63 protein-coding genes and 1 other annotated feature (2 of these 64 only partly in view) are annotated in these 57550 nt (G+C 45.4%); of the genes, 10 read left to right on the forward strand and 53 right to left on the reverse strand.

The genetic code is table 11. The annotated features are described in order from the left end of the window. On the reverse strand, positions 1-965 hold the 5' portion of the coding sequence (locus tag ACFOGI_RS07370; protein ID WP_390270743.1) for a M42 family metallopeptidase. It extends 121 nt beyond the left edge of the window; 965 of the gene's 1086 nt are visible here — the first part of the coding sequence; its start codon is at positions 963-965; the stop codon falls past the left edge of the window. Positions 966-1025: 60 nt separating this feature from the next. Further along, positions 1026-1511 (reverse strand): dUTP diphosphatase, encoded by a 486-nt coding sequence (locus ACFOGI_RS07375; protein ID WP_390270746.1) that lies wholly within the window; start codon positions 1509-1511, stop codon positions 1026-1028. Between the two features lie 225 nt (positions 1512-1736). On the opposite strand from ACFOGI_RS07375, the gene ACFOGI_RS07380 reads away from it, so the two are divergent. Next, positions 1737-2129, forward strand: coding sequence for a sigma-w pathway protein ysdB (locus ACFOGI_RS07380; RefSeq protein ID WP_390270748.1), 393 nt, complete (start codon positions 1737-1739; stop codon positions 2127-2129). Between the two features lie 47 nt (positions 2130-2176). Here ACFOGI_RS07380 and ACFOGI_RS07385 read toward each other — a convergent pair whose 3' ends face one another. The 22 genes from ACFOGI_RS07385 to ACFOGI_RS07490 all read right to left on the reverse strand — a co-directional run bounded on the left by ACFOGI_RS07385 (position 2177) and on the right by ACFOGI_RS07490 (position 24242). After that, the gene (locus ACFOGI_RS07385) at positions 2177-2749 is read right to left on the reverse strand and encodes a TVP38/TMEM64 family protein (protein ID WP_390270751.1); all 573 of its coding nucleotides are present in this window, start codon (positions 2747-2749) and stop codon (positions 2177-2179) included. A 66-nt stretch (positions 2750-2815) separates the two neighbouring features. Next, the gene (locus ACFOGI_RS07390; protein ID WP_390270754.1) at positions 2816-3088 is read right to left on the reverse strand and encodes a DUF1294 domain-containing protein; all 273 of its coding nucleotides are present in this window, start codon (positions 3086-3088) and stop codon (positions 2816-2818) included. 85 nt (positions 3089-3173) lie between these two features. Beyond that, entirely contained in the window at positions 3174-3530 is a 357-nt protein-coding gene (rplT, locus tag ACFOGI_RS07395; protein WP_390270757.1) for a 50S ribosomal protein L20, read from the reverse strand. Positions 3531-3586: 56 nt separating this feature from the next. Next, complete coding sequence (rpmI, locus tag ACFOGI_RS07400) at positions 3587-3784, reverse strand: 50S ribosomal protein L35 (RefSeq protein WP_163970186.1); 198 nt, start codon at positions 3782-3784, stop codon at positions 3587-3589. Positions 3785-3822: 38 nt separating this feature from the next. Next, positions 3823-4329, reverse strand: a complete 507-nt coding sequence (infC, locus tag ACFOGI_RS07405) for a translation initiation factor IF-3 (RefSeq protein ID WP_390270761.1) — start codon at positions 4327-4329, stop codon at positions 3823-3825. Between the two features lie 72 nt (positions 4330-4401). Continuing rightward, positions 4402-4525, reverse strand: a sequence feature (ribosomal protein L20 leader region). A 163-nt stretch (positions 4526-4688) separates the two neighbouring features. Next, the gene (gene thrS, locus ACFOGI_RS07410; protein ID WP_390270764.1) at positions 4689-6632 is read right to left on the reverse strand and encodes a threonine--tRNA ligase; all 1944 of its coding nucleotides are present in this window, start codon (positions 6630-6632) and stop codon (positions 4689-4691) included. Between the two features lie 338 nt (positions 6633-6970). Further along, entirely contained in the window at positions 6971-7825 is an 855-nt protein-coding gene (gene ytxC, locus ACFOGI_RS07415; RefSeq protein ID WP_390270767.1) for a putative sporulation protein YtxC, read from the reverse strand. Positions 7826-7966: 141 nt separating this feature from the next. After that, positions 7967-8899: a primosomal protein DnaI gene (dnaI, locus tag ACFOGI_RS07420; RefSeq protein WP_390270770.1), complete on the reverse strand. Its 933-nt coding sequence runs from the start codon at positions 8897-8899 to the stop codon at positions 7967-7969. Between the two features lie 23 nt (positions 8900-8922). After that, positions 8923-10251 carry a replication initiation and membrane attachment family protein gene (locus ACFOGI_RS07425; protein ID WP_390270773.1) on the reverse strand — a complete coding sequence of 443 codons (1329 nt, stop codon included), beginning with the start codon at positions 10249-10251 and terminating at the stop codon, positions 8923-8925. 23 nt (positions 10252-10274) lie between these two features. Next, positions 10275-10754: a transcriptional regulator NrdR gene (nrdR, locus tag ACFOGI_RS07430; protein ID WP_390271049.1), complete on the reverse strand. Its 480-nt coding sequence runs from the start codon at positions 10752-10754 to the stop codon at positions 10275-10277. 21 nt (positions 10755-10775) lie between these two features. Beyond that, complete coding sequence (locus ACFOGI_RS07435; RefSeq protein ID WP_390270776.1) at positions 10776-11174, reverse strand: cytosolic protein; 399 nt, start codon at positions 11172-11174, stop codon at positions 10776-10778. 145 nt (positions 11175-11319) lie between these two features. Continuing rightward, a complete protein-coding gene (locus ACFOGI_RS07440) occupies positions 11320-12351 on the reverse strand; it encodes a glyceraldehyde-3-phosphate dehydrogenase (RefSeq protein ID WP_390270779.1) in 1032 nt (343 codons plus the stop codon). A gap of 198 nt (positions 12352-12549) precedes the next feature. Beyond that, a complete protein-coding gene (coaE, locus tag ACFOGI_RS07445; RefSeq protein WP_390270782.1) occupies positions 12550-13149 on the reverse strand; it encodes a dephospho-CoA kinase in 600 nt (199 codons plus the stop codon). 10 nt (positions 13150-13159) lie between these two features. Next, positions 13160-13987 (reverse strand): DNA-formamidopyrimidine glycosylase, encoded by an 828-nt coding sequence (mutM, locus tag ACFOGI_RS07450; RefSeq protein ID WP_390270785.1) that lies wholly within the window; start codon positions 13985-13987, stop codon positions 13160-13162. 14 nt (positions 13988-14001) lie between these two features. Beyond that, complete coding sequence (gene polA / locus ACFOGI_RS07455; RefSeq protein WP_390270788.1) at positions 14002-16638, reverse strand: DNA polymerase I; 2637 nt, start codon at positions 16636-16638, stop codon at positions 14002-14004. Positions 16639-16750: 112 nt separating this feature from the next. Beyond that, positions 16751-18130 carry a two-component system histidine kinase PnpS gene (gene pnpS, locus ACFOGI_RS07460; protein WP_390270791.1) on the reverse strand — a complete coding sequence of 460 codons (1380 nt, stop codon included), beginning with the start codon at positions 18128-18130 and terminating at the stop codon, positions 16751-16753. Beyond that, positions 18127-18822, reverse strand: a complete 696-nt coding sequence (locus ACFOGI_RS07465; RefSeq protein WP_390270794.1) for a response regulator transcription factor — start codon at positions 18820-18822, stop codon at positions 18127-18129. Before ACFOGI_RS07465 ends, pnpS begins: the two co-directional genes overlap by 4 nt. Positions 18823-18942: 120 nt before the next feature. Continuing rightward, entirely contained in the window at positions 18943-19416 is a 474-nt protein-coding gene (locus tag ACFOGI_RS07470; protein WP_390270797.1) for a MaoC/PaaZ C-terminal domain-containing protein, read from the reverse strand. 123 nt (positions 19417-19539) lie between these two features. Next, complete coding sequence (mdh, locus tag ACFOGI_RS07475; protein WP_390270801.1) at positions 19540-20481, reverse strand: malate dehydrogenase; 942 nt, start codon at positions 20479-20481, stop codon at positions 19540-19542. Between the two features lie 23 nt (positions 20482-20504). Beyond that, complete coding sequence (icd, locus tag ACFOGI_RS07480; RefSeq protein WP_390270804.1) at positions 20505-21776, reverse strand: NADP-dependent isocitrate dehydrogenase; 1272 nt, start codon at positions 21774-21776, stop codon at positions 20505-20507. A 96-nt stretch (positions 21777-21872) separates the two neighbouring features. Then, positions 21873-22991, reverse strand: a complete 1119-nt coding sequence (gene citZ / locus ACFOGI_RS07485) for a citrate synthase (RefSeq protein ID WP_390270806.1) — start codon at positions 22989-22991, stop codon at positions 21873-21875. 231 nt (positions 22992-23222) lie between these two features. Then, positions 23223-24242: an ATP-grasp domain-containing protein gene (locus tag ACFOGI_RS07490; protein ID WP_390270809.1), complete on the reverse strand. Its 1020-nt coding sequence runs from the start codon at positions 24240-24242 to the stop codon at positions 23223-23225. A gap of 244 nt (positions 24243-24486) precedes the next feature. Here ACFOGI_RS07490 and ytvI point away from each other — a divergent pair, with 244 nt between their 5' ends. Then, entirely contained in the window at positions 24487-25593 is a 1107-nt protein-coding gene (gene ytvI, locus ACFOGI_RS07495; RefSeq protein ID WP_390270812.1) for a sporulation integral membrane protein YtvI, read from the forward strand. Between the two features lies 1 nt (position 25594). On the opposite strand, the gene ACFOGI_RS07500 is transcribed toward ytvI, so the two are convergent. The 8 genes from ACFOGI_RS07500 to dnaE all read right to left on the reverse strand — a co-directional run bounded on the left by ACFOGI_RS07500 (position 25595) and on the right by dnaE (position 36368). Further along, a complete protein-coding gene (locus ACFOGI_RS07500; protein WP_390270815.1) occupies positions 25595-25984 on the reverse strand; it encodes an FxsA family protein in 390 nt (129 codons plus the stop codon). 67 nt (positions 25985-26051) lie between these two features. Next, complete coding sequence (gene pyk / locus ACFOGI_RS07505; RefSeq protein WP_390270818.1) at positions 26052-27812, reverse strand: pyruvate kinase; 1761 nt, start codon at positions 27810-27812, stop codon at positions 26052-26054. A 27-nt stretch (positions 27813-27839) separates the two neighbouring features. Further along, the gene (gene pfkA, locus ACFOGI_RS07510; protein WP_390270821.1) at positions 27840-28799 is read right to left on the reverse strand and encodes a 6-phosphofructokinase; all 960 of its coding nucleotides are present in this window, start codon (positions 28797-28799) and stop codon (positions 27840-27842) included. 215 nt (positions 28800-29014) lie between these two features. Then, entirely contained in the window at positions 29015-29989 is a 975-nt protein-coding gene (gene accA / locus ACFOGI_RS07515) for an acetyl-CoA carboxylase carboxyl transferase subunit alpha (protein ID WP_390270824.1), read from the reverse strand. Further along, the gene (gene accD / locus ACFOGI_RS07520) at positions 29986-30846 is read right to left on the reverse strand and encodes an acetyl-CoA carboxylase, carboxyltransferase subunit beta (RefSeq protein WP_390270826.1); all 861 of its coding nucleotides are present in this window, start codon (positions 30844-30846) and stop codon (positions 29986-29988) included. Before accD ends, accA begins: the two co-directional genes overlap by 4 nt. A 96-nt stretch (positions 30847-30942) precedes the next feature. Further along, a complete protein-coding gene (locus ACFOGI_RS07525; RefSeq protein WP_390270829.1) occupies positions 30943-31572 on the reverse strand; it encodes a FadR/GntR family transcriptional regulator in 630 nt (209 codons plus the stop codon). 25 nt (positions 31573-31597) lie between these two features. Continuing rightward, on the reverse strand, positions 31598-32836 hold the full coding sequence (locus tag ACFOGI_RS07530) for an NAD(P)-dependent malic enzyme (protein ID WP_390270832.1): 1239 nt from the start codon (positions 32834-32836) through the stop codon (positions 31598-31600). Between the two features lie 124 nt (positions 32837-32960). Beyond that, positions 32961-36368, reverse strand: a complete 3408-nt coding sequence (dnaE, locus tag ACFOGI_RS07535; protein ID WP_390270835.1) for a DNA polymerase III subunit alpha — start codon at positions 36366-36368, stop codon at positions 32961-32963. A gap of 99 nt (positions 36369-36467) precedes the next feature. On the opposite strand from dnaE, the gene ACFOGI_RS07540 reads away from it, so the two are divergent. The 3 genes from ACFOGI_RS07540 to ACFOGI_RS07550 all read left to right on the forward strand — a co-directional run bounded on the left by ACFOGI_RS07540 (position 36468) and on the right by ACFOGI_RS07550 (position 37609). Beyond that, complete coding sequence (locus ACFOGI_RS07540) at positions 36468-36800, forward strand: YtrH family sporulation protein (RefSeq protein WP_390270838.1); 333 nt, start codon at positions 36468-36470, stop codon at positions 36798-36800. Beyond that, positions 36800-37300 carry a sporulation membrane protein YtrI gene (gene ytrI / locus ACFOGI_RS07545; RefSeq protein WP_390270840.1) on the forward strand — a complete coding sequence of 167 codons (501 nt, stop codon included), beginning with the start codon at positions 36800-36802 and terminating at the stop codon, positions 37298-37300. Before ACFOGI_RS07540 ends, ytrI begins: the two co-directional genes overlap by 1 nt. Positions 37301-37381: 81 nt before the next feature. Beyond that, entirely contained in the window at positions 37382-37609 is a 228-nt protein-coding gene (locus tag ACFOGI_RS07550; protein WP_390270844.1) for a hypothetical protein, read from the forward strand. Between the two features lie 38 nt (positions 37610-37647). Here the strand turns inward: ACFOGI_RS07550 and ACFOGI_RS07555 are convergent, their stop codons facing one another. Further along, a complete protein-coding gene (locus ACFOGI_RS07555; protein ID WP_390270847.1) occupies positions 37648-38598 on the reverse strand; it encodes a DHH family phosphoesterase in 951 nt (316 codons plus the stop codon). Between the two features lie 94 nt (positions 38599-38692). On the opposite strand from ACFOGI_RS07555, the gene ACFOGI_RS07560 reads away from it, so the two are divergent. Then, entirely contained in the window at positions 38693-38986 is a 294-nt protein-coding gene (locus ACFOGI_RS07560; protein WP_390270850.1) for a YtpI family protein, read from the forward strand. Positions 38987-39019: 33 nt separating this feature from the next. On the opposite strand, the gene ACFOGI_RS07565 is transcribed toward ACFOGI_RS07560, so the two are convergent. The 12 genes from ACFOGI_RS07565 to ACFOGI_RS07620 form a co-directional block, all read right to left on the reverse strand. Beyond that, positions 39020-40327 carry a DRTGG domain-containing protein gene (locus ACFOGI_RS07565; protein ID WP_390270853.1) on the reverse strand — a complete coding sequence of 436 codons (1308 nt, stop codon included), beginning with the start codon at positions 40325-40327 and terminating at the stop codon, positions 39020-39022. A 70-nt stretch (positions 40328-40397) separates the two neighbouring features. Then, the gene (locus ACFOGI_RS07570) at positions 40398-40625 is read right to left on the reverse strand and encodes a hypothetical protein (RefSeq protein ID WP_390270857.1); all 228 of its coding nucleotides are present in this window, start codon (positions 40623-40625) and stop codon (positions 40398-40400) included. Positions 40626-40745: 120 nt separating this feature from the next. Next, positions 40746-41264: a type 4a pilus biogenesis protein PilO gene (gene pilO, locus ACFOGI_RS07575; protein WP_390270860.1), complete on the reverse strand. Its 519-nt coding sequence runs from the start codon at positions 41262-41264 to the stop codon at positions 40746-40748. Further along, a complete protein-coding gene (locus ACFOGI_RS07580) occupies positions 41248-41796 on the reverse strand; it encodes a PilN domain-containing protein (protein WP_390270863.1) in 549 nt (182 codons plus the stop codon). The genes pilO and ACFOGI_RS07580 overlap by 17 nt, the downstream gene beginning before the upstream one ends. A gap of 15 nt (positions 41797-41811) precedes the next feature. After that, positions 41812-42735: a type IV pilus biogenesis protein PilM gene (gene pilM, locus ACFOGI_RS07585; protein WP_390270866.1), complete on the reverse strand. Its 924-nt coding sequence runs from the start codon at positions 42733-42735 to the stop codon at positions 41812-41814. 14 nt (positions 42736-42749) lie between these two features. Next, positions 42750-43502, reverse strand: a complete 753-nt coding sequence (locus ACFOGI_RS07590) for a prepilin peptidase (RefSeq protein ID WP_390270869.1) — start codon at positions 43500-43502, stop codon at positions 42750-42752. A gap of 85 nt (positions 43503-43587) precedes the next feature. Then, positions 43588-43974 (reverse strand): competence type IV pilus major pilin ComGC, encoded by a 387-nt coding sequence (locus ACFOGI_RS07595; RefSeq protein WP_390270872.1) that lies wholly within the window; start codon positions 43972-43974, stop codon positions 43588-43590. Positions 43975-44131: 157 nt separating this feature from the next. Continuing rightward, positions 44132-45331, reverse strand: coding sequence for a type II secretion system F family protein (locus tag ACFOGI_RS07600; RefSeq protein ID WP_390270875.1), 1200 nt, complete (start codon positions 45329-45331; stop codon positions 44132-44134). Beyond that, entirely contained in the window at positions 45328-46374 is a 1047-nt protein-coding gene (locus ACFOGI_RS07605; RefSeq protein WP_390270878.1) for a type IV pilus twitching motility protein PilT, read from the reverse strand. The genes ACFOGI_RS07600 and ACFOGI_RS07605 overlap by 4 nt, the downstream gene beginning before the upstream one ends. A 13-nt stretch (positions 46375-46387) precedes the next feature. Next, positions 46388-48010 (reverse strand): GspE/PulE family protein, encoded by a 1623-nt coding sequence (locus ACFOGI_RS07610; protein ID WP_390270881.1) that lies wholly within the window; start codon positions 48008-48010, stop codon positions 46388-46390. Continuing rightward, positions 47997-48404 carry a hypothetical protein gene (locus ACFOGI_RS07615; protein WP_390270884.1) on the reverse strand — a complete coding sequence of 136 codons (408 nt, stop codon included), beginning with the start codon at positions 48402-48404 and terminating at the stop codon, positions 47997-47999. Before ACFOGI_RS07615 ends, ACFOGI_RS07610 begins: the two co-directional genes overlap by 14 nt. Further along, positions 48401-48862 carry a type II secretion system protein gene (locus tag ACFOGI_RS07620; protein ID WP_390270887.1) on the reverse strand — a complete coding sequence of 154 codons (462 nt, stop codon included), beginning with the start codon at positions 48860-48862 and terminating at the stop codon, positions 48401-48403. The genes ACFOGI_RS07615 and ACFOGI_RS07620 overlap by 4 nt, the downstream gene beginning before the upstream one ends. Before the next feature lie 63 nt (positions 48863-48925). Here ACFOGI_RS07620 and ACFOGI_RS07625 point away from each other — a divergent pair, with 63 nt between their 5' ends. After that, on the forward strand, positions 48926-49717 hold the full coding sequence (locus tag ACFOGI_RS07625) for a prepilin-type N-terminal cleavage/methylation domain-containing protein (protein WP_390270890.1): 792 nt from the start codon (positions 48926-48928) through the stop codon (positions 49715-49717). Between the two features lie 108 nt (positions 49718-49825). Here ACFOGI_RS07625 and ACFOGI_RS07630 read toward each other — a convergent pair whose 3' ends face one another. Together ACFOGI_RS07630 and ACFOGI_RS07635 are read right to left on the reverse strand one after the other, a co-directional pair. Continuing rightward, positions 49826-50506 carry a metal-dependent hydrolase gene (locus ACFOGI_RS07630; protein WP_390270893.1) on the reverse strand — a complete coding sequence of 227 codons (681 nt, stop codon included), beginning with the start codon at positions 50504-50506 and terminating at the stop codon, positions 49826-49828. 108 nt (positions 50507-50614) lie between these two features. Further along, entirely contained in the window at positions 50615-51286 is a 672-nt protein-coding gene (locus ACFOGI_RS07635) for a PspA/IM30 family protein (protein ID WP_390270896.1), read from the reverse strand. Positions 51287-51426: 140 nt separating this feature from the next. Between ACFOGI_RS07635 and ACFOGI_RS07640 the strand changes: the two genes are divergently transcribed. Further along, complete coding sequence (locus ACFOGI_RS07640) at positions 51427-52524, forward strand: M24 family metallopeptidase (protein ID WP_390270900.1); 1098 nt, start codon at positions 51427-51429, stop codon at positions 52522-52524. Positions 52525-52570: 46 nt separating this feature from the next. Here the strand turns inward: ACFOGI_RS07640 and ACFOGI_RS07645 are convergent, their stop codons facing one another. Then, positions 52571-52732, reverse strand: coding sequence for a hypothetical protein (locus ACFOGI_RS07645; protein ID WP_390270903.1), 162 nt, complete (start codon positions 52730-52732; stop codon positions 52571-52573). A 124-nt stretch (positions 52733-52856) separates the two neighbouring features. Here ACFOGI_RS07645 and ACFOGI_RS07650 point away from each other — a divergent pair, with 124 nt between their 5' ends. Then, on the forward strand, positions 52857-53285 hold the full coding sequence (locus tag ACFOGI_RS07650; protein WP_390270906.1) for a universal stress protein: 429 nt from the start codon (positions 52857-52859) through the stop codon (positions 53283-53285). A 56-nt stretch (positions 53286-53341) separates the two neighbouring features. Here the strand turns inward: ACFOGI_RS07650 and ACFOGI_RS07655 are convergent, their stop codons facing one another. The 5 genes from ACFOGI_RS07655 to ACFOGI_RS07675 all read right to left on the reverse strand — a co-directional run bounded on the left by ACFOGI_RS07655 (position 53342) and on the right by ACFOGI_RS07675 (position 57344). Continuing rightward, on the reverse strand, positions 53342-54523 hold the full coding sequence (locus ACFOGI_RS07655) for an acetate kinase (RefSeq protein WP_390270909.1): 1182 nt from the start codon (positions 54521-54523) through the stop codon (positions 53342-53344). Positions 54524-54541: 18 nt separating this feature from the next. Then, entirely contained in the window at positions 54542-55540 is a 999-nt protein-coding gene (locus tag ACFOGI_RS07660; RefSeq protein ID WP_390270912.1) for a class I SAM-dependent methyltransferase, read from the reverse strand. Positions 55541-55685: 145 nt separating this feature from the next. Beyond that, positions 55686-56186: a thiol peroxidase gene (gene tpx / locus ACFOGI_RS07665; protein ID WP_390270915.1), complete on the reverse strand. Its 501-nt coding sequence runs from the start codon at positions 56184-56186 to the stop codon at positions 55686-55688. 110 nt (positions 56187-56296) lie between these two features. Continuing rightward, positions 56297-56752, reverse strand: coding sequence for a GerW family sporulation protein (gene ytfJ / locus ACFOGI_RS07670; RefSeq protein ID WP_390270917.1), 456 nt, complete (start codon positions 56750-56752; stop codon positions 56297-56299). Next, positions 56745-57344 carry a DUF2953 domain-containing protein gene (locus ACFOGI_RS07675; RefSeq protein WP_390270920.1) on the reverse strand — a complete coding sequence of 200 codons (600 nt, stop codon included), beginning with the start codon at positions 57342-57344 and terminating at the stop codon, positions 56745-56747. Before ACFOGI_RS07675 ends, ytfJ begins: the two co-directional genes overlap by 8 nt. A 129-nt stretch (positions 57345-57473) precedes the next feature. On the opposite strand from ACFOGI_RS07675, the gene ACFOGI_RS07680 reads away from it, so the two are divergent. Then, positions 57474-57550 carry the beginning of an NAD kinase gene (locus ACFOGI_RS07680; RefSeq protein WP_390270923.1) on the forward strand. Its footprint extends 724 nt past the window's final position, so only the first 77 of its 801 coding nucleotides appear in the window; its start codon is at positions 57474-57476; the stop codon falls past the right edge of the window.

The following is a 57550-nucleotide window of genomic DNA, read 5'->3' on the forward strand; positions in this document are numbered from 1 at the left end:
CGGGTAGCGATCGTAATGGACAGAGATGGTACACCATTCGCTGTCAAATGGATGGAACCGGAGTCGGTACCACCACCTGAAATGGACGCATATTGATATGGGATTTCCAATTCATCTGCCGTGTCAGTTACAAGGTCTCGTACACCTTTATGGGACACCATGGAAGCATCATATAGGATGATTTGCGGTCCTTTCCCCAATTTGCTGTCGGCTTCCTTGTCCGAAATTCCAGGCGTGTCGCCGGCAATACCCACATCCACCCCGAAGCCGATATCCGGTTGAATGGTATGTGCTGCTGTCTTGGCACCACGCAGCCCCACCTCTTCTTGAATGGTTCCCACACCGTAAACGACGTTGGGATGGTCGGAACCTTGCAATTGCTTTAGTACTTCTATGGCAATGGCACAGCCAATCCGGTTATCCCACGCCTTAGCCATCAGCATTTTCTCATTTTTCAATGGGGTGAATTCAAAGTATGGTACAACAGAATTTCCCGGTTTGACACCAAACTCCTCGGCCTCTTCCCGACTAGAAGCACCTATATCAATAAACATGTCTTTGATCTGGTAAGGTTTCTTGCGTGCTTCAGCAGAGAGGATGTGTGGAGGCTTGGAACCGATGACCCCGGTAACATCCCCATGCTCTCCCATGATGGTTACACGTTGAGCCAGCATTACTTGGTTCCACCAGCCGCCGACTGTCTGGAAATAGACAAAGCCTTGCTCATCAATACGGGTGACCATGAAACCAATTTCATCCAAGTGGCCTGCTACCATGATTTTCGGGCCATCCTCGTCTCCCGATTTCTTGGCGATCAGGCTGCCGAGATTATCGGTGTAGACATCATCTGCATACTCCTGGATATATCTTTGCATGACTTCCCTGGGCTCTCTTTCATTACCAGGAATACCTTTGGCATCTGTTAAATCTTTCAACATTTGCAGCGTTTCATCCATTTTTGCCATCATTCTTCCTCCTTTTTGGTTGCCCTTTCATTATACATATTTTTATGGAAAGAAAAAATATTAGTAGCCTTCTTCCTGGCGGGTATAATTCACTTCGTTCTTTTTCATATAGGCTTGCTGAATATCCTCTCGCGTAAAGCCAAGCAGTGAGCCCAACTGCAGATAACTCGCAAACAGTTCATCATATGTGGATGGAGAGGGATGTTGTTGAAAGTTCGTACATGTTTGGAAAACTGTGTTGAACTGCCCGGTCTCCGTGGATCTGTGCTTACTCTTGTCTCCGCCACTGTAGCGGTAACCCTTTTCCAATCCAAGTGAGAGAATGAAATGAATGCCATCCACATACTCTTCCAGAATGCGACCCTTTCCACTCCTTCGCTTATTGCTCCAAAATTTGAAACAGCGAGTTTCATTAGCAAGCTCTCCAACTTCCACCAGAAGAGCAAGACACTTCTCCTCAAAAACATTTATCTCTCTAAGATTTCGCTGTTCTTCTATATATTTGTCCAATTCTTCCTGCATGCGATATAATTGTTCCCATTCCATTACAGATTCCTCGTTTCCTTTTAAGACTGTTTTTCTATTATCATCATAAAAAATGTAAGCAGGCCGGTTGATATGTAGTTCCAGTGAGAACAGTATTTGCCGAAGTCAAAAACACCTGATGAATGTACCTTATCACCGATTGTATCATGGGGCAAATTAGTGAAACCAATTGCTGGATCAGCACGTAGAGATAGATAGACACAACGGACAGGGAGACAGATAATTATGATTGTTATTGTATTTCGCTTATTGATGATCATTGCCTTGGTATTGATTGTCTACACAATAGCCCAATATCTACGCAATCCCCAAAGAAAATTGCGCATTGCTCAAGAGGAGAAGGAGTTTTACTTTGCTGATGAACCAGAAAACAGCAAAAGGAATATCCAAATTGCCTACAAAGGATGCTTATTCGATGGGGAGAAATATCTGGGAACCACCGAAGAAGCATTTGAAGTGGTCAACATTCATGTCAGTGTCAGAGATTCAATGGACCTTCAAGGAATGACCAGAGACGATTTATATTTTTTGGAACAGGAGATCCTTTTGCGTTACCCTCATGCCAAGGTTGTATGGAAACATCCGATCAGCGAGTTGCTGTTGACCGATATGAAGTGAGAAAGACTCAGATACCCACCAGTGGGCATCTGAGTCTTCTGTCATAATCATGTACTGACTTGGAAAAATTCCTGCCACTTGATAATGATTTCCTTTCTTCTCAGTAAATAAAGAACAGGAAGCAGGGCAGCCATAAAAGGGATGATATGAAGAGGAGTAAGTTCAGAAATCCATTGTCCGATGGAAGTATAGACAAAAGCCAACGGGATATTGGATAACAAAGATAATTTCGTATAATCTTTAAAACCACCGGAAATCTCTATCAAACACAGGGACAATAAGTGGAAATGAATAAACGGCACCAGTCGCAGCAATGTAATCTGTGGTGTAGTCAATTCTGCATGCCTGCCTATCAATTTCTTTTTCAAATGAAGAAGTTTATGAAAGGTTGCAGGCATCCATCGGAAAATGTAATAGAATATGATACTTGATAGCGTGATACCCACCAACGAATAGACAGTTCCTGCAACTGCCCCGAACATCACCCCGCCGGAGATGCATATAAAAACTACGGGAAGAAAAAATAATGGCCGCAGCAAATGAAAACTGATGAACAGCAAAGGAGCCAACAAACCTCCGTTCTCGATGAAAGCCATTAAGTAATTCCCTAGATTTTCCATGATCCACCTCCTTCCAGCCCATCATGCTGCATCTCCTTGTACATTTATATGACAGGAGACGAGCCATTATGACAAGGAAAAAGAAAGATATGCGAGAGCAATCAACTGAATGCTGATGACGAAGGGAACACCGATCACAAAAGACAGATGTCTCGTTTTATGACGATATGTTTTCATGCCAATATAACACCCCGTTGCCCCTCCTAGTATACTAAGAATCCAGATGGTCCTCTCAGAGATGCGGTACTCCCCATGAATCGCCTTCCGTTTATCCACCCCCATTACGATGAATGTGATGGTATTGATGACAGCCAGATACACTACAACAGAATAATCCATGTTTTCGATCCTCCCTTCCCTTTACAAATCTTATCTATACAAAAACGGGGCCAAATCCCCAAAGGATCTGGCCCCGTCTCTGTACTTATTTCAACGCTGCTTTTGCTTTATCTGCCAGTTGGCCGAAAGCTTGCTCATCGTTAATGGCAAGGTCAGAAAGCATTTTACGGTTGATGTCGATACCTGCGACTTTCAAACCGTGCATCAATCTGCTGTAAGAAATATCATGGTTGCGTGCAGCTGCATTGATACGTGTAATCCACAATTTACGGAAATCGCGTTTTTTCTGTCTGCGGTCACGGTATGCATACTGACCGGACTTCATTACCTGCTGTTTTGCTGTTTTAAATAGCGTTCTTTTCGAACCGTAATAACCTTTAGCTAATTTTAATACGCGTTTACGACGTCTGCGCGTAACTGTTCCACCTTTTACACGTGGCATATTAATTCCCTCCTAGAACATATAAAAATCTGTTTTTTCTTTAAAACGGCAGTTCCTTATTTATAAGGAAGCAAAGTTTTGATGCGCTTGAAATCTCCGGAAGAAACAATTGCACTTTTACGCAATTTGCGTTTCTGCTTTTGGGATTTATGGGCGAACATATGGCTGGTATACGCATGGGAGCGTTTCAGTTTACCAGAACCAGTTTTTTTGAATCGTTTTTGAGAACCTTTATGGGTTTTCATTTTAGGCATGTTAATTTTCCTCCCTATCTTGTTTCCTGTATCAGAATCTACTTTTTCTCATTGATTGGTGCGACCATCATGAACATATTACGGCCTTCCATTTTAGGCTTGGTTTCGATCGTACCTACATCTTTAACCTCTTCGGCAAAACGGTTCAGTACATCTCTGCCAAGATCCTTATGCGTGATAGCACGTCCGCGGAAGCGCACTGCAGCCTTTACTTTATCGCCTTTTTCCAGGAACTTCTTGGCGTTCTTCAATTTTGTTTCAAAGTCATGATCGCCAATTCCAGGAGTGAAACGGACTTCTTTCACATTGATGACTTTCTGCTTTTTGCGTGCTTCTTTTTCTTTCTTCTGCTGCTCGAAACGGTATTTTCCGTAATCCATGATCCGGCATACCGGCGGTTTTGCATTAGGAGCTACAAGCACGAGATCCAAATTTCTTTTCTGGGCTATATCCAAAGCCTCATTACGTGATTTGACTCCAAGCTGATCGCCATTTGAATCGATGAGTCGCACTTCTCTTGCACGGATTTTCTCGTTTACATTCATCTCTTTGCTAATAGCCAGCCACCTCCAAATAGTTTAAAAGTATTTCTGATCTATCATCGACAAGCAAATTTTCAACAATAAAAAATGCGGGCACAACTGCACCCACACGTCTCCACATTCATTAAAAAGAGTTTGGAACCAGTCAACTGCCATTCGGCGCTGATCAGGTGAGAAGCGGGTGCTCCTACTTGTCTTCAGATCATTAAGTTTTTATCAACCAATAAAGCATAACATCATAACAGGCCTTTGTCAACGGCCAATCGATGAAAACTGCTTTATGGATTTGTTCGTATTATATCACAATCGAAAACAGTTGAAAAGGCAAGCATACGGTGCATCCATATGCTTGTCACTTTTCTTTACTTGTTCAAGCTCTTCTGGCTTACTTCTGCCTGAATCAGTTCTACAAAATTGTCGAAGCTCAGTGTTTCTGAATTTTTCTCCCCATATCGTCTTACATTTACAGAATTGGTCTCTATCTCATTATCACCGAGCACCAGAGCAAAAGGCACTTTCTGTGTCTGAGCTTCACGGATTTTATAGCCGATTTTTTCATCACGTTCATCTACTTCCACGCGAACTCCTTCACGCCTTAACTTGTCCTCTACTTCTTTGGCATAGTCCAAGTGGGCTTTCGGAGCGACAGGGATGACTTTAACTTGGACTGGGGAGAGCCATGTAGGGAAGGCACCTTTGTACTCCTCGATCAGGAACGCGACAAAACGCTCCATCGTCGAAACGACCCCTCGATGAATGACTACTGGGCGATGTTCTTTCCCATCCTCCCCGATATACGTCAAATCAAAACGTTCTGGTAGGTGGAAGTCAAGCTGGACAGTAGACAATGTTTCATCCTTGCCTAGAGCAGTCTTGACTTGGACATCGAGCTTCGGACCATAAAAGGCTGCTTCTCCCTCTGCCTCGACATAGTCCAGTTTCATATCTTCCATTGTTTCCTTCAGCATGGCCTGTGCTTTATCCCACATTTCATCGTTATCCACATATTTTTCCTTATCTTCAGGATCCCTGTAGGATAAACGGAAGTAATAGTCATTAATACCAAAGTCTTCGTATACTTTTTGCACCAATTCGACGACACGGATGAATTCATCCTTCAATTGATCTGGACGGGCAAATATATGAGCATCATTCAAGGTCATGGCTCTGACCCGCTGCAACCCTGCCAAGGCGCCGGACATCTCATGACGATGCATGGTTCCTAGTTCAGCAATCCTTACCGGCAGGTTGCGGTAGCTGTACAGCTGATTTTTATAGACCATCATATGATGCGGGCAGTTCATCGGCCGCAAGACGAGGTCCTCATTATCCATTTCCATCGGCGGGAACATATCATCCTGATAATGGTCCCAATGGCCGCTTGTTTTGTACAGATCTACGCTTCCTAAAACAGGAGTATAAACATGATCATAACCCAGGCGTTCTTCCAGGTCGACGATATAACGTTCGATATTGCGGCGGATGGTAGCGCCTTTCGGCAGCCAAAGTGGCAGCCCCTGTCCCACCTTTTGGTTTACCGTAAAGATATCCAATTCTTTCCCCAGTTTCCTGTGGTCCCTTTCCTTCCGCTCTTCCAGAATCCGGAGATGTTCTTCCAATTGGTTTTGCTTGGCAAAGGCAGTACCATAGACTCTTTGCAGCTGTTTGTTATTACTGTCTCCACGCCAGTACGCCCCTGAGATGGAGAGAAGCTTGAATGCCTTGATTTTGTTCGTAGAAGGAACATGCACCCCTCTGCAGAGATCGTAGAACTCTCCCTGGCGATACAGGGTGACCTGCTCTCCTTCTGGTATGTCATCGATCAATTCAAGTTTCAATGGATCCTCTTTAAACAGATCCTTTGCTTCTTCCCTTGACACTTCTTCCCTTGTGATTTCCAAGCTTTCATCAACAATTCGCTTCATCTCTTTCTCTATGCGCGGCAAATCTTCCGGAGTAACCTTCTCCTCCATGTCCATATCATAATAAAACCCTTCCTCAATCACAGGCCCTACTCCAAAATTGACCTCTCCATATAGGCGCCTGATTGCCTGGGCCATTAAATGTGCGGTCGAATGCCGCATTACTTCTATACCTTCTTGATCCTTATTGGTGATGATCGCTATCTTTCCCCCATGATAAAGTTCACGCCTCAAATCCAACAGCTCGCCATCCAATTTGATCGCCAGTGCTTGCTTCTTCAAGCCGGAAGAAATGTCTCCTGCGATTTCCTCACCTGTTATGCCAGACGGAAATTGTTTCTCCGCTCCATCGGGAAAAATAATGGAAATTTCGTTTTCTGCCATGATTATCGCTCCTTCTACTGTATAAATTCCTAAGACATAAAAAAACGCCCGTCCCTCTGCTTATGCAAAGGGACGAACGTTGGTCACGTCGTGGTTCCACCCTGGTTCCCATCGGCTAACATCTGTACCGACGGCTTCATTTATCTTTAACGCAGATATACGCTGTTATATACTGAACTTCCATAACAGGGCTCCAAGGTGGTAATCATCTGGGCATCTAGCGGAAGCTCTCAGCCATTGACTTCCTTCTCTTTCTATCTGCTACCAATGATCTTGTCCTTTTCTTCACCAGGAATGTATGAATATAGTGTGTATTATAGCGGTCCGAATCAATAAAATCAAGGATTCTTTTTTAAGTACTGTGGAAAGGGAAAATGGGCAGATGGTTCGAACTCGACCTTTTCTTGGAAGACATTGATAACCGTAAGTGTCTTCGGCTCGGCCGGGTCTTCCCCATAAATCTTTATCTTCTTCGGTGACATGGCAATCAGTGGCGCCAAATTCCATTCTTCCACATTCAATCCAACAAGAAACAAAGGTTCCTTCTGCATGATATTTCGGAGTTCCAGTCTGGATAGTTGCCTTCCGTTTTCCTTAAAGAATGTAAAAGTCTTTCCCTGCAGCACATGGACCAGTTCCACCCCTGAATCCTTCCTTGTTATATATTTGCGGAGACTTTCCACAAACTCCTGATGTTCTTCTTCCCTCTTAAACTCATCAATCGCCAGACCGACATATTGGATCAGATGTTCCCGGAAACCATTCAACCGAAATTTGACAATGGAATCAAAATGCACTGCACGAGCATCCTCCATATGTGCTAGGAAAGTAGATAAAAGCAACTGCTTGGGATCCTTACCATTCAGCAGAAACCGGCTCTCGTCGTCCTCCCCTCTGAACAGCCATAGAGCCAAATCCAGAATTCTTTCAATCTCTTCTTCATTAGTATAATAGAAGACTTCTTCTATAATGGACCGGAAGCTCTGGTTCAAGCGGTGTGCAACGAATACTTCAACCATGGAACAGGCAACAGCCTCATTTAATTCCTCGACAGGCAGTTGCCTCTCAAATTGTAAATGATTCCCCCAATCCTTGTGTGTTTTCCAATACAATTCAATCCTTTTGTTGCAACGAAATAAATGTTCACAAAAACGGATCACTTCTTTATCAGTTTCAAAATATACATGAAGCAACTAACATCACCCTCACCCAACACCAAACTGTTACATTATATGGGATGGGTATGAAAAACATGTATATTCCTTGCAAATGCGGCCCATTTAGTTACTCAAACATAAAAAAACGGCAGGGAAGAAATCACCTTCCTTGCCGTTTCAATCATCTCGCCGGTTGTCGCCTTCGATCTTGACTGGAACACTCACTTGTTTGATCCGTTCAATTATCCTTCCAGCTTTTACCGTCTCCACCCCAGAGCGAGTAGCAGCCAATTGGCCTTCCAGCTGTTCCAAGCTATAGTTGGAAGTAAAGAAGACCGGCAGCCTCTCCATCATGCGATACTGCAAAATGGAACCTAGGATTTCATCCCTGAACCAAGCTGACTGCATTTCTGCTCCGATATCATCCAGCATCAGTACATCCGCTTTCTTGAAGAAATCAATTTTCTCATTGGTGGAATCATCTTTAAAGGAGGATTTGATCTCTCTTACAAATTCAGGCATATAAATCATCATCGTCGAGTAATTGTATTCACGCAGCTTATTGGCGACCGCTCCCAGGAAATAAGTTTTTCCCACTCCAAATGGGCCGTGGAAGTAAAGCCCCTTCCGAGGTAGCGTATCATCCGCTTGATCGAGGAAATTCAACAGTTCAAGCACCGCCTGGTTACGCTGGCTATCTGAATGGTCGATGTCCTCAATCCTCGCTTGCAGGATTTCCCTAGGCATATACAGGCTTTGAATCAACTTCTGTTGTTGCTGCTCCTTCTCCTGCAAGAGCCTGCTGTGGCATTTCTCGTAAGAAAGGCGTATCTCTCCATTATCGACCTGCAGAATGGGAGAATAACCTTGTAACATATTTTGACAGTTTTCAAAAGAAGAGCAGGCACTGCATTGCTTTGATTGGGTCTTATATTCATATAGCTTGATCAGGTTTTTCTCGATCTCCCTCTGTGTCAACTGGGGATGATAGGAGAGGAACTCTTTGATTTCAGGGTCTTTCAGCACCTCTTCCCGGATCTTCGTGTAATTTTCTTGGAAGTTTTCGTTTTCCCGCATCCATTTCTTTAATGAGGACTGCACTGGCTTCATGTATATCATCCTTGAAAAACGTTTTATTTTTTGCTGGAAATCTGGCGGAGCAGCGCTTCAATCTTCTGCTGTTCCTGTCCACTATCGTTTTCCTGTTTTCCAGCAGAAGAAGTCTTCTTATGATGCCTGTTTTTGAACCACTCCGGCACCACCTCTTCTTGGGCCGGTTTTCTCTTGTTTCTGCGTCTGTTTACGGATTCCTCGTATTTCACTTTTTCCTTCTTGGCAAATGCCATAGCCTCTTTGGCCGTTTTCAGGTTAGCTCTTGACCAATGGCTCGCTATTTTTTCCAAATAAGCTTTAGAAAGCTTCATATTGGTCTGCAGCAGCACATAATGGATAAGGACATTCATGACCGGAGAGGGAAGTCCTTGGCTTGTCATGATATCCCGGATCACCTTGAGATCCTGTTCGGAGGCATGACTACCACTCGACAGATCTTCCAGAAGCTGCTTCGGTGATATGGTTTCCAACTGATGGACCAGCTGTTCTTCCTTGGACAACGGCTTATCATTCGGCAAAGGCTCCGGACTCTTGGCGGCTTTTGCTTCCAGATGGATGGCTGTACTTTGGTTTTTCGCCTTGAAAAGGTCATGGCAGGCTGTTTTGAACTCCTCGCCGTTCAACCGGTTTTCTTCATCCAATGACCATAGAACCGCCTTATCCACTTCATGTGCAGCCAAGTCATACAGCTGTATCATTTGATTGATCAAACGCCGCGTTTGCCCGGTCAACACCCTCTCTACCGGAATCATCCGCTGTTTAAGCATATCTTCCATCCAGGTGAAATCCGCTCCCCCTCCTGCTTTGGAGGTTGCGGCTGGTTCGGGTGCATGGACATATCCACTTGAGGGGGTAAATGTCTGGAACACTTCATTGAATGAAGCTGTTACATCCTCGCCGGATTCGTCCGCTTTTTCCTCTTTGTAATGCTCTTTCAACAGATGAAATTTATCCTTGCCGATATGATGATAAAGCAGTTGGCTCAACATGGCATCCTTGAAGAAATCCACTGGTGAAAACGGACTATGCAATATATATGTGTAGATGTTATGCGGCTCTGCCTGTTGCTTATAGGTTTTCACCAGACCAATGCCTTCCAGCTTTCTCCGGGCTAGGTATATTTCATCCAGCGGCAGATTCAGGTAATTCATCAGGGTGTGATGTGTCTGAGGATTATCCTTACTCTGGATATCCATGTCATGCAGCAGCGTTTGATAGAGCATGATCGCTTGGATACCGATAAGCGGTTGATATAGGTGGGTCAATGATTTTGCATAATCTGCAGGCAGGTTTTGCTTCAAAACTATATGATACCCTTCGACAGGCAAAATTTTTCCGATATTGTTCAACTGAATAACCCTTTCCTCGCACCTTAGTTGCTGTTATGATTTTTTTCCTTATCTGATTGGATGAGGTCTTTCAATTCATCCAGAAAGACCGTAATATCTTTGAACTGACGGTATACCGATGCAAATCGGACATAGGCCACTTCGTCCACTTCCGAAAGGCGTTCCATCACCATCTCGCCAATCTCCTTGCTGTCCACTTCGGAACCTCCGCTATTACGCAGAGTTTTCTCGATCTCCAGTGCAATTTCCTCTATTTTTTCCAATGGCACTGGCCGCTTTTCGCAGGACCTGATCAAGCCACGCACCAGCTTTTCCCTGCTGAACTCCTGTCTGGCTCCATCCTTTTTCACCACAATGAGTGGCACCGTTTCTATCCGTTCGAACGTGGTGAAACGAAAACCGCACTGCTCGCACTCTCTCCGTCTGCGTATGGATTGACCTTCCTCGATCGGCCGGGAGTCAAGAACCCTGGTATTTTTGTTGTGGCAATTGGAACACCTCATCATTTTCAACCCCATTCATTATTACTGCCGACTACTATCTTCTATGATTATCGGGAGTTTTTTGCGGATCATGTTGTAAAGTTCCTGAATTAACCTGGTACTATATCCAAAATCAAAAGGGATTACGGACTCTGTCGTGACAGAAAAGTCTATGGCTGTCCGATAAGGGCGAACCATGATTACCGAAACAACGATAAATGCTTTCTTTCCTGTGATATGGTGGACACTCATCTCCCCATGTTCCTTAGAAACAGAATGGATTTCGTATTCCCGGGCTTGATGGAACATATCTTCCAGGACAACCATGCCTTGATCTTTTGTCGTTTTGAAATAGTTGGTCTTTAGTGACGGGTCCCAATGAAATTCATTGGTTTCTGCATGGTTATTCAAATATTTATTTACAGTATTTCTGATAGACATACCCCGCACCCCGCCGATTCTCTATTTAAACATATATTAATTAATTTTAACACGTTTTGACAAAATCCTCTAGGCCAAATAAACCAGCTGTTTATCTAACAAAGGAAGCATCCTCCCATGTTATGGGAAGATGCTTCCTTTTGGACTAAGAGATTTTCACCTGAGGCTGATGCAGTTGACTTCCAACATATTTGGCCAGATCTATTACTCTGTTCGAGTAGCCCCACTCATTATCATACCATGCAAGTACCTTTATTTTATTATCCTGCAACACCATCGTGGACAGACCATCAATCACTGCAGAATATTCAGAGGTAGTATAATCAATTGAAACAAGAGGCTCTTCGCTATAACTTATGATGCCGTTAAGTTCACGATCGGCGGACATCTGAAAAGCTTCATTTACCTCCTGTGCCGTTACCTGCTCTTCCACATCCACGACTAGATCAACGAGTGATACATTTGGCGTCGGAACTCTGAGCGCCATGCCATGCAGCTTGCCATGCAGATGAGGAAGCACTTCACCTAGTGCTTTCGCTGCGCCGGTAGAAGTAGGGATGATCGACTGGGTGCATCCTCTTGCTCGTCGTAAATCCTTATGGGGATTATCGATATTTTTCTGATCATTGGTGAAGGCATGGACGGTTGTCATTAAACCGTTTACAATACCAAACCGATCATCGAGCACCTTTACAACCGGCGCTAGACAATTGGTCGTACATGAAGCGTTTGATATGATATTTTCTGTGTCAGGCTGGTAGGTGTTCTCGTTCACACCCATGACAATGGTATTATCCACATCTTTTCCGGGAGCCGTTATGACTACCTTTTTGGCACCTGCCTTCAAATGTAGTCCCGCGGATTCCTTGGTTTTGAATTTACCAGTGGCTTCGATGACCACATCAATATCCATTTCCTTCCACGGGAGTTTCTCAGGATCCCTGCTGCTGACCAGTTCAACAAAATGACCATCTACTTCCAAGCCATGGTCCACAGGGACAATCTCCCCATCAAAGATTCCATGGTTGCTGTCATATTTCAACATATGTGCGAGCGTCTCAGCAGGGTAGCTGGCATTGACTGCCACAACCTCCAGATCGCTCTCCTTTACAGCTTGACGGAAAGCCATTCGGCCTATCCGTCCTAATCCATTAATGGCAATTCTTGTCTTATTCATACCGGACCTCCATCATCAGTCATTTAATTTATAAGTTATACTAATTTGTTGTTTTCTAAAATTAGTATAACATATTTAACCCTCAAATGTGAAAGTAAAAAGGGAAAGTTTTTAAAATAATATGTTACAATGCTGGTCTATTATGTATCATGACAAGCCAAACCACAAAAAACCGGGGCATTTCTGCCCCGGCTCCATTCAGATTACATTCAATTGTCCCAAGAGCTTGTCCAGCTGCTCATAGGTCTGTTGCTTCGTGCCGTTGTTGTCAATAACATGATCGGCACGTTCTGCTTTCTCCTTCACAGGCATTTGAGCAGCCATCCGCTGGGAAGCCTCCGTCTCTGTCAACCCATTACGCTGCATCAGCCTCTGAGTTTGGACATCTTCATCCACGTAAACTACTACAATGATGTCTGCCAAATGGGAAAGCTTACTTTCAAATAAGAGAGGAATATCGAGAACGATACAAGGAACTTCCTCCGCCTCATAGGATTTCTTCTGTTGCAACATCCTCTCCCTCACAGCTGGATGAACAATCTTGTTCAACTGCTCTCTGTTGTGCTCATTCGTGAAAACTAGTTCCCCCAGTTTCTGCCTGTCCAGGCGTTGATCTTCTTGAATCACTGCATCTCCGAATGTTTCTCTGATCTTCACATATGCTTCCTCGCCAGGCTCCACCACTTCTCTAGCTAGCAGATCGGCATCGATGACGGGTATTCCAAACTTCTTAAACATAGTGGAGACCGTGCTTTTTCCAGTAGCAATACTTCCTGTCAAGCCAATCGTAAGTGTCATTGAACTCCCCCTATTCCTTCTGACATGATGGGCAGATATGGGTGCCCCTTCCCCCGACTTTCAGCTTTATAATAGCGTTCCCGCATTTTTTGCATGCCTCGTTCTCCTGTCCGTAAACAAACAATTCCTGCTGGAACATCCCCATATCCCCTTGGGAGTTGACATACGAACGAATTGTCGTTCCCCCTTGCTTGACAGCCTCCTCCAGGGTAGATATGGCCTCCTTTCTGACCTTCTGTACTTCCTTTTTCGTCAGTTTGCTGGCTCTTTTTAATGGATGGACGCCGGCCTTAAATAATGTTTCATCAACATAGATATTACCCAATCCAGCAACAACTGTCTGATCCAACAGTACTGCCTTGATCACCCGCTCTGTCTTTTTCAGTTTTTGATAGAGATACTCTTCAGTAAAAGCCGGATCAAAGGGATCCGGCCCCAATTGATTCAATGGCTTACCATCCAATTCTTGCCCCTTCGGATAAATATGCATGGTACCGAACTTTCGAACATCGTTATAGCGCAGTTCTTCTCCATCCGTAAAAGTGAATAGTACATGGGTATGTTTCTGGACCGGCTCAATCTTCTGATGGACGCTGTACTTCCCTTCCATCCGCAGATGGGAAATCAGCACATAGTCATCGAGTTGAAAAATAAGGAATTTCCCTTGTCTAGACATGTCACGGATCGTCTGTCCTGCTAAAAGGTGTTTAAACTCCTCCACATCATCCGGCTTCTTAATGATGTTGGGCCAAAAGACTTTTACTTCTTCTATCGTTTTATTAAGCACTAGTTGTTTTAATGTCTTTCTTATTGTTTCCACTTCAGGTAATTCGGGCATTGTTCACCTTCTCCTTACTTTGCATCGAACCAACTGTCGCCATAAGCGTAATCCACTTTTAAAGGAATATGGAGCTCCACTGTATGTTCCATGACCTCGGGCACTATTTCCATCAGTTTCTCCAATTCTTCCTTCGGTGCTTCCAGGATCAATTCATCATGGACTTGGAGCAGCATACGCGCATTCAAGTTCTCTTCTTCCAACCTTCCATAGAGATCAATCATCGCTTTCTTGATGATATCAGCAGCACTACCCTGAATCGGGGTATTCATTGCCGTACGTTCCGCAAAACTCCGCTTATTGAAATTGCGACTGGTGATGTCTGGTAAATACCTCCGACGTTTCATCAATGTGGTTACATAACCTTGATGTTTTGCTTCTTGAATGATTTCATCCATATAGGATTTGACTCCTGGGTAGCTCTCAAAATAACGGTCAATGAATTTCTTCGCCTCTTTCCTCGTAATCCCGAGGCTTTGGGAAAGACCATAATCACTGATTCCGTAAACAATTCCGAAGTTCACCGCCTTGGCTTGTCGCCTCATACTGTCGGTGACACCTTCTTTATCTACATGAAAAACATCCATCGCTGTCTGTGTATGGATATCCAAGTCCTCCTGAAATGCTCGGATCAGTTTATCATCATTCGCCATATGTGCAAGTACCCTGAGTTCAATCTGCGAGTAATCGGCGGCGAACATGATCCATCCTTTTTTAGCAGGAACAAAAGCCTGCCTGATTTTGCGCCCTTCTTCCAGCCGGATTGGGATATTTTGCAGGTTTGGTTCCATTGAACTGAGTCTGCCTGTCTGGGTCAATGCCTGGTTGAAACGTGTGTGAATTTTATTGGTATGCGGGTCCACTACTTTCAGCAGTCCTTCAATATAAGTCGACTGCAGCTTGCCCAACTGTCTGTACAGCAATAGTTTTGGTATGATCTCATGTTCATTTTCCAGTTGCTCCAAGACATCGGCAGCAGTCGAATAGCCTGTCTTGGTCTTTTTGATTACCGGAAGGTTTAGCTTCTCAAATAATATAGGGCCGAGCTGCTTGGGGGAATTCAAATTAAACGGTTCACCGGCCAATTCATGGATCTCCTTCTCCAGGTCCTGAAGCCGTTGTTTCAGACCATTTCCCATTTCTTCCAAATTGGAAATATCCACAAGTACACCCAGGTGCTCCATTTCCCCCAATATCAGAGCAAGCGGCATTTCCAGTTCCTTGTATAGCTCCAGTTGTTCATTAGCTTTCAGCTTCTCTTCCATCTGTTCCTCTAAGGCGTACAGGGCAGCAGTTTTTCTTATAATATGCTCGGCAAGGACTTGTTCTTCCGGCACTTTCTGTTTGGCACCTTTACCATATACTTCTTCATCATATAATACATCTGTCTTCCCAAGCCTGTTGCTGATTGCTGGGATATCATGATTGTTTTCTGAAGGGTTCAGCAGATAAGATGCAAGCAGCATATCAAAATCAATACCTTTTATATGGATCCCATGATTCAATAGGACTACCAGTGTTTTTTTTGCATCAAACACCATCTTCTTATTGTCATACTGCTCTGCCCATTCTTGGAAGGCCGCCGACTGCAATGCAACCTCTGCAGGGATGAAGTAGTTACCCTTCTCATTTGAAATGCCGAATCCTTCGATCGTGCCCGTATGGTAATTTTCCCCCAGCATTTCAGCAACCAATGCTTCCTTGCCAGTAAAAATATCATCGGTAACTTCTCGTAGGATGGTTACATCTATCTCCTTCATTGGCTCTGAAGTCCCTTCGGCCGTAGTGTCCCCGCCAATTCTGTCTAACAGTGACTGAAAGCCCAGTTCTTTGAACATGCCGCTCAATTGGTTGGGATCATATCCTCCATAGGCAAGTTCCTTCGGTTCCACCGTGATAGGGGAATCACGTTTAATGGTGACCAAATCCTTGCTGAGAAACGCTTCATCCTTATATGTAGTCAATTTTTCCTTGAGTTTTTTCCCGCTCACTTCCTCGATATGGTCGTAGATCCCTTCGAGGGTGCCGAATTGTTTCAGCAGTTTGACAGCCGTTTTTTCTCCAACACCGGGCACTCCTGGAATATTGTCGGATTTATCCCCCATCAATGCTTTCAAATCAATGATCTGATCTGGTGCGATATCCATCTTCTCCTTCATAAACGCCGGAGTGTACCGCTCTACTTCACTGATCCCTTTTTTGGTCAGACTGACGGTAACCTGGTCCGAGGTCAATTGCAGGAGGTCTTTGTCTCCAGATATAACCGTAACATTCCAATCGTCTTCTTTCTCCACAGTCGATAAAGTACCGATAATATCATCCGCCTCATATTGCTCCAATTGGTAATGGGGGATGGAGAAAGCATCAAGCACTTCTTTCAAGAGAGGGAATTGTTCAGACAACTCTGGTGGCGTCTTCTGTCTGCCACCCTTATATTCTTTATAAGTCTCGTGTCGGAAGGTGGTCTTCCCGGCATCGAAGGCCACTAGTATATGGGTTGGCTGCTCTTCTTCCAGAATACGCAGCAGCATAGTGGTGAAACCATACACAGCATTTGTGTAGACTCCCTTGTCATTGTTCAATAATGGCAGGGCAAAGAATGCCCGGTATATAATACTGTTGCCGTCGATCAGCACTAACTTATTTGACATATGACTATTACCTCCGTTCGCTGTTCTTTTATTATTTTATCATTCCCTGAGAATAAAAGAAAAAATTACGAGTGGCTTGCCAAATGAAAAGACATCTCCCTGAAAGAGATGTCTAGGCTTTTATTTGTTTTGGAAGATACACATGGATGGCTGTACCCTCGTTCAATTCACTTTTAATATTGATCAACCCTTCATGTACTTCCACAATGTGTTTGACAATGGCGAGCCCCAGCCCGGTTCCTCCGGTATTCCTGCTCCTTGCTTTATCCACACGGTAGAACCGCTCAAAGATCCGCGGCAACGCCTCCTTGGCAATCCCAATCCCGGTATCTTCCACTTGAATATGTACATATTCTTCCTCTTCAGCTATACGAAGCCATACCTCCCCTTGTTCTGGTGTATAGTTGAAAGCATTGTCCAATAAGTTGATCAGAATTTGTTTGACCTTCTCTTCATCAGCCTCCAGTTTCACATCCTCTTCTATTTCTACCGAAAATTCCAATCCTTCCCTTTCCGCTTTATGTTTGATCGGCGGCAGAATGTCTCCCACCAGGGAATGCATGTCCAATTCAGCAACTGCCAGCTGAAAACCTTCTTTTTCCAATTGGGATAACCGGAGCAAATCATCAATCAACAATTGGAGCCGATCACTTTCCTTGTAGATGATCTGAAGAAATTCCTCCCTAACCTGAGCATCGTCCCCTCCTCCGTCAAGGAGTGTTTCAGCAAAGCCTTTGATGGAAGTTATCGGCGTTTTCAACTCGTGAGAGACATTGGCCACAAAGTCTTTCCGCATGCCCTCCAATTTTTTCAATTCGGTAATATCATATAAAACGAGCACCGCTCCTTTCAGACGGTTGCGACTGCTGAAGATAGGTACGCCAAGGACTTCCAAATAATTCTTGTCAACGCCGCCATTATAATAGCTGAACTCTTCTTTGACATTTTTTTCATAAAGGAAGGTGTCATGTACAGTCTGATGAATGATTTCGTTGTCGATGACTTCGTGATACAGGTAACCATTGTAGTCCTTTTCACGTTTGCCGAATATGGAGAGGAATTTACTGTTCACTAGATGGATATAGCCCTTTTCATCAATTAGCACTAAACCGCTCTCCGTATTATCAATCACCGAAGCTAATTGCTCTGAACGCATTTTTTCCTGTATGGAAATTTCACTCATATATCTCGCTAGCTGGTTGACCCTGTTGCTGAGCTCCGCTACGTCTCCAGTGGTCTGGAAATGAACGCGAGCTCGGTAATTACCTCTGGCTATGTCATGCAATGTTTCCGTGACTTTCCTCATCGGCTTGATAAACCTCTCCTGAAAATGGAGGAGCATGATGAGCAACGTGACAAACAAAGCGGCTAATACAGAAATCAACATGACTTTATTCTCAGTTAGCGGTGCTAGGAAAACGGTTGTCAGTATGATGGCCAAGGTAAAGCCCACTATGTATGGAAAGAATGCCCTTGTAAATATCCTGCTCATGACACCGGCTCTTCCAATTTATATCCAAGCCCACGTACAGTTATGATGTATGCAGGTTTTTTGGTAGAGGGCTCGATTTTCTCCCGCAGATGACTGATATGTACATCAACAATTCTAGTATCCCCTACAAAATCGTAGTCCCATATACCACTTAGCAGCTGATCACGGGAAATGACCTTGCCTTTATGGTTGGCCAGATAGTACAATAATTCAAATTCTTTGCGGGTAAAGGTGATCAGATTGCCGTTCATCTCCGCTTCATAACGTTCAGGATAAATCACCAGGTCACCGATGCGGATCGTGTCATAACGGTTACGATTGCCCCCCTCTGTCCTTCTGAGAATTGCTTTGATCCTGGCGATGACTTCCTTGGGGCTGAATGGTTTGGTCAAATAATCATCCGCCCCTAATTCCAGCCCCAACACTTTGTCAAATTCATCATTTTTTGCTGTCAGCATTAAGATAGGAGTATCAATCCGGTTATTTCTCAATTTCTTGCAAACTTCCATACCATCGATTTCAGGGAGCATGAGGTCTAGAATAATCAAGTCATAGTCATTCTGTTCCGCTTTCATGACCGCATCCAATCCATCATACGCTACATCAGTCGTGAACCCCGCCTTTTCGATATTAAACTTCAGCAGTGTTACAATCGAAGCTTCATCATCCACAATTAAAATATGTTTCTTCATCCAACCCCCCATTTCTATTAAACCATAACAATTGCATAGTTTTATCTTACAATGAATCAGACAGGATGTGAATGTTATGGAAGGTTTGTAAATGAAACTTTACATTGGATTCACTCTATTTTAAAAGAAGTTTTCCAGAGAACTGGCAGTGAGTGAATTGGGCTGATATGCCGGTGTCACATACAGTTTACCCTGAATAACCGTATTTCCTTCCTCATTGTAGCCTGTTACAGCTAGAGCTGCCCGGTTCTCTTCGATATCCAGGGCGATGACTTCCAAGAGGAATTTTACTTCGGTTTCATGAAATACTGGGGTCGGAAACGTCATTTCATGCTGTGTAATATGACTTCCAGGCCCAGGCAGGTGCATGGATACCAGGGAAGAAACCATCCCAAACAACATCACTGATGGTACAACCGGTTTTTCATATGGTGTCTGTGATGCATAGTCATGTTGGGTATACAAAGGATTCGAATCATTTGTCAAACCAAGATAAAGAAGCAAATCTCTGTCGTCCATTCTTTTGCTCGCTTCGAAAGAGTCCCCCACCTTCAGGTCTCCTATTTGCTTACCAAGTTTTCTTCTGCCGATCAAGTCTACCACCTCCATTAAATGTAAACGCTTTCTAAGAGCATTATATCATATTCACAGGAAAACGGAAAAATGTACAAAAGAGGCCCTCTGCAGCATCGTATTGCTGCAGAGGGCCTGAGAAGCTTACTTATCTAATATGGTCAGTACATTCTTTACTGAATCCGCCGACTTATCCAATTGAGCCTTCTCTTCATCTGTGAGTTCAAGCTCAATTATTTCTTCAATACCGTTCCCTCCAAGGATAGTCGGTACTCCTAAATAAATATCGGAGTAGCCGTACTCCCCTTCCAGGTACGCAATAGAAGGAATCACACGTCGTTGATCCTTCAAGATGGCTTCAGCCATGACAGTCAAGGAAGCAGCAGGTGCATAGTAGGCACTTCCATTACCGAGGAGATTGACGATCTCCCCACCGCCTGTCCGAGTACGGGCAACTATTTCATCCAGGCGTTCTTTGGAGATCAACGTTTCCAAAGGTATCCCACCGGCATAGGAATAACGTATCAATGGCACCATATCGTCACCATGGCCTCCCAATACAAAACCTGTAATATCTTTTACAGACAGGTTCAATTCTTCGGCCACAAATGTACGGAATCTGGCAGTATCAAGAACACCGGATTGCCCGATCACTCTTCCTTTCGGCAGCCCTGATTCCTTAAACACCGAATAGGTCATCGCATCAACAGGATTGGTCAGAACCACGATGGTCGTTTCCGGAGAGTACTTCACAATCTCCTTAGTTACGGTTTTCATGATCTTGGCATTGGTATTCACCAGATCATCACGGCTCATGCCTGGCTTGCGGGCAATCCCAGCAGTGATGATGACCAAATCGGAACCTTCCGTATCCTTGTAATCTGCAGTACCCTTAATTTTGGCATCGAAGCCTTGGACTGGCGCAGCTTCAGACATGTCCAACGCCTTTCCTTTTGTAGGGTCTTCCATGTCCGGAATATCGACCAGCACAATATCTCCCAACTCTTTCTGTGCGAGCATCAAGGCAGTAGTCGCACCAGTAAAACCTGACCCGATAACGGAAATTTTCTTCCTACTAATTCCCATTGGCTGTCTTCCCTCCTCTGTCATTAGTCCATATTCTTAATCAGTTCATCTCCGAATTCAGAACATTTCACTTCTTTTGCACCGTCCATCAAACGTGCAAAGTCATACGTTACAACTTTGGAAGCAATCGTCTTATCCATTGATTTCGTGATCAACGCAGATGCTTCTTTCCATCCCAGATGCTCAAGCATTTCCACACCGGAAAGAATAACGGAAGATGGATTAACTTTGTCCAAACCTGCATATTTTGGAGCAGTACCGTGTGTAGCTTCAAAAATAGCGTGTCCAGTATCATAGTTGATGTTGGCACCTGGAGCGATACCGATTCCACCAACCTGTGCGGCAAGGGCATCTGAAATGTAGTCCCCGTTCAAATTCATGGTAGCGACAACATCAAACTCTTTTGGACGTGTAAGAACCTGCTGCAGGAAGATATCGGCAATCGCATCTTTTACAAGGATTTTACCTTCTGCCAAAGCCTCATCTTGTGCTTTGTTAGCAGCATCTTTGCCATCCTTCTCGACAATACGGTCATACTCTGCCCAGGTGAATACTTTGTCACCGAACTCTTCTTCGGCCACTTCATATCCCCAATTTTTGAACGCGCCTTCTGTAAATTTCATGATGTTACCTTTATGTACTAAAGTAACACTCTTACGACCTTCATTCAGAGCATAATTGATGCTGGCTCTTACAATTCGCTTTGTACCTTCCTCGGACACCGGCTTTACGCCAATACCGGATGTTTCAGGGAAACGGATGTTGGACACTCCCATTTCATCTTGAAGGAACCCTATTACTTTCTTCACTTCATCCGAGCCTTTTTGCCATTCAATCCCTGCATAGATATCCTCGGTATTTTCACGGAAAATCACCATATTTACATCCTCTGGCCGCTTGACCGGAGAAGGAACGCCGTCAAAATAACGTACTGGACGCAGGCATGTGAATAGATCGAGTTTCTGTCTCAATGCCACATTCAAAGAACGGATTCCACCACCGATTGGCGTGGTCAATGGTCCTTTGATTGCGATCTTATATTCATTGATTTTATCTAAAGTCTCCTGAGGCAGCCATTCACCTGTTTTATCATAAGCTTTTTGGCCTGCCAGTACTTCTGTCCATTCAATTCCCTTAGTGCCATTGTAGGCCTTTTCTACGGCAGCCTCGATCACACGGCTGGCGGCAGCCCAGATATCCGGGCCTGTCCCATCCCCTTCGATAAATGGAATGACTGGATTATTCGGTACATTCATGTTTCCGTTTTCTACTGTAATTTTCTCTCCCTGTGCCATAACAAAATACCTCCTGTGTCTGTCTAATTCTCTCAACCAATTTTTATTCTATCATAAATCTTCTATAAAAGTTAAATATACTGAATAATTAGCTGCTTAGCGGTTTTCAACTGGAACATACTGCTGGGATTGCGGCCCTACATACTCTGCACGCGGACGGATGAGACGATTGTTCTCATATTGTTCCAGGATATGGGCTAGCCAACCGGAAGTACGGCTCACAGCAAAAATAGGTGTGAACAGATCATGGTCTATACCGAGGCTATGGTAGACCGAAGCAGAATAGAAGTCCACATTAGCAGGCAACCCTTTATTTTCTTTAATGTATTCCTCAATTTCAACGGACATATTATACCATTTGGATTGTCCAGTCAGTTCTGTCAATTCCCTCGACATTTCCTTTAGGAACTTGGCACGAGGGTCCCCCTGTTTATAGACGCGATGCCCCATACCCATGATTTTTTCTTTTTTGTCCATCTTGTCTTTAATAAACGGGATGGCATTTTTTTCTTCGCCAATTTCTGTCAGCATTGCCATTACCTGCTCGTTTGCTCCGCCATGGAGTGGGCCTTTCAAGGCCCCGATTGCAGCAGTGATACCGGAATAGATATCGGATAATGTAGCCACACAAACCCGGGCTGTAAACGTAGAAGCATTGAGCTCATGATCCGCATGAAGGACGAGTGCCTTATTGATTGCTTCCACTTCTATATCCTCCGGTTCTTTTCCATTAAGCATGTATAGGAAATTCTCTGAGTAGCTCAGGTCTTTTTTCGGCTGGACAACTTCCTGGCCTTGCCGGATCCTTGCAAACGCTGTAACCACCGACGAAATCTTCGCCTGAATACGGACCGCTTTTCGTTTATTAGCTTCGGTTTCCATTACGTCGGCTTCTTCATCATATAAGCCAAGCAGGGAAACTGCCGTACGCAGAGCGGCCATTGGATGGACGGTAGACAAATCATATGAACGTAAATGTTCGATGACTTGTTCAGGCAATTCCATGTTCGCAGCAAGTTCATTTTTCAGCTGATCCAACTCTTTCTTCGTCGGGAGCTTTTGGTTCCATAATAAATAAATAACTTCTTCAAAGCTTGAATTTTTAGCCAGGTCATCAATCTTATAACCGGCATAAGCAAGCTGGTCATCTATAATTGAACTGATGGAAGATTGAGTTGCTACTACCCCTTCAAGCCCTTTGGTCATTGCTGTCATATAAAACCCTCTCCTTTTCTATGAATTGTTCTTTCATTTACTAGAATGTATAAGAACTTTTTGACAATATCCAAAGAACATTGTCATCCCCATAACCAATTATAAAGTATTACGAATCTAATGTGAATTGAAACCGTTTAATTTTTAATAATTAATTTATGTATTTGCCTGTCATTGGTCGTTAAACCCTGCCAAATGGCTTCCCTTTAAAAATGAGACTTCCAGGAAGTCTCATTTTTGATCGACGAAGAAATGCTCACGGTAGCGAATCATCCTGGTATTCCAATTGGGTTCCACTTTCGGCTGTTCTCCTAGAATATTATATTGAAGGAATAGATACGGGAAATTCACCCCTGCCCCGAGACTCATCACATGACTGCCGCCAAAACGAGCATTCACATCTGTCAGCTTGAATCCATCGTCCGTTTCGATAAACTGCAGGTTAATAAAGCCGCTATCCGCAAGCCGTTCAGAAATGGAAATAGAAGCCTCGATCAAATCCTGTTTTTTGACGACTGTCCCATCCAATACAATCCCGTTGGAGACCTGTGAGCGCTCACGTGGCACTGCTGTCACAACTTCTCCCCTGTGCAGGAAGATATCGACACTATATTCTCTTCCATCCAAGTAATCCATGATGATCCGTCGGTCGGAGGAGTCGATGGCACAGTAATCATCGATATTATAAATTTTGCTCTTTCCTGATTTGATGGCTTTCAGGAAATTGTCCCTGTTTGTTAGGATTGCAAAACCGAGGGATCCATTCCCTGTTACTTTCTTGACACAGACATATTCATCTTTTGCAAAGTGGCTTTGTTTAAGTTGGAGCAGTTCAGAGGAGGAGTTGAAACCGAAATATTTTGGCACATAGTGGCCAAGACCTCGTTCCTCCAAAAATTCATACGTCTTTTGCTTATCGTTGAGCACTTCAAAATGATTGCTGTAAGGCAGGGCCACCTCGCAGTCCAACTCATGCCTGAAGTCCCGATAGATTTCAATTTCATCATGTAATGTCGGAAATATGGCGTGGATATTTTCTTTTTCAACAATTTCTTTGATCGTCGATTTATATGCCTCCAGCTCTCTGTAAGGCGGTGTTTGATAAAAAGTGTCGCAGAACAAATTACCTGAGGTCAATGTTCTTCTGTCTGTCCCTACCAAGTAAGTATGTTCCTCGCCTTTCAATCCCCTGAGGATTCCTTGAGCTGTCGGGCCTCCTATTCCTGTTACCAACACATTTATACGGTCCATTTGTTCATCTTCCTATCTCACATTATTGTTCTTATACTGCTTGCCCAGATAGGTACATAGAATACTAGGCAGCAGTTACTCCTTTTATGACACTAACTGAAATTTCGAGTGATTTCAACAAAAAACCCCCAGCAGGATGACCACGGTGAACGGTTATTTCAAAGTTTCCTTCCCTTTGCTTCTACCAGACAGTGATGGAACATAAGAAATATATATATAGTATTTCAAAGATTGGAGTAAAAAAATGTACAAGCATCTTCTTTACCCATCGATGAGAGCAGCACTGGTATTGACCTGTCTGCTTCTTATTTTCTTTTTCATCAAATATCTGTTTATGCCTTTTCTGCCAATGATATTGGCTGTTGCAATTTCCTATGCAATTAATCCAGTGGTAACATTTCTGGAATCTCGCCTGAAGTTCCCCAGACCTATTGCTGTATTCATGATCCTATTGTTCTTTTTTTCCCTGTTTAGTGGCATGATGTTTTTGATCATTGCTGAACTGGTCCACGGAACAGCTTATTTAGCAGAGAGAATCCCTGCAGCTTATCAAGCGGTTCTCAACAGCTTGAAAGAATTTCTTAATACGACTATTCTGCCGCTCTATAACCATCTGCTCTCATTCATCCATACCCTTGATCCGGCTTATCAGACGGCAATCCATGAAAAGGTGGAGCAATACATTACACAGTTGACGGAGAGTGGAAGTTCCCTGCTGAAAGATCTCTTCTTAGGGATACCAGGAGTCATTGGCAAGCTTCCCAATTCCATTACTGCCTTTATATTCACTGTATTAGGCACCTTTTTCCTAGCCAATGACTGGCCGCGGATAAGTAATTTCACATCTCATTTGCTACCGGTACGATTTCAGCAATCTATGGCTGAAGTGGTTTGGCATCTAAAAAAAGCCCTGACAGGCTATGTCAGAGCTCAATTCATTATGGTATTGATCACTTTTTTGCTCCTTTTGACAGGGCTGACGGTGCTTGAGGTAAAACATTCCCTTACCATCTCCTTGATTGTTGCCGCACTCGACCTTCTCCCTTATATAGGAACTGGTATTATTTTTCTTCCATGGATATTCTACCTGTTTTTCACTGGCCAATATCCATTGACACTGGGTCTATGTACCCTCTATATGCTGATTCTAATTACTCGTCAGTTATTAGAACCGAAGATATTGTCTGGAAGTATTGGCTTAAACCCATTGGTAACACTGATCGTACTCTTTGTAAGCATACAACTATGGGGCGCGGCTGGAATTGTTATAGCGCCTCTTGCGCTGCTGGCTGGAGCAGCTATACATCAAGCGGGTGTCACCCGGAAGATTTGGACGTTCATAAAAGGCTAATTCACCATTTGCGGTAGATGATTGTCCCTTTTCCCATCCTGCTTCTGAGATAATTCCTAATCTTGCTACGGAACAATCCCCTAGTAAAAGGAATAACAAGCAAAAATCCGAGGATATCTGTAATAAACCCTGGAGTGAGCAGGAATATAGCTCCAGTGAAAATACAGATGCCGTCAATCAAGTATTCTGTGGGTGCCTGACCATTATTCATCGCCAATCTTGCTTTATCCCATACATCTGCTCCTTGTTTTTTTGCAAGAGCCATTCCAAGAATTCCTGTGAGAATGATCAGGAGAACAACCCACCAAGGACCGACAAGTCCGCCAATCCATAAAAACACCCCAATTTCAAGAGCCGAGATGATCAATAATAGTATGGCCAAATAGCGCATAGCCTGTTCCCTCCTTCACTCCTATGCGAAAAAAGAAGGGGCATGCCCCTTCTTTTCCAGATTCTGCCTATAATACTCTTGTGTGGCCTTTGTAGATATCGCCCTTGGCTCCGTCAGCAGTGATGTCTAGGCCGTCTTCAATCAGCTTGAAAACATCCTTCACACCTACAACAACAGGAATACCCAAGCTGAGCCCTACTACAGCAGCATGGGACGTCAACCCGGCTTCTTCGGTAATGATGCCTCCGGCTTTTTCTAGGGCCGGCATCATATCCCTTTCTGTACCGTAAGTTACGAGTATATCTCCCTCTTGGACCTTATTGATTGCTTCATCAGCTGTCTTAGCTACAACGGCTTTGCCGTAAACGGTATTTCGGCCGATTCCCTGTCCTTTTGCAATCACATCACCGATTACATGAACTTTCATGATATTGGTGGTGCCGCTCTCGCCGACAGGAACACCAGCTGTAATGATGACACTGCTTCCACGTTCAACCAAACCTGTAGTTAATCCTCTGTCAATCGCTACGTCAAGCATTTCATCAGTGGAATTAGCTCTCTCACCCTGGATGGAGTGCACGCCCCATACAAGGGAAAGCTGGCGGTTCACGATTTCGGAATACGTGACAGCAACAATCGGCACATGTGGACGGTATTTGGAAATCATGCGTGCCGTATGCCCACTCTCTGTCGGTGTAAGGATAGCACTGACGCTCAAGTTCATTGCTGTATGGGTAACAGACTGGCTAATCGCATCAGTGATCGTCATGCCTACAGACTTCGAGCGTTCTTGCAGCAATGTTTTATGGTCAAGGGCAGATTCGGTTTTGATTGCAATATTGCTCATCGTTTTGATCGATTCAACTGGGTAGTCCCCGGCTGCAGTCTCCCCTGACAGCATGATTGCGTCTGTGCCATCAAAGATAGCGTTGGCAACATCAGACGCTTCCGCTCTTGTCGGACGTGGGTTTCGCTGCATGGAGTCCAGCATTTGGGTCGCTGTGATAACAGGCTTGCCGGCAGTATTGCACTTCTTGATCAACTGCTTTTGTACCAGCGGCACATCCTCCGCAGGGATTTCCACACCTAAATCTCCACGAGCAACCATCAGACCGTTGCTCACTTCCAAGATGGAATCAATATTATCGACGCCTTCTTGGTTCTCGATTTTTGGAATGATGTTGATATGGGTTGCATCATATTCTTCCAGAAGCGCTTGGATCTCCATGATATCAGACGGACGGCGCACAAAAGAAGCCGCAATGAAGTCAACGCCTTGTTCGATACCAAACTTGATATCTTCTGCGTCTTTATCGGTGATACCTGGGAGGTTCACTGAAACATTTGGCACATTGACACCTTTTTTATTTTTAATGAGACCAGAATTCTTGGCAAGTGTCTTCAATTCTTGGTTTTCCTTATCCACTTCAATGACTTCCAGTTCAATAAGGCCGTCATCCAACAGAATGATGGAACCTTCATGCACATCATCGATCAAGCCGCTGTACGTGATGGAAAAGCGCTCTTTCGTGCCTTCCACTTCGTTCATGCTGACGATTACTTCTGTGCCTTGGAGGATCTGCGCTTGTCCATCCTTGAAGTTTCCTGTCCGGATCTCCGGACCTTTGGTATCCAGCAGAATAGCGACTGTTTTCCCTTTGCGCTCTGCTGCTTCTCGGATGTTCTTGATCCTGGCACCATGCTCTTCAAAATCCCCATGGGAAAAATTCAGACGTGCCACATTCATCCCAGCATCAATCAACTGCTCCAATTTTTCAACAGATTCAGACGCTGGTCCGATGGTACAAACTATTTTAGTGTTCCTCAATGTTGTTTCCTCCTTCAATATCCACTGCTATATTGATAATTCTTTCGACAGGCTGTACATCGAGAGATCAACTGCATGATTTTCAGACAGAATATCATTGATATCATGATCCGTCAGCTGGTTGCTCTGGATTCCAACCATTCTGCCAGCCTTTCCGTTCAACAGCATATCTACTGCATGGCCGCCAAGTCGGCTGGCCAAAACACGATCTGCTGCTGTCGGGGTGCCTCCCCGCTGAATATAACCTAGTACGGACACCCTAGTCTCCAGCCCGGTGGCTTCCTGTATGCGCTCACCATATTCGAATCCAGATCCTGCACCTTCAGCAACAATGATGATGCTGTGTTTTTTTCCTCGCTCCTGACCTCGATTGATCCTGTCCACGATATCCTGGAAGTCTTCTTTTTCTTCAGGAATCAATATACTTTCCGCACCGCCGGAAAGACCAGCCCATAGAGCAATATCACCGGCGTCTCTTCCCATTACTTCAATGACCGTCGTCCTTTCATGGGAAGTGGCCGTATCACGTATTCTATCGACTGCTTCAATGACTGTGTTCAAGGCGGTGTCAAACCCGATCGTAAAGTCGGTTCCCGGTATGTCGTTATCGATGGTACCTGGTATACCGATGCATGGGTAACCTTTTTCCGTAAGCTTTTGGGCCCCTCGGAAACTGCCATCGCCCCCAATGACGATCAAACCTTCTATACCTAATCTATTCAATTGATCAATGGCTTTCTGCTGCCCTTCATCGGTTTTGAATTCCTCGCTTCGGGAAGTGAACAAAACAGTTCCTCCACGCTGAATGATATCACCGACGGAACCGACCTGCATCTGTTCAATATTTCCCTCAATCAGTCCTTGGTACCCATTTTTAATGCCGAAGACCTCTACATCGTGATAGATAGCCTTTCTAACTACCGCACGGATAGCAGCATTCATTCCTGGGGCATCTCCGCCGCTGGTCAAAATACCTATTTTCTTCATGTCAAGTGTCACCTCATGTCCAAAAAAATTCGTACCTGTATAAACCTCACTATACCAAGATAATATTTACAGGTTAAAATAGCAATTAATTCCCTGCCTACCTATTAATTTTCCACAATTCCCATTTATAAAACAATATAATGGCGGAAGAGAGGTTCTCGGACGAGATGAGAAGGTTATCCATTCAAAAGAAAAGGGCTGATCAGGTCAGCTCCTTATGATTGCAGCGATTCTTCATTCACCTGATAATCGCCGATTTTCTTATACTTCTCCCATCTTTTTTCTAACAAATGGTCTTTTTCGAGAGAAGAGAGGTTGCGGATGGATTGATCGATGACCTGGTCTATATACTCAGCCTGCATGTTTACATCCCGGTGGGCTCCACCTTTCGGCTCAGGGATGATCTGATCAATTATTCCCAGTTCTTTCAAATCGTAAGCAGTTATCTTCATCGACTCGGCCGCTCTCTGAGCTTGGCCAGAATCCTTCCAGAGCAGGGCAGCCGCACCTTCAGGAGAAATGACGGAGTACGTGGAGTTTTCCAGCATATGTATCTGATCACCGACTCCCAAGGCCAATGCTCCTCCACTGCCGCCTTCTCCGATTACGATACAGATCACCGGAACACTCAATCCGGCCATTTCCATCAGATTGCGGGCAATCGCTTCACTCTGCCCCCGTTCCTCTGCCGCCTTCCCAGGGTATGCTCCCTTCGTATCGATAAAGCATATGACTGGTCGACCGAATTTCTCAGCCTGTTTCATATGCCTCAGTGCCTTGCGATAACCTTCGGGATGCGGCATGCCAAAATTGCGCCTGATATTTTCTTTCGTATCTTTCCCACGTTGATGGCCAACAACGGTAACAGGCGTACCCTTATAAAAAGCAACCCCGGCTACAATCGCTTCATCATCACCATAGTAGCGGTCCCCATGAAACTCGATGAAATCAGTAAACAGGCGCTCCACATAATCCAGTGTTGTCGGTCTTTCCTGGTGTCTGGCAAGCTGGACGCGATTCCAAGGCTGCAAATTACCATAGATATCATCTTCCAACACTTGCAGGCGCTTCTCCAATGTGCTGATTTCTTCACTGAGATCTATGTCGCTTTCATTGGTGAATTTTTTCAGTTCTGTTATTTTCTCCTTTAAGTTCACAATCGGTTTTTCGAAGTCGAGTATTTGTTTCATGCCCTCACCCCGCTATTCTGATGGATTGCCAGCAAAGTCTTCAATAGACTTTTCATTTCATGACGTGGCACCACTTGATCGAGCTGTCCATGTTTCAACAGGAACTCCGCTGTCTGGAAATCATCGGGAAGTTTCTCACGGATCGTCTGCTCTATGATCCTGCGACCGGCAAAACCAATTAATGCCCCCGGTTCTGCAAAGTTGTAATCACCAAGGGATGCGAAACTGGCAGACACGCCCCCTGTTGTCGGATGGGTCATCACAGAAACCATCAAACCTCCCGCATCCGAAAAACGCTGGATGGCGACGGAAGTTTTGGACATTTGCATCAGGCTCAACACACCTTCCTGCATTCTGGCCCCGCCGGAAGCGGTAAAAATAATAAAAGGAAGGGACTGCTCCCTGGCATTTTCAACTGCCCTTGCAATTTTCTCTCCAATAGCGGAACCCATGCTTCCCATCCGGAAGCTTGCATCCATTACTGCAAAAGCAGTTGGTTGTCCATCAAGGGAACCTTTACCCGTTACAACCCCCTCATTCAATCCGGTTTTCTTACGGTCTTTCTCCAGTTTCTCTTCATACTCTGGAAAATTCAGGGGGTTGGTGGATACCAGCTGGTGATCCCATTCTTCAAACGTTCCTTCATCAAATAATGTATCAATCCGCTCCCATGCTGTCAGCTGATGGTGGAAGCCACAGTTTGGACATACATTCAAATTCTTCTTCATTTCTTTCCGGTAGAATATTTTATGGCATCCATCGCATTTCTGCATGAGTCCTGCAGGCACATCTGTTTTGGCCTGTTCACTCGGCATGGATGCATATTTCCTTTTTTTGCCAAAAAAATCCTTAAGCAAATTGCTGCCCCCTTTCTCTTCACTGATTTCTATCATATCCACCTATTATATCGGTTACCACACAAAAATGGTGTAAAAGTGGGTCGAACTTCTATTTTATTCAGAAACATACAGTTTCGTCGAGTGATCCAGCAAAGCCTCAATCGCCCTATATTCTCCTTCCGCATAATAGCGGGCCAGCTCTCTGTAGAAATGTTCCTCATAGAAGAACCGGCCGATGGTTCCGGAAAACTCCTCCATCAGCTGCCATACCTTTGACAGCAGCATATTATCCACTTGACGGAAAAGATAATGAAAGAAAGAAGCATGCTTTTCTTGAAGATCCATCTCTGAATCATGGATGATTTTTTCCAAGTCCTTCACTTCCTCCATAGTTATATGGCTGAATGCGAGCTTTGCCGCTTCCCTTTCCAAAATCTTTTTCGCCAACAGCAGGTCCTCTTTTGTACTAGCTTCTTGCAAAATAAAAGATGATAATAACTCTACCGTCTGAAAAGGGCGGTATGTACTTAGATATGTACCTTCTCCATGCCTTGTTTCAATCAGACCAAGGAGTTCCATCGCCCGTAAGGCCTCTCGTACAGAAGACCTCCCAGCCTGGAGAGTTTCCGACAGTTGGCGTTCTGACGGCAGTTTATCCCCAGGCTGGAGGGCGTTTGTTTCTATCAGTCTGCGAATTTCTTTCAAGACCCCTTGGTACACCTTTTGTTTCGGCGAAATGGTCACTGCCGCAGCTCACTCCTTCTACCTATCAATCTTCATCTATGCGCGTTAATTTCCTGGTTTTTTCAGCAACTTCTTCCGGGTCGACAGAAATTCTGGCAACACCCGATTCCATGGCAGCCTTCGCTACTTCGGAAGCAACAATAGGCGCCACTCGTTCGTCGAACGGTGCTGGGATCACGTAATCTTCATGAAGCTCCTCTTCCCCTACCAATGAAGCAATCGCATGGGCGGCAGCAACCTTCATCCGTTCATTGATCCTGGTAGCCCGAACATCTAGAGCACCACGGAAAATGCCAGGGAAGGCCAAGACGTTATTCACCTGGTTCGGAAAATCAGAACGGCCGGTACCGATCACCCTGGCACCCGCTTGTTTTGCTTCCTCCGGCATGATCTCAGGGTCGGGATTGGCCATGGCGAAAATAATTGCATCATCGCTCATCTTTTCCACCATTTCTTTGCCAAGCGCTCCACCAACGGAAACTCCGATAAACACATCGGCTCCTTCCAGCATTTCTTCCATACTGCCTTCTTTTTTGGCTGTATTGGTGAATTTGGCGACATTATCTTTCACCTCATTCATACCGTAGGAACGACCTTCAAAGATGGCACCTTTGGAATCGCACATGATCATTTCGCGTACACCAAAATTATATAATAGCTTGATGATGGCAATCCCGGCAGCCCCTGCTCCATTGGCAACCACCTTAATATCGGAGAAAGATTTCCCTACAAGTTTCAGAGCATTGATCAGGCCTGCAACAGTCACAATGGCTGTTCCGTGCTGATCATCATGAAAGATAGGGATATTGGTCTCTTTTTTCAAACGTTCTTCAATCAGGAAGCAGTTCGGTGCAGCAATATCTTCCAGGTTCACCCCTCCAAAGGTCGGTTCCATCAGTTTGACGGTCTGCACGATTTCGTCCACATTATTCGTATCGAGACAAATAGGAAAAGAGTCCACTCCTGCAAAACTCTTAAACAATACCGACTTTCCTTCCATTACAGGAAGCGCCGCTTCCGGGCCGATGTTACCAAGCCCAAGTACTGCCGAACCATCGCTGACTACAGCTACCATATTTCCCTTCATTGTATAATCATATACGGTTTCTTTCCGGTCATGTATCTCCTTGCAAGGCTCGGCCACTCCTGGAGAATAAGCCAGGCTGAGCTCCTCCGCATTGGTGACCTTCACTTTTGATTCAGTTTTCAGCTTTCCCTGATTCACTTTGTGCATTTGCAATGCTTCATCTCTTAAGCTTGCCATATCGACTGACCGCTCCTTTTCAGCAATTGGATTACTTGTACTACCGTGGGATAAATAAGTATGATTTCGTGTGGTCTGACCACCCATGATTCCTAATTATAACAGATGGCTTTTGTCTGTAAAGCTAGGACTTTTCCTTTTGAAGAACAACATTTTCATAGCCGAAAAACTGTCGAAGTTCTTTGAGGCAAGGATATTCAGGCTCCAGATTATAATCGGATGACAGCCTGTACGTCTGTCTGCTTTGCTGATGGTGGACAATGACCGGCACACTACCGGGGTGGCTATCTGCCTTCTTCTTTATTTCCTCCAATGCCTCCTCGTTGCTCTGCCCGGTGATCTTTATGAATAACCTCCGGCTTTTCTCCGGCTGCAGGTTTTTTTCCTCAAAGGGGAGGATCTCTGACAACAGCCATTGGACCCTGTCATTCCTGGATTCGACCTTGCCCATCATCAAAACCAGTGTTTCTTCTTCCAGCCATCTACCTGCGTCCCTGTACAGTTCGGGAAAAACGACGGCTTCCATATCCCCGCTTTCATCGCCAATCGTCAGAAATGCCATGGATTCGCCGCGCTTCGTACGAATGGTTCGTATCGATTGGATGACTGCAGCCCCTTTCACCTGTCTGCGGCCGAGGAGCTTTTCTGCATTACTCACTGACACATATCCACTTTCCCTTAATTTCTTCCGATGTTCCTTCAGGGGGTGGCTGGAAATATAGATACCCATCAGCTCTTTTTCGTCTGCCAGTTTTCTCATTTGGCCGAAATCTTCAATATCCGTGTAATCCTCCTCCAATTCTATACGGTCTTGGAACAGGCTGGACTGGCCGGCGAACTCCTTGAACAATTCTCCTTGTTCGATTGCCTGGTCGACCGAAGCGAGAAGACTTGCCCTGTTTGGCCATGTCTCATCAAAGGCCCCCGCCGTTATCAATTTTTCCAAAACTGGTCGGTTGATGATTTTCAACGATACTCTTAGGCAGAAATCAAACAAATTTTTATATGGTTCGTTCTTCCTGTTTGCAGTTATTTCCTGGATTACCTGACCGCCAATTCCCTTGATCATCATAAGACCGACACGGATAGCTCCGCCTTCGACACTGAACCTGCCGAAACTCCTGTTAATGGAGGGAGGAAGAACATCAATTCCAGCTTCGCTCAATTCTTTAATATAAGCAGCAGCTTTATCATGCTGATTGGCAAAAGAACTTAACAGTTCCGCGTAGAAGTTCGCAGGATAATTCGCTTTCAGGTATGCAAGCTGATAGGAGATCTTACTGTACGCAACCGCATGGCTTCTATTGAATCCATAGTTGGAAAATCGGACAATCCATGCAAAAATTTCTTCTGCGACCTTCTGTGTATAGCCGTTCGATAAGCAGCCATCGATAAATGCCCGTTTCTGATCCTGCATGACGGCCTGCTGTTTCTTGCTTACTGCTCTCCTCAGAATGTCTGCTTGTCCCAAGGAGAACCCGGCAATCTTATTTGCAATCTGCATGATTTGTTCCTGGTAAATCAACACACCATAAGTGTTTTCAAGGATCTCTTTCAAATCGGGGTGGGGGTATACCACCTCTTCTACCCTGTTCTTCCGTGAGATATAAACAGGTATGAATTCCATCGGCCCTGGCCTATATAAGGCATTGACAGCAACGATGTCTTCAAAAGTAGTGGGCTTCAGGCGCCGCAGCACCTGTTTCATTCCTTGTGACTCCAATTGGAACACCCCATTGGTTCTGCCTTCTTGCAACATGTGAAAGGTATTCCCATCATTCACCGGAATGGATGCCATATTGATGTCTTGCCCAGTAGTATATTTAATGGAAGCAAGCACCCGCTCAAGCAACGTGAGGTTCCTTAGCCCCAGAAAGTCCATCTTCAATAAACCGAGCTCCTCCAAGTCATTCATCGGATATTGGGTCAGATTGGCTCCATTGCTGCCTGCGGTCAGTGGTACATGGTCGACCAATGGCTGCTCGCTGATCACTACCCCAGCTGCATGGGTGGAAATATGCCTTGGCAGTCCTTCCAATACAGCTGCCACCGCAAATAATAATTTCAGCTTATCCGATTGCTTGATATATTCCTTCAGCTCGGAGGATTCTCTCACTGTCTCAACCAGACTCTTTCCAGACTGGACGGGCACCTGCTTCAGTACAAAGTCTGCATCCTGCTGATCAATCTCCATTGTTTTAAACAATTCCCGCAGCAGCGACCGGGCAGCAAATGTGCCGAATGTAATGATCTGGGCCACATGCTCATCCCCATATTTACCTCGGACGTAATCAATCACTTCGTCCCGGCGAGCATCGGAAAAATCGATATCGATATCCGGCATGGTCTGTCGTTCCGGGTTGAGGAAACGTTCAAATAAAAGGCCATATTTCATTGGGTCCACATCAGTTATCCCTAATACATAAGCAACGAGCGAACCTGCAGCCGAGCCTCTGCCAGGTCCGACCAATATTCCCTGTTGCTTGGCATAATTGATAAAGTCGGATACGATCAAAAAATAATCACTGAAATCCATAGTCTGGATCACGTTCAACTCATAAAGAAGTCTGTCCGTGATTTCCTGGGAAATAGGAGAATACCTCTCTTTCACCCTTTCCCAACATACATCCTCCAAGTAGCGATGGGCTTTCTCCCCATCTGGGAGTGGGAAAGAAGGAAGCCTCCTTTGATTGAAATCGAAGTCCACTTGGCATTTTTCCGCGATGACCCTCGTCTGTTCAATCGCCTCCGGCCAGGATGGGAATAACTGTTCCATTTCTTCAGCCGTCTTCAAGTAACGCTGGCGGGAAGAAGGTGAAATCCTGCCGCCTCCCCATGTATCCCCCGATTTCACTGACTGGAGACAGTCGAAGGCCATATCATCTTTCGGGTTCAAATACCGTACATCCTGGATCGCTGTGACAGGAATTGCATGCTCCTTCCACATCTCCTTCACTAGCGGCAACATTCGCTGTTCTTCCTCCAAGCCATGGTTTTGGATTCCCAAATAGAAATCACCCTGGCCCACCAATGACTCCCATGTTTTCAGATAGGATAGGACCGATTCTGAGTCGCCGGAACGGAATAAAATTTCCAAACTATCATGCAGCATCGGAAGAATACATATCAAATTGGATGTGTGAGTTTCTAGAGTCTGCCATTCGATATGATCAAGGGAATACTGCTGGATATGACTGCTGATCTTCACCAGGGATTCATAACCCTCCTTATTCTTCGCTAAAAGGATACAGCGTACCGGTTCGTCATCCTCATCCAGCATGACATGTACCGTCATCCCGATAATAGGCTTGATGCCACGGGATCTGCAGGCTTTGTAGAAAGGAATGGTACCATACAGCACCTGTTCATCTGTGATTGCCAAGGCATCAAACCCCATGTCCTCGGCTTTCTGTGCCAGCTCTTCCATCATGATTGTGCTGTCCAACAGGCTGTATCCGCTGTGAACCTGCAAGTGTGTGTAAGACATATTTATCCCGCCTTTTCGATCTCTGTCTTCCATTATATCAACCATACCAAAGCCTGCATATGGAAGTGGACTGCCTTTGGAAACATAACCATTGTGCATCCTTCATAGAATAGAAGGAACATGCCTCCCGGGGGGTCGGGTGTAATGGAAGAACGTTTTTTCGCATCATTTATCCATTGTTATTTTATTGCTTTTGGAGTGATTATTGGAGGCTCCATCATTGGCAGTATCGGAGAATTTGCTACAGGCAATGCACCGATGACATCCATTGGAAGACTGGCTAAGAACCTTCGAATTTGGGCAATAGTGGCTGCAATCGGGGGCACATTCGATGCCATCGCTAATTTCGAGAAGGGACTGCTGGACGGTTCACCACTCGATTTCTTTAAACAAGCCATGCTGATCGTCTCAGCAATGGGCGGTGTCAAAACAGCCATTTTATTGTTGGAATGGTTGATCCAGGAGGATATAAGCTGATGCATATCCCTCCTTATCACCGCCGGAAATCTTGGCAGCGATTCATAGCCGGAGCCGTGATAGGAGCTGTATTGGCCTATATGGTCTATCTATACATTTATGGCTCCTTGTACGAACAATTACTGCAGGAAAATTATCAGATACAAGCGGAACTGGACGAAGTGAAAAGACATAACGAGGCATTGCTCGAAGATAATGAAGAGCTGGACAAGCGGTCAAACCAACCACTGACAGTGGAAACCATCCAGGTGAAGATCAGCAATGGGAGTGAACTGAAGGATGAGCTGATTATACATCAGCTGGAAGAAATGATGAAAGAAGAAATCAACCACCTTGTAGGGAAAGACCTCTCCTCCATTGCAGGCAGTGATGAACTCCTCATTTCCACCATTGAAAATAAAAGCTTCACCATAGATGGATTCACCTATTCCTTTAAAATTGAAAAACTGATCATCTCGACAGACGTAAAGTTGACTGCCGAAGCAGAATTGTCAAACTAATGTGAACATTTTATGAAAAATGGCAGTTTGGTATGGTTACCCTTTGCCCAATAGCGTACTATAGTAGTAGAAGGGATGAAGGTGATCCCAATTTCAGGAAGGGAGTTGGGAAAGTTGCTGTACATGAACCACAGCAGACTGCGTGACGAAAAAATCGCCCAATTGAAGGAAGGCCGCAATGCTTATGCAGAAACACATGAACTCATCCGCCTGATTAAACGTGATATCCACAAAGAGAAGTTGAATGTCCTTTGCGATGAATCCAGAACAGGTTGCTGGTTCATCCCCCAGGATCGCCGAAGCAGTTGAAAAGGCGCCGCCCATCCATTTCTGGTATGGGCAGCCTTTTATTTTTGTCCAAACACCCTGCAAGTTTCTTTCAAATCTTCCGCTAAACGTTCTGCCTCTTCCCAGCTGTATACAGTAGCACCAGAGGCCATTGGATGACCGCCCCCATTATACTTGGCAGCTAACTCATTGATGACTGGTCCTTTAGAACGAAGCCGGACACGTATTTGATCTGATTCCTCAATAAAATAGACCCATGCCTTGATCCCCATCAATTCGTCCGGTATGCCTACCAACCGGCTTGTTTCGGATGCCTCGACATTATAGGAGTCCAGTAGGCCTTTGTCCAGATAAAGGACACAGACACCTTCCTCACTGAGCTTGCAATTCTGGAGAATATATCCTTTCAGACGGACCAGCTTTTCTTCCATACTGTATAATCCATCATATAACGCAGCACGGTCAAAGGAATAGTCGACTAATTCCCCGGCATAGGAAAATGTCTTTTCGGTGGCATTTGGAAATAGAAAGCGCCCGGTATCACCTACAATGCCTGCATAAAGAAGCCTTGCCCCTCTGTCGTTCAGTTGCCAGCCAGCTTCCCTTCCATGCAGATATAAATCATATATCATTTCACTGGTAGAGCTCGCTCCGGTATCCACCCAATTGATATCTCCATATGGATGCACATTCGGATGATGGTCGATTTTCAACAGCTTACTTCCTTGGCTATAGCGGTCGTCATCAATCCGAGGGGCGTTTGCCGTATCACAGGCAATTACCAATGCCCCACGATACGCTTCATCCGGGACCTTGTCCATTTCCACTAGAAACTTCAGTGAAGGGTCTTCTTCCCCGACCATGAATACTTGCTTTTCCGGAAACGAAGCTTTAATCAACTCCCGCAAACCGCCCTGCGAACCGAAAGCATCAGGATCCGGCCTTATATGCCGATGAATGATGATCGTCTCATAGTTGGTAATGTTGTCGATTATTTGTTTGATTGTCATGATATTTCCCCTCTATTTCTACAGATTTGGTAGCCTAAAACGATAAAAAGCGGTACAATATTTCTGTTACATATTTTACCCTAGGAGCGATTATATGGTCATATTCCCGATAATTATCGTCGTCTCGATTGTCCTGTATATCTATTATAAAGTAGCCATCCTCAAAACGAAAGACGGACTGGAACAAGCGTATTATAATGCAAGATCGCGAATCTGCCTCGGCACTTTCATTCTTGCATTCGCGATCAACCAGTATGTCTTCTATCAAACAAGGATCTCATTGTTCATCGGCATCGTTTTCCTCGTGCTCGGTGGAATGCAGTTCTGGCGCGGTTGGAAAGAGGTCGGTCATTACCGGAAAGAATGGAAAAGGATTAACGAATTCTAATACAAAAAAGCTGACTTTTGAAAGTCAGCTTTTTTAGCGGCTGATCAGCTGTGCCATGATCAGTCCTTTTCCTACGATTTTCCGCCCGTTGAATACTTCCACATCGATCTTGGCAAACATCCGTCCTACTTCCAGTAATTCCGGTTTGATGGTGAGATTGCTGTCAATCTGGACAGGCTTGATAAAGAAGACATTCAAGTTCTCTACAACCATGTCCGATTTTTTCATCTGGGACAGCATCCTCCTGCCAGCTTCTGTGATCAGCATAGTGAATACACCATTGGAAAGGTTTCCGAGCTGATCAGTCATCTGCGGGACGATCCGCGTATGGTAGACACCTTCTTCCGTATCAGAAGCGGTGATGTTGTTGGAAACCGTATCATCAATCGTTTCTCCGATTTGCGGCTGTCGCTGGATTTGCTGAAGTGCCTTCAATACGTCCTGTCTGGACAGGACACCTTCGAGCTCATTGCTCTCACTTACCACAGGCATCAGTTCAATTCCTTCCCACACCATGGTATGGGCTGCAGAAGCAAGGGATGTCTTTCGCTGGGCGACAGCAGGATTCCGGCTCATCACCCGTTCTATCAGGGTATCCTCCCCTTTTCCAAGGATATCCTTCGCAGTTACCACGCCAACTACCTTATTCTTCTCATCCACTACCGGAAAGCGTGCATGGGTGGATTCTTTGTTCAATTCATGCCATTTCCCCACCGTATCTTTCGCATGGAGAAAATAGGAATTTTCAAATGAGGTGAAGATGTCACCGGCAAATACAATTTCTTTCTTGATCAGCTGATCATAGATCGCACGGTTGATCATCGCTGCCACCGTGAAACTGTCATAGGAGGAAGAGATGATCGGCAGCTGCTTCTCATCAGCGAGCTTTTTGATATGCTCTTCGGTATCAAACCCGCCTGTAATCAGCACAGCAGCCCCTTCATTCAATGCGAGTTGATGGGCTTTCGTCCGATTCCCCACGATCAGCAGGGAACCTGCTTCTGTATACCGAAGCATGGCATCGAGTTCCATCGCACCGATCACGAATTTATTCAATGTCTTGTGCAGTCCCTCTCTGCCTCCCAGGACCTGTCCATCAATGATATTCACCACTTCCGCAAAAGTCAGCCGTTCGATATTTTCCTTCTTTTTCCTCTCAATACGGATGGTGCCGACCCGTTCAATCGTGCTGACAATACCAAGATTCTCCGCTTCCTTTATAGCACGGTAGGCGGTGCCATCGCTTACATTCAATTGTTTGGCAATCTGCCGGACAGAGATTTTATTGCCGATATCCAGAGAGAGGATATGCTGAATGATCTGTTCATGTTTGGTTGCCATCAGACGCACCAACTTTCAACTGTAGTAGTTTCATATTTAATACTTATTATACAGTTGTGAAAGCTGAAACTCAATGGTTATCGGAAAGTCTCCGCCTCGTTTCTTCCTGTTCCATAACCGGCGGGCTGATCATTTGCAAAAGGGCGGCCAAGTTGCCCCCGACAGTAAGCAGGAAAAATACCAGCCATCCCCCCCAGAACATCACCTCTAAGGCAGAAGCGGCTACTGGTATGTGAGGCCAGGCCATATAAAGGAAGAAACCGGCCAACAGCAGGCGTAAAACAACGTATGGGTACATAAGAAACCCCTCCCTCTCCACCAGTCTATGAGACTTCAGAGGAAAACAGAACATCATTACAGGACAAAGCCTCCAATAAGAATCCTGTCGGAGAGCATAAAAAAAGGAAAGCCTATTAGGCTATCCCGAATAATATGCAGTAAAAGACAGGCTGACAGTCACAGCATCTTCTCCCTTTTGCAACTGAAATCCATCAATGAGCATGAGCCTGTCACTCTGTTCCATTTCTTCCATGAAAAGATTGATCTCTCCCAGACTCGCAGCAGATGCTTGCAGCGTGTATGTCAGTTCCGCCAAAGGGGCTTCTTCATCTGCTGTGTTCTCACCCTCAGCGAGATGGTCGATGGTCACCCCAGTCCCACCGGTCAATGCTTCGAGATTGCGAAGGATGGACTCAGGTGCTTCACGGGCGGGGACCTGCTCCCTGACGGCTGCAAGCTCCTGATCTGTCTCAGCCTGTTCTCGTGCCTCCAGAAGCTGTTCATACTGCCCCTGAAACTGCTTAGCCTGCCGGGAAGTGCTTTCCACTTCCTCTGCAACCGGCTGGATGAACAGACTGTTCATCCCCACATATGCCAGGATTGAAGCAAAAATTACGGTAGACACAGCAAGTACATCCCCCTTATTCCATTTCCGCATCATCCGCACCACCTATCCATTCCCCTTCATCTACTTTAAACGAAAAGATACCATAAAACCCTTCGTCTTCCCTGCTGAGACTGTCCAATTGGACATTGGTCACATAAGGGGAATTCTGCAGCTGTTCCAAATAGGCTGCTGCACCTTCCATCTGTTGGAATTCCGCCTCAATGATGTGGCCGCCCTCTTCACCATAGGAAAAATAAGACAACCGGGCCTCATCCTCCATCAAATTCAATGCCTCGTCATAAACTTCCAGCACAGGCACCCTTTCTGCTTGTACTGCCGCAAGGTCTTCAAGCACTTGCTGCAGCTGTCTGGCATCTGCATGCTCATCCTGGAAAGAAATGATCCTTGCTTCTGTTTCTGCTATTTTCTGTTCATTTTGTTCCACCCGGCTTTCCAGACCATTCCTCTGGATGAAAATCAGCACACCTGCCAGGATGACTAACACGAGAAAAATCAAGCCATAAAGAAGGAGACGGGAATTCCTATTGGATTTCTCTTCCAAAAAATTGATTTCCGTTACCATTTGATCCCCCTCCTTCTATGCATCCTTCTTCAGGGAAAGCCCGAGGACACTGATATAACGGGCAGGCATTTCTTCTTGAGCAAAATTTTCGATGGGAAGAGCAGTCGTGTCGGACAGCCGCTTTTCCACCTCTGCCAATAATGGAAAATCACCTGTCAGTAGCAGTTGTTGGATTGCGGCTTCTCCTTTGCTGATGGAGAAATGATAGAAATCGAGAATCCGGTTGATCTCCAGCAAATGTTCTTCCAATTGAGCCATCTCTTGCTCCCCGTTCACGTCCTGAATATCACTATCCATTTTCATATTCCTGGAAAAAATGGCTTGATGGTGGCGGAAAGCGGTCAATACCAGGGCATCCCGGTTCCAGTTGACCAACAGGACATGCTCCTTTTCCGATTGCATGCTGTTTCTGTGGTGATAGAAATACCGATAGACGGAAAGGCTTGTGAGGTCGGCTGCCGCTGGTTTAAATCCCGCTTTTTGGAACACTTTCTCAAACGCTGCTATCTTTTCCTTCGGGTAGGCGAACAAAAGAACGTCCCTTTCTTCTTGCTCTTCCTGTACCTCCAGGAATTGCAAGGCAATGGATGGATCAGGGAACGGCAAATAGATCCCATGTCCGACCTGGGTTTTCACATACCCATAAGCCTCCTCTTCGGTGAGAGAGGACGGTATCTGGATCTCCCTCATGACTACCGTGTCATCCGGCACCGCGAAAAAAAGCTTTTTACGCTTCCAGCGATTTTCCCGTACAAGTCCGTCCAACAAATCCTGAAAAGCATCTTCATCCAGGATTTGTCCGTCTTCCATCACCCCGTCCGGCAATTCCAATTCCCCATAGGAAACCAAACCTTCATCTGTCGGGTTCTTCTGATAGGCATAACGAAGCGTGTGGTGGGATAATACTATATTCACTCTTTCTTTGTTCATCCATCCCATATGATCACCTACTGTCAAAACAAATTGATATACCATGTGATTAAACTGTCGCCAAAGAAATACGTAAGAAGGGAACCTGCCACGATATAAGGACCGAATGGGACCGGTTGTTTGCGCCCGACCACCTTGAACGCAAGCAACAGGACACCGATCACTGCACCTATGACACAGGAAAGGAAAAACGCGACCAGCAGTTTTCCCGCCCCCAGGACAATCCCCAGTACACCGAACAGCTTCATATCCCCTGCTCCCATGCCCCCACGGCTGGCAACGATGATGCCAGCGGTGATCAACAATCCGAGAACCGCGCCAAGCAGCGGAGACCACCAAGGTTCAAGAGGTACAATCATCCGCATGATGAGGAAAAAAGGAAGAAAGAACAACAGCACCTGGTTCGGTATTCGCATATAGGCAAGATCTGACACAAGAATGATCATCAACATGGAAACTAGTAATAATGCAGTAACCAATTCCGGCTGCAGGCCGACCCAAACATAACTCACGGCAAACAAACAGCCGGTGAACCATTCAACCGCCGGGTATAGGAAGGAAATCCTCCCTCCGCAATGCCGGCACCTGCCCCTCTGAACCATAAACGAGACAAGAGGAATATTCTCATACCAGGAAAGCTGGCTATGACACGCTGGACAGGCAGACCGGTCATTGGCAAAAGGCTTTCCTTCCGGCAGACGCAGACCCACCACATTGAAGAACGAGCCGAAAATCAGGCCAAGCAGAAAAAATATGATAATAAGAGCCAGTTCCATATCGGTGCGTCCTCTCCCAAACTATTGAACTACTTTCATGCTATGTAAGTGGAAACGCCTTGCAGTTTGCAAGGCGTGGGTTGTATTAGCCGTTATTATCATCTGGATTTGTTGCTTGAGCAGAACCAGAGTTATAAGTGTAGCCATCATCTGACTTTGTAACACTTCCACTATATTCAATACCATCAGTGGGATTCGTTGGAATTTCTTCTAAATAGCCGCCATCTAATAGATCTCCCAACGATATACCACTTTCAATATCATACTCTTCGTCCATGTCTGCCATTTTAGCAGCATTAATAAATAATTCAACGTTCGCCTCATGTGCATCTTTTTCTGAACTATCGATTATACTCCCTACTGCAGGCACCGCAATCGCCACAATAATCCCCAAAATCACAATAACTGCAAGAAGCTCTACCAGGGTGAACCCCTTTTCTTTTTTCCAGTTTTTCTTTATATACTTCCACATATTTTTTCCTCCTCTGTGGTAATTTTCAGGTCAACAGCACTACTCTACCCAAGACTTAATGCCTGATAGTTTGATAGATATGTAATGCTTTGTGCCTATTACCATTATATACCAACCCACGACAGTTATCCACATGTATTTTACTATTTTTTTACATTTACTGCATGTTATCGAACATGCCGAACATCGGGATGACTACCGCTGCTATGATACTGCCGACCATGACTGTCAAAATGATGATCATCAAGGGTTCGATCATGGTCTTGATGCGGCTTGACAGCTGCTCGACTTCCTCTTCATAGAAGGATGCCGTCCTGGCCAGCATTTGGTCCAATGTCCCGGTCTTTTCACCAACTTGGATCATCTGTACGATCAAGGGTGGAAATGCCCAGTTCCCTTTCATCGGCTCCGCCAAGGACTCTCCTTGGATCAGCGATTCCTCTGCTTCCTCCAATGCCTGTTGAAGCACCTTGTTGCCGACGACATTTTTGGTGATTTCTAATGATTGGAGAATAGGAACAGAACTGCTGACAAGGGTGCTCAGTGTCTGTGTCATTCTCGCGAGGGCACCTTTATGGACAAGTGCTCCCAGTAACGGGAATTTCATGGCCAGTCTATCGAACTGATAGACGAACCGTTCAAACTGCTTCATGTAACGGATTGCCAAAAAGACGGAAGCTGCAAAAAGGAGCAGCACCCACCACCAACTCCCCATCCAGCCGCTCAGCTCGAGAATGAATTGGGTATACGCTGGAAGTTCCTCTCCCATGGAGCGGAACATACTGACAAACTGAGGAACGATGAACACAAGCAGGAAGATGCTCATGAAGATGGTGATGACCCCGACGACAGTCGGATATAACAGGGCAGAAATGATCCGCTGTTTGTTACGATAGGTCTTCTCATAATAATCCGCCATGTCATTAAGGATCTCATCCAGCCTTCCGCTCGCCTCCCCTGCCCGGATCATGTTCACCAAAAGGGGCGGAAACACTTTCGGATGGCCGGAAGCTGCATCGGACAGTGCTTCCCCCTTGTCCAATTGTTTATCAATATCATCCAAAGAGGTGCGGAGCAGATAGTTCCCTGTCTGCTGCATCATCGTTTTGGTCGCATCGGAAATCGGAATACCTGCATGGATCAATGTTGCATACTGACGGAGGAAAATGATGAATTCTTTGTTTTTCACCTGCTTATTCAGCACGATGTCCTTATTCCATGGTTTCGTTTCCTTCAGTTCCGTGACGATCAAGCCCCTGTTCTCCAGCTTCTGGAGGGCTTCCCTTTTTGTTTCCGCCTCTATTTTCCCATTTTCTGTCCGGCCGGCGGATCGCTTGCCGGTATACTGATAATTCATCTTCCGCGCGCTCCTTCCCGGAGGTATGGAACAGCGGAATCATAGCCGACCTCTTTTTGCTGGAGGAGTTTTTGTACATCCATTTCCAGCGTGTGCATGCCCTGTCCTCTCGACGTTTGGAGGACATTCTGCATCTGATGCATTTTTTCATTGCGGATCAGGTTCTTCACTGCCGAGGTATTGATCAATATCTCCGTTGCAGCTCTTCTGCCGGACCCGACTTGATTCAGGAGCAGCCGCTGGGAAACCACTGCTTTGAGAACTGTAGAGAGCTGAATGCGTATTTGAGCCTGTTGGCTCGGCGGGAAGACATCGATCACCCTTTCAATGGTGGATACCGCATCAGTCGTATGCAGTGTGCCTAAAACGAGGTGGCCGGTCTCTGCTGCGGTAATGGCAGTAGAAATCGTCTCCAGGTCACGCATTTCACCCACCAGGATGACATCCGGGTCCTGCCTCAGACTTGCCCTCAAACCGCCAGCAAAGGACATGGTGTCTGACCCGATTTCCCGCTGGTCGATGACCGACCGTTGGTGGCCGTGCATATATTCAATGGGGTCCTCCAGTGTGATGATATGTTTCTCCTGGGTGCGATTCATATAGTCGACAAGGGAGGCTAGTGTCGTACTCTTTCCGCTTCCAGTTGGACCTGTCACCAAGATGAGCCCTTGTGTATCTTGGATGACATCCTTCAAAACAGCCGGCAGCCGAAGCTCTTCCAAGGAAGGGATGGAAGCCGGAATAACTCTGACAGCCAGGGCCAAATTCCCCCGCTGATGATAGACATTGATCCGGAAGCGGGAAACGCCCGGGATATCATAAGAGAAGTCCAGCTCCCTCTGTTCCTTCAGTTTTTCCAATTGTTCTTCCGCGAGAACGTCTTCCACCATCTGTCTGATGAATGCTGGGTCCATCGCTTGTTCTTCCTGTTCCCTCAGCCTTCCATGGATACGGAATACCGGTGCTCTGCCGACGGTCATGTGTATATCAGATGCCTGCTTCTCGACAGCATCTGTCAGAAGCTGGGCAAATTGTTGTATCATGTGCTTTTCCCCCTTACATGCTGATGGAGACTTGCATAATCTCATCCACTGTCGTCTGTCCTTCTTTCACCTTCTGCAAACCGTCCTGAATCAGGAAAGCCATCCCCTGTTCATTGGCATATTGTCGTATATCACTGACAGACGCGTGGTTCAACAACATGTCTTTCATTTTATCATCCAATTGCAGGACTTCATGCACGGCTAACCTGCCTCTATACCCCAATTGATGGCAGGCACTGCATCCCGCCCCCTCAAAGACATAGTCGATATCCATCTGGTTGCGGTGGAAGATATCCCTTTCCATTTCTGTCGGTTCCCTTTCTGTCCGGCAGTCACGGCAGACCTTCCTCACCAGTCGCTGGGCCACTGCCCCGGACAAGGAAGATACCACCAGGTACGGCTCGATCCCCATATCGATCAACCGCGGAATGGTATCCACTGCACTGTTGGTATGCAGGGTACTGAAAACAAGGTGTCCGGTCAACGACGCACGGATGGCGATTTCCGCAGTCTCCTGGTCCCTGATCTCCCCTACCATCAAAATATTCGGGTCCTGCCGCAAAATGGAACGGAGGCCGTTGGCAAACGTCATTCCAATCTGGCTGTTGACCTGAACCTGGTTGATCCCTTCCAGTTGGTATTCCACCGGGTCTTCGATCGTCACGATGTTCACTTCTTCTTGATTCAAGCGGTTCAGAGAAGCATACAGGGTAGATGTTTTACCAGAACCTGTAGGCCCTGTTAACAGGACAAGGCCGGATGGCCGCGAAATCAACTGTTCATAGCGGCTGAAGTTATCCGGTGATAAATCCAGTTCCGATAAATCCATCAGGGCATTGCTCAAGTCTAAGATCCGGATCACCACTTTTTCTCCATGTATTGTCGGAAGACAAGAGATACGCAGGTCAACCGGTGTTACCCCGACGGTCGTTTTGATTCGGCCATCCTGGGGCAACCGGGATTGGGTAATGTTCAGGTCTGCCAGGATCTTGATCCGGGCAACCAACGAGTTCTGCAGCTGCTTTGGGATGATTTTTTCCATCTGCAGCCGGCCATCAATCCGGTAACGCACATTGACCTGGGTTTCCTGCGGGTCGAGGTGGATATCGCTGGCCTTCAGCTGGACTCCTGTATTCAGCAATTGATCCAGCATCCGGATAGCCGGGGCATCATCCTGTCCCTGCTGTTCTTCTGTGACCTGGGGGTCATTTTTGAAGTAATGTTTGTTTATGGCATACAGAATATCATCCTTGGCGGCAATAACAGGCGAGACCATAAGTCCTGTAGACAATTCAAGATCATCGATCACAAAATAGTCCATCGGGTCTTTCATCGCCACAATTAATTCATTATTCTTTATTTTGAGGGGGATGATATGGTTCTGCTGGGCCATTTCTCTGGAAACATAGCCGAGCACCTGCTCATCGATGGGATAGCGGTATAGGGAGACATGAGGGATACCCAACTGGATTTCAAGCACTTCCATCAGCTGGCGCTCCGTTATATACCCTAGCTCCAGCAGTGCATCACCTAGCTTCTGGTCCTCTCTTTTGCTATCCAATGCCTTCAAAATCTGCGCTTCCGTGACTGCACCGGCCTCCTGAAGCAAATCCCCGAGACGTTTACGTTTCAACATCCTTTTTCCCACTCTCCGTCCTTATAGTTATGGTGTTCTCAATCTCAACATCTTGATTTCCTGATCTGCCGACACTCTTGTAATCGAGAGACCCGGATTGACTCCGTGTCACCTCGATCCGGAATTCCCTGTCTTTATCCAGTTCCATGTCTATCTCATTCAACAACTCTTCCAACGTCTCAGCGTCCATTCTCCCTTGTGCCAGAATGAACTCCACATAATCGACGCCCATCTCTGCAACCAACCTCGCATCTGCCTGCTCCTCCGTCGTCGCTACTTGTCTTGCCGTATTGGTCACTTGTGTGAGCATCGTCATAATGAATACAAGAAACAAAGTAATGATCAGCATGACCATCACTAGTGCAGCACCTCGGTCATTCCTCAACCACTTCATCCTTCGTTCCCCCGTATATAAGTATAGGACTCACTGGTTGTTTCACCTTCCGACAGAATGCGAATATTCACCCGGTATAGCGACCCACTCGGATTCATAGAAGCCTCTGCACCTTCTGCAGTGACCACCTCTTCACAAATGCCGGCATCCAGCACAAATGTTTTCCCGTTCAGTTCATATTCTTTCAAGGAATGAAACTCCTGCTCTTCCGGGCATATGGCTTCAAGTCCCGCCAGTTCCAACTCCACGCCTGATTCGTCCCAATGCTTCAAATCATGCGCTGCCTTGTCCAACAGGTTCCCGGAGATGAGCTCATCCCCTGTTTGGCTGGACCAGCTCATGATCTGTGGAAAAATAGGTAGTAATGCAGCAACCACCATTGCCAGAAGGGACACCGCTGCAATGATCTCTATCAAAGTGAAACCAGCATTTCCCAATTTTGATAATCTGGTATACAATAGACCCACACCTTAATTTGTTACTTTTTGCCTAATTATACCATTTATTGGGAAGTGTCGTATATGAAATATAGACTATTTACAAATGACAGAGGGGTAACATTGGTCGAGCTGCTTGCGGCTCTTGCTCTTCTAGCGATAGGCGGTGTATTATCTTCCGCATTGTTCAGCCAGATGTCGACAAATACCCAAACGACAGCGGGAGATATTTCCTTGAAACAGGAAATGAACATCGTCATCGAGGAGCTGGAGCATCAATATGATGAGGATTCCGATCAAATGTGCCTGTTCGAAGAAGGAATGACACTTATATATGGTGACGAAGGAGAAATCACCGATGGTTGCATGGAGGTTGACACAAATAGCCCGGCAACAGTTCGCCTCATCGGTGAAAGAGAGGGGAAAACCTTCACCCTTGAAACGGTATGGAACAAACAGACCGAACAAACATTATGGCTGCCTGTAGAAGAACCCTCTGAGGAACCGGTAGAGGCTGATATTTACGACTGTATATTTACAGAGAGTGTGATATTCCCTGAACAAGTAAGGGTCGACGATAACGGGGAGTCCGCCAAAAACAAATGTGATGGAGAATTCATTTTTGAAAAGGATGCTTTTTTCCAGAACGGTGTAGTCCTCCACAACCATAATGATTTCACTATCGAGGGAGATCTTTATATTATTGGAGAATTGGATATAAATAATCAGAGTACGATTGATGTAGACGGTGATCTTTATCTACAGGACAGCGACCTCAATTTCAAGCCTAATGCAGCGCTGAACGTCGATGGGAAAATTTGCATGGTCGAAGATATCCAACAAATCGAGGGATGCAACGAAAGCAATGAGCCTTGATTTGACAGATAGGGCATTTAAAAACAGCCGTATCAACCCATAAGAGGATTGATACGGCTGTTTTTTATCTCTGATCATAAAGCAGACTGTTCCACGTCCGTACGCTTTTTATAATTCCAGTTCTTCGCCGATTTTCATCACTTTTCCTTGGCCTGTTCTGACTTTCTGTGCAAAGTCCTCTGGGTCCTGTTCAATGACCGGGAAGGTATTGTAATGGACAGGCACGACTATTTTCGCATCAATCCAGTCTGCTGCAATCACTGCATCCTCTGGTCCCATCGTGAAGTTATCACCGATTGGCACAAAGGCTACATCGATGTCATTCATCTCACCGATCAGGCGCAGATCGGAGAACAAGCCGGTATCACCGACATGGTAGATGGTATGCCCATCAACAGTCAGCAGGATACCTGCAGGCATGCCGGTATAGATGGTTGTGCCATCATCTTCCGTGTAGGCGGATCCATGAAAGGCCTGGGTGAACTTCACGGTGCCGAAATCGAATGCATGCTTTCCGCCGATATGCATTGGATGGGTATTCAATCCTTTGGTTTCCAGGTAATTTGCCAGCTCATTCGGAGCGACAACCAATGCGTCATTCCGCTTGGCAATATCGATGGTGTCACCGACATGGTCGTTATGCCCATGAGTAAGCAGGATGACATCCACTTCCACCTGTGAAGCATCCAGGTCACATGCATCATTACCCGAGATGAAAGGGTCTATCAGAATTTTGTGTGCGTCCGTTTCCACTTTTACTACACTATGGCCGTGATAAGATACTTTCACAACTATCTCTCCTTTGTCTATAGTATTCCATCTCTAGTAATTCGACAAAATTCTACAGAATCCTTTTCCCTTTATGCAATTTTTTACACAGTTTTTTTGTCTGGCCCCCTAATTATCTCCAGAAGTTTTTTTCTTCAATGCTGCAAGTTCCTGTTCTACAGGGTTCGGCTCTAGTGCAGCCAGCTGCTCATCAATCGTCCGGGCATTCTCCGTCATATCCTCTGTGGTTTCTGCCTCCGCTTCATATTCAAGCACTTTTTCTTCCATCCGTTCGAAGCCTTGTTTCGCTTCGTCACTTCCTATGGATGAGAGACTTCTGTTCATTTTCGCTCTGGTACGGGCCGTCTCTGCTCTTGCCTTCAGGGAATCACGTTTCAGCTTCATTTCCCTATATTCCTTCTTCATCTCATCCAACTTCACCTTCAGTGAGTCGACATCTTCTTTCGCTCTTTCCCAGGATTCAGAAAGTGCAGCCGCCTGTTTTTCACTTTCCAGCTTTTCTTCCAATGCACGGCGAGCTAGATCATCCTCTCCAGCATCCACCGCCTTCTGGGCTTGAGTTTGTCTCTTTTCAACCATGGCCTGGGCATCATTGGCCTTGCGCTTCACCATTTTTTCATTGGCCATCTGCTTGGCAACAGCGCCTTCTGCTTCTTCGATATCCGACTCCATATCACGCATGAACTGATCAAGCATCTTTACAGGATTTTCCGCTTTATCAAGCATGGAATTCAGTTCCGAACCCACGACGGTTTTCAGCCGTCTGAAAAATTTAAACATGTCAGTTCCTCCTTCTGACTTAGTGATTACTTCTATTACGTATGTTCCCTAGGATTAGTTTCATGAAAATACAAATTTATCGGAGAAACGTCCATCTGCTATAATGACAGGAAGACATCCATCCATAAGGGGGAAAAACAATGACAAACCGACTGGAACGTTTGGTACGGGAAATGGAAAATCAACAAATGGATAGCCTGCTGGTCACCTCTACTCCCAATTTTTATTATCTCAGCAACTATTACACCGATCCACATGAACGTGTGATTGCAGTGTATGTAAGTAAAGGGTTGGACCCTGTGATGATTCTCCCGGCCATGGAAAAGCCGGATGCAGAAGCGGCCGGATGGTCATTCGACATCATCGCTTACCAGGATCATGAAGACCCTTGGCAATTATTTGCTTCCTATCTAAAAAAACAGGAGAAGAGACCGTCCAGTCTCGGATTGGAATATGATCACCTTTCTCTTGAGAGATTCGAAGCTATCAAGCAGGTGCTGCCTGATACTCATTTCTCTGATGCAAAAGGAATCCTCGCAGAGTTGCGTGTCATCAAAAATAAAAAAGAGTACATCTTACTGAAGGAAGCTGCTTCTCTTGCCGATATAGGAATAGAAACAGGTATCCGCTCGATAAAAGAGGGAATCACGGAACTTGAATTGATTGCAAACATTGAATACGAATTGAAAAGGCATGGGGTACGGCAGATGTCCTTCTCCACCATGGCACTATCCGGTTCAAAAACAGCATCCCCTCATGGCACACCTTCATCCAAAAAAATCATGCCGGGGGATCTAGTCATGTTTGATTTAGGAGTAGTGTTCGAAGGGTACTGTTCTGACATCACCCGTACCGTTGCATACCGTTCCATTTCAGATGAACAAAGACAGATTTATGAAACAGTACGTGAAGCAGAGGAAAAAGCGGTGAAAAAAGCTGAAATAGGTTTGCCGGCAGGAGAACTGGACCATATTGCACGAGCCCATATTGACAATGCAGGCTATGGTAAGTACTTCAACCACCGGATCGGGCATGGTTTGGGCATTGAGACCCATGAATATCCATCCATGCACGGAAATAACCGCCTGCCACTGAAGGAAGGGATGTGCTACACCATTGAACCAGGCATCTATAAACCGGGGTCAGGTGGTGTAAGAATAGAGGATATGGTCTTTCTGACAGGCAAGGGACCGGAATGCCTGACAGAATATCCGAGAGACCTCCAAATTATTGAGTGACCATCCATCTATGTACCCGGCTCCTATAGCCGGGTTTTTTGCATGCTTAATTTTTTTGGTTGTTGTAATGATGAATGGCTTTATTGTTATGCATTTCTTCAATGACTCCGCTTTGGTAACTTTCGTTCAGCTGGTTTTTCACAGCCGCTACCCCTTTATCATCCTCAAAGATATGATGCGGGTCATGCTCTTTTCGTTTTTTCGGCAAGAAAATCACCTCCCATTACTAGTGTGTCCAATTATCTCTGACCATGATTTGAATTCTGTTTCCAAATTCTGATTGTAGCGCTTCCATACAGGGTATATAATGGAAGGAAAGGGGGAGATAAAACATGGAATATAAAAATATAGTCGTGGCCCTGGATGGGTCACAGGCATCGGAGAAAGCCTTCCAAAAATCCGTGGACATTGCCAAGAGGAATCATGCGAGGTTGATTCTTGCACATGTCGTTGACTCCCGTACGTTTGCAACTGCAGAAGCATATGACCGCAGTCTGGCCGAACGCTCTGAAAACTATGCCAAGGAATTGCTTGCCGACTATGCTGATAAGGCTCAGGCTGCAGGAGTAAGTGATATCAAGCAATCCATCGAGTATGGCTCTCCGAAAGTGAAAATTGCCAAAGATATTGCCAAGGACTACCACTCCGACCTGATCATTTGCGGAGCTACTGGGATGAATGCGATGGAACGTTTCTTGATTGGGAGTGTATCGGAGAGCATTACCAGGTATGCAACATGTGATGTTCTTGTTGTACGATGAATAAAAAAAAGGCTCTGCTGCAGACAGCTCCACAGCAAAACCTTTTCTATCATCCATTAGGATAGTCTCATCGTATCCCTTGCAATCATTACCTCTTCATTGGTTGGAATCACAATAACCTTGACCGGTGAATGTGGGTAATTGACGAACATTTCCTTTCCACGGGTATTGTTTAATGCTGGATCCCAATAAATCCCCATGAATTCCAGTCCATGCAATACCTTCTCTCTGATGGTGGCACTGTTTTCCCCAACACCGGCTGTGAAGATAATGGCATCTACTCCAGACATTCTAGCCGCATAGGAGCCGATATATTTATGAATTCTACCGGCAAACACATCCAAGGCAAGTTCGGCACGTTCATTTTCATCGGCTTGCTGTTCAATATCACGCAAGTCACTGGAGAATCCGGATAATGCCAGCATTCCGCTCTCCTTGTTCAGCACATTCACCACTTCTTCTGCTGTTTTTCCGGTCTTGTCCATGATGTAAGGAATCAATGCTGGGTCAATATTGCCTGACCTCGTTCCCATCGTCACCCCAGCGAGAGGTGTGAAACCCATGGATGTATCGATGGATTCACCATTTTTGATGGCTGCAATACTGGCGCCGTTGCCTAAGTGGCACGAAATGAGTCGCAGTTTATCCAGCGGTACATCCATCAGTTCAGAAGCACGCTGGGATACATACTTATGGGAAGTTCCATGGAAACCATATTTCCGGATTCCGTATTCTTTATAAAATTCATACGGCAGGCTATATAGGTAAGACGATTCAGGCATGGTCTGGTGGAACGCTGTATCGAAAACAGCTACCATCGGCACATTTGGCAAGATTTCCTGGAACGCTCGGATTCCTGTCAGATTTGCAGGGTTGTGCAAGGGAGCAAGCTCGGAAACCTTCTCGATTTTCTCGATCACATCCTCGTTTATCTTCACGGAATCACTGAAGTATTCCCCCCCATGAACAATGCGGTGCCCTACAGCATCAATCTCTTCCAAAGAATTGATGACGCCTGACGATGCAAGGCCATCAAGCAGCTGTTTGACAGCAACTTCATGATCAGGAATGTCGCCTGTGTTCTTTTCTTTGTTGTCATTCACTTCCAATGTAAAGACCGCGTTATCCAAACCGATTCTTTCTATAAGGCCTTTGGCTGCTACTTCCTCTTCCGGCATGCGGATCAGTTGGAATTTCAATGATGAACTCCCAGCGTTAATTGCTAATACGTTACTCATAGATGTTCAACTCCTATATTAGTGATTCTGGCTGCTTCCCGTATATTGAGCAAACCACTGATTCATTTTTCCAAGAATATCTGCCATTGCATTGGCATTTTTGAAAGAAGGTACCTGTGCAAGCAGCGGCTGCTTCGGTGCTTCCGCTCCATTGCCCTTTTTCTGCAGCAAGAGAATGCTTTTGATCTGCTTTTCCGATTTAAAAGCGCTCTCAGGAAGGCGGACGACCCCGACGATATGAGCGTTCTCCTGAAGGAAGCTGTGGAGTTTATCCGATTGGTCACTGTCGAACAGAAAATCAGGGACAACAAAAATCAAGTATCCACCTGGCTTGACATAATTCAGACTTTGTTCGATGAAAAGATGGTGGGCATAAGAATGGCCTTCATCCGCTCTCAATTCATATTCACTAGCTCGTATATCATCCGGATAATAGCCAACTGGAAGATCAGAGACTACCATGTCGACAGGGTCCAGCAAAAACGGCCGTAGACTGTCCTGATGGAAGAATTCGACCTTCTGCTTCTGCAGGTTGGCATTCAGTGCTGCCAAGTTGATCAGCGTCGGATCCACTTCGCCCGCATAAGCTTCTGCCTCCTGTTCCAGACGGCTCAATACCGTGGTCAGCAGGTTTGCTGTACCGGCCGCAGGGTCAAATAATGTCAGCTGTTCCTTCGATTTTGCCAATTTCTCTGTGAAATAACCGACAAGCATCGCCACCGTCTCAGGGGTTATCAAATGTTGCTGCTGGGTAGAGTCCTTCATTCCTTTCAAGATGGCCAGTTGTACCGCTTTTCTAATTTCTCCAGTCTGGAAATGATCCAGGTCCAATCCTTGCAAAGCCTGCTGCAGTTTATGGGTCAGAATATCATCCGTGTCTTCAGGGACTTCTCCCAAAAACATTATTTCCATAGTGAAGGACAGACTGTCCAGATATGGTTCCTCTTGATGCTGCTGTATGGTTTCCGTGGTATGGTCCAACCACTCAAATAACTCTTCTACTTTCGTTTTTTCCACCGTAATCCTCCGTTCCTCGTCCTGAGCGATTTCATTGTACCAATTTCGCTCCATTTGTACAAAATTAATGTATGGCCTCCGGGAGGTTTTCTGCACAGTAAAAATCTCCCCCGCTGATGAAGCGGGAGAGAGAAGCTCATGTAAATTACTCAGCCTGTCTTGCTGCCTCCAGGGCTGCATCATAATCAGGGTGATTGGTCACTTCACTCACGTATTCTGCATACGTAATCTTATCATTGGAATCTACCACAAAAATGGACCTTGCCAATAAGCGCAGTTCCTTGATCAGGTTCCCATACTTCTCACCGAAGTCGGCATCACGGTGATCGGACAGTGTATCAAGGTTCTTCACTCCGTTAGCTGCACACCAGCGTGTCTGTGCAAATGGCAGGTCCATACTTATGGTAAGCACATGGACATTGTCAATTTTGTCCGCCTCTTCATTGAACTTTTTCGTCTGTTCTGCACAAACTCCGGTATCAAGGGAAGGGACAACGCTGATCAATTTGACTTTACCTTTGTAATCACTCAAAGACACATCTTTCATGTCGTTGGAAACAACCGTGAAATCAGGTGCCTGGTCGCCTTTTTTCAATTCATTACCGATTAGTGTGACAGGTTCTTGTTGGAATGTAACATTTGCCATTTAATCATTCCTCCTCTATTGTTGTCAACACTAACTATTATGAATAAAATTCGATGCCTTGTCCAATGATAAGAAATCTGTACCATGCTTTTGCCGGTCCTAGCTACATCTTATATATCGTAGTTCATCTGCCCCTTTTGCGACTTTTTCTCTTTTTTATCTCCATTCTTTTTACCTTTGGAAGATTCTTTCATGATTTGTTCCACTTTTTCCACGACTTGTGGAGCATAATCGATCATTTTCTCATAAATATGGGTATGCTGGTCCAGGTGAACCATTTTTATCCCTTGTTCGCTGACAATCAAAAAGGCCACAGGTGTAATCGAAACACCGCCGCCACTTCCTCCTCCGAATGGAAGCTGTGCCTCCGAGTCTTGATCGCCGCCACTGCCCCCATTGAATTCACTGCCACCTGCTGCAAATCCGAAGCCAACTTTGGAGACCGGGACAATCACGGTACCGTCTGGAGATTCCACCGGATCACCGATGATCGTATTGACTTCAATCATATCTTTCAAATTCTCCATTGCTGTCGTCATCAAGCCTTGGATTGGATGCTCACTCATTTTGTTCCTCCTTTTGCGATTTTCTTTTATTATTTTCGGATACCATCCGTTTCGCTTTTAGAAGTGCAATGATAGTTTTTCCTGCTTTCATGGAAACCATGCAATCGATTGTACTGGTGAGCTCTTTCTTTTGGAACAGTGGAATGACTTGTATGCCTGGACTGCATCCCAAGCTGCTGTTATCCGCAAGTATTCCAATCAATGCCCCTTTCACAGACCATGCACTTCCTGCCAGTATTCCTGTACTGGCTGCATCACCGGTCCCCCCTTGTGTCACCCACTCAAGCCGGTGAAACTTCGTACTTTTCAGGATGGCCAGCAGATAATGCGTGGAGTTTTTCAGTGTATTCACCGTCTCTTTCATCGTTTCAGAAAAGGAACCGGATATGAATTGATCGGCAGCCTTCAGCCAGTCTTTCTCCTCCTTGTCCTTGCGGATTTCCCTTGAATACATCTGCACTTTCAGGAAAGTGACCCTTAGCGTGAGATACTGTTCCGTCGCCGAGTATGTATACGTGATGGAGATATAAATTCTGGAAAATAACAAGCAGATTAGAAGAACGAAAAAAAATGATATGAATGCATAGATCATAGGCTAACCTTCTTTTTTGAATCGTCCTTCTCTTAGAATGCGCGGATCGGAGAATCCTACTCATTTTAATTGGGATAAAGTTCCACTGCATGCTAAAATGAGGAAAAGCCTATCAATGGAGGTAATCGAATGGCAGCAAGGAACAAAATATTTTTCTACAGTCGAAATTTGAAGGAACTGGAAGATCAACTGCAGCCCCTCTATGA

The sequence above is a fragment of the Virgibacillus xinjiangensis genome (assembly GCF_042643145.1).
Lineage (GTDB): Bacteria > Bacillota > Bacilli > Bacillales > Amphibacillaceae > Virgibacillus_O > Virgibacillus_O xinjiangensis.

Coding starts and splice junctions, on each gene's coding strand:
- ACFOGI_RS07375 (WP_390270746.1), bottom strand. CDS start 1,511: ATGGAATGGGAACAATTATATCGCATGCAGGAAGAATTGGACAAATAT.
- ACFOGI_RS07380 (WP_390270748.1), top strand. CDS start 1,737: ATGATTGTTATTGTATTTCGCTTATTGATGATCATTGCCTTGGTATTG.
- ACFOGI_RS07385 (WP_390270751.1), bottom strand. CDS start 2,749: ATGGAAAATCTAGGGAATTACTTAATGGCTTTCATCGAGAACGGAGGT.
- ACFOGI_RS07390 (WP_390270754.1), bottom strand. CDS start 3,088: ATGGATTATTCTGTTGTAGTGTATCTGGCTGTCATCAATACCATCACA.
- rplT (WP_390270757.1), bottom strand. CDS start 3,530: ATGCCACGTGTAAAAGGTGGAACAGTTACGCGCAGACGTCGTAAACGC.
- rpmI (WP_163970186.1), bottom strand. CDS start 3,784: ATGCCTAAAATGAAAACCCATAAAGGTTCTCAAAAACGATTCAAAAAA.
- infC (WP_390270761.1), bottom strand. CDS start 4,329: ATGAATGTAAACGAGAAAATCCGTGCAAGAGAAGTGCGACTCATCGAT.
- thrS (WP_390270764.1), bottom strand. CDS start 6,632: ATGGCAGAAAACGAAATTTCCATTATTTTTCCCGATGGAGCGGAGAAA.
- dnaI (WP_390270770.1), bottom strand. CDS start 8,899: ATGAAGCCAGTGCAGTCCTCATTAAAGAAATGGATGCGGGAAAACGAA.
- nrdR (WP_390271049.1), bottom strand. CDS start 10,754: ATGAGGTGTTCCAATTGCCACAACAAAAATACCAGGGTTCTTGACTCC.
- ACFOGI_RS07435 (WP_390270776.1), bottom strand. CDS start 11,174: ATGTCTATCAGAAATACTGTAAATAAATATTTGAATAACCATGCAGAA.
- ACFOGI_RS07440 (WP_390270779.1), bottom strand. CDS start 12,351: ATGAATAAGACAAGAATTGCCATTAATGGATTAGGACGGATAGGCCGA.
- coaE (WP_390270782.1), bottom strand. CDS start 13,149: ATGACACTTACGATTGGCTTGACAGGAAGTATTGCTACTGGAAAAAGC.
- mutM (WP_390270785.1), bottom strand. CDS start 13,987: ATGCCCGAATTACCTGAAGTGGAAACAATAAGAAAGACATTAAAACAA.
- polA (WP_390270788.1), bottom strand. CDS start 16,638: ATGTCAAATAAGTTAGTGCTGATCGACGGCAACAGTATTATATACCGG.
- pnpS (WP_390270791.1), bottom strand. CDS start 18,130: ATGAGCAGGATATTTACAAGGGCATTCTTTCCATACATAGTGGGCTTT.
- ACFOGI_RS07465 (WP_390270794.1), bottom strand. CDS start 18,822: ATGAAGAAACATATTTTAATTGTGGATGATGAAGCTTCGATTGTAACA.
- mdh (WP_390270801.1), bottom strand. CDS start 20,481: ATGGGAATTAGTAGGAAGAAAATTTCCGTTATCGGGTCAGGTTTTACT.
- icd (WP_390270804.1), bottom strand. CDS start 21,776: ATGGCACAGGGAGAGAAAATTACAGTAGAAAACGGAAACATGAATGTA.
- citZ (WP_390270806.1), bottom strand. CDS start 22,991: ATGACAGCAATGACCAAAGGGCTTGAAGGGGTAGTAGCAACTCAATCT.
- ACFOGI_RS07490 (WP_390270809.1), bottom strand. CDS start 24,242: ATGGACCGTATAAATGTGTTGGTAACAGGAATAGGAGGCCCGACAGCT.
- ytvI (WP_390270812.1), top strand. CDS start 24,487: ATGTACAAGCATCTTCTTTACCCATCGATGAGAGCAGCACTGGTATTG.
- ACFOGI_RS07500 (WP_390270815.1), bottom strand. CDS start 25,984: ATGCGCTATTTGGCCATACTATTATTGATCATCTCGGCTCTTGAAATT.
- pfkA (WP_390270821.1), bottom strand. CDS start 28,799: ATGAAGAAAATAGGTATTTTGACCAGCGGCGGAGATGCCCCAGGAATG.
- accA (WP_390270824.1), bottom strand. CDS start 29,989: ATGAAACAAATACTCGACTTCGAAAAACCGATTGTGAACTTAAAGGAG.
- ACFOGI_RS07530 (WP_390270832.1), bottom strand. CDS start 32,836: ATGGCAAGCTTAAGAGATGAAGCATTGCAAATGCACAAAGTGAATCAG.
- dnaE (WP_390270835.1), bottom strand. CDS start 36,368: ATGGTTGATATAATGGAAGACAGAGATCGAAAAGGCGGGATAAATATG.
- ACFOGI_RS07540 (WP_390270838.1), top strand. CDS start 36,468: ATGGAAGAACGTTTTTTCGCATCATTTATCCATTGTTATTTTATTGCT.
- ytrI (WP_390270840.1), top strand. CDS start 36,800: ATGCATATCCCTCCTTATCACCGCCGGAAATCTTGGCAGCGATTCATA.
- ACFOGI_RS07555 (WP_390270847.1), bottom strand. CDS start 38,598: ATGACAATCAAACAAATAATCGACAACATTACCAACTATGAGACGATC.
- ACFOGI_RS07560 (WP_390270850.1), top strand. CDS start 38,693: ATGGTCATATTCCCGATAATTATCGTCGTCTCGATTGTCCTGTATATC.
- ACFOGI_RS07565 (WP_390270853.1), bottom strand. CDS start 40,327: ATGGCAACCAAACATGAACAGATCATTCAGCATATCCTCTCTCTGGAT.
- ACFOGI_RS07570 (WP_390270857.1), bottom strand. CDS start 40,625: ATGTACCCATACGTTGTTTTACGCCTGCTGTTGGCCGGTTTCTTCCTT.
- pilO (WP_390270860.1), bottom strand. CDS start 41,264: ATGCGGAAATGGAATAAGGGGGATGTACTTGCTGTGTCTACCGTAATT.
- ACFOGI_RS07580 (WP_390270863.1), bottom strand. CDS start 41,796: ATGGTAACGGAAATCAATTTTTTGGAAGAGAAATCCAATAGGAATTCC.
- pilM (WP_390270866.1), bottom strand. CDS start 42,735: ATGGGATGGATGAACAAAGAAAGAGTGAATATAGTATTATCCCACCAC.
- ACFOGI_RS07590 (WP_390270869.1), bottom strand. CDS start 43,502: ATGGAACTGGCTCTTATTATCATATTTTTTCTGCTTGGCCTGATTTTC.
- ACFOGI_RS07595 (WP_390270872.1), bottom strand. CDS start 43,974: ATGTGGAAGTATATAAAGAAAAACTGGAAAAAAGAAAAGGGGTTCACC.
- ACFOGI_RS07600 (WP_390270875.1), bottom strand. CDS start 45,331: ATGAATTATCAGTATACCGGCAAGCGATCCGCCGGCCGGACAGAAAAT.
- ACFOGI_RS07605 (WP_390270878.1), bottom strand. CDS start 46,374: ATGATACAACAATTTGCCCAGCTTCTGACAGATGCTGTCGAGAAGCAG.
- ACFOGI_RS07610 (WP_390270881.1), bottom strand. CDS start 48,010: ATGTTGAAACGTAAACGTCTCGGGGATTTGCTTCAGGAGGCCGGTGCA.
- ACFOGI_RS07615 (WP_390270884.1), bottom strand. CDS start 48,404: ATGAAGTGGTTGAGGAATGACCGAGGTGCTGCACTAGTGATGGTCATG.
- ACFOGI_RS07625 (WP_390270890.1), top strand. CDS start 48,926: ATGAAATATAGACTATTTACAAATGACAGAGGGGTAACATTGGTCGAG.
- ACFOGI_RS07635 (WP_390270896.1), bottom strand. CDS start 51,286: ATGTTTAAATTTTTCAGACGGCTGAAAACCGTCGTGGGTTCGGAACTG.
- ACFOGI_RS07640 (WP_390270900.1), top strand. CDS start 51,427: ATGACAAACCGACTGGAACGTTTGGTACGGGAAATGGAAAATCAACAA.
- ACFOGI_RS07650 (WP_390270906.1), top strand. CDS start 52,857: ATGGAATATAAAAATATAGTCGTGGCCCTGGATGGGTCACAGGCATCG.
- ACFOGI_RS07655 (WP_390270909.1), bottom strand. CDS start 54,523: ATGAGTAACGTATTAGCAATTAACGCTGGGAGTTCATCATTGAAATTC.
- tpx (WP_390270915.1), bottom strand. CDS start 56,186: ATGGCAAATGTTACATTCCAACAAGAACCTGTCACACTAATCGGTAAT.
- ytfJ (WP_390270917.1), bottom strand. CDS start 56,752: ATGAGTGAGCATCCAATCCAAGGCTTGATGACGACAGCAATGGAGAAT.
- ACFOGI_RS07675 (WP_390270920.1), bottom strand. CDS start 57,344: ATGATCTATGCATTCATATCATTTTTTTTCGTTCTTCTAATCTGCTTG.